Genomic DNA, 56,253 nt, shown 5'->3' on the forward strand with positions numbered 1-56,253 from the left:
GACCAGCGTCTCGACCGTGGCGAGGCCGGAGCGGGCAAGGCCCAGAACGGCGTAGGTTTTCCCCGCAAAGGCGCTGGAAACGATCATCTCAGCTTCAACGTGGCGAGACCGGCGAGCGCCAGCACGAAGGCGATGATCCAGAAGCGGATCACCACGGTCGGCTCGGCCCAGCCCAGTTGCTCGAAATGATGGTGGATCGGCGCCATCTTGAACACGCGCTTGCCAGTGCGCTTGTAGAAGAAGACCTGGATGATGACCGACAGCGCCTCCACGACGAAGAGGCCGCCGATAATGCCCAGCACGATCTCATGATGGGCGGTGACCGCGATCACCCCGATCGTCCCGCCCAGCGCCAGCGACCCCGTGTCGCCCATGAACACGGCGGCGGGCGGCGCGTTGAACCAGAGGAAGGCGAGGCCCGCGCCGATGATCGCGCCGCACAGGATAGTCAGATTGCCCGCGCCCGGCACATGGGGAATGCCCAGATATTCGGCGAAGTCGGCGCGGCCGACCAGATAGACGATCAGCATGAAGGCCAGGCTGGCGATGATGACCGGCATGGTGGCGAGGCCGTCGAGGCCATCGGTCAGGTTCACCGCATTGCCGAACGCCACGATGACGAAGGCGGCGAAGCAGAAGTAGAACGGCCCCAGTTCGATCGCCGGGCCATTGTAGAAAGGAACGTAAAGTGCAGTATTGCCATGCTGGTTGACGATCATCCAGGCCGCAAAGCCGGCGATCAGAAATTCGAACAAGAGCCGCATCTTGCCCGACAGCCCTTTGTGACTGGCTTTCGTCACCTTGTCATAATCGTCCAGGAACCCGATCGCGCCGAAGCCCAGGGTCACGAACAGGCAAGCCCAGACATAGGTGGACGACAGGTCCATCCAAAGCAGCACCGAAATGACCATCGAGGTCAGGATCATCAGGCCGCCCATGGTTGGCGTGCCGCGCTTGGCGAGGTGCGTCTGTGGGCCGTCGTCGCGGATCGGCTGTCCCTTGCCCTGGCGGATGCGCAGCCAGCCGATGAATTTGGGGCCGATGACCAGGCCGATCAGCAACGCGGTGAAGATCGCCGCGCCCGCGCGGAAGGACAGGTAGCGGATGAGGTTGAACACCCCCGCAAATTCCATATTCTGGGCCAGCCAGTAGAGCATCAGTTCGTCTTTCCTTCGCCGGCGTTTTCGCCAAGGGCAGCGACCAGGCGGGAGAGGCCCACGCCGTTCGAACCCTTGACCAATATCGCGTCGCCCGCGCGTATTTCGCTTTGGATGAGGGGGATGGCCGCCGCCGTATCGGCGACATGCGCATAGGGAATGGTGACGCCAAGCGCGTCGGCCAGCGGCGCCATTTCCGCGCCGACCAATATCACATAATCGACCCGGCCCGCGCTCAGCGGTTCGACAAGGCCGGCATGGAGTTCGACGCTGCGATCGCCCAGTTCGCGCATCCCGCCGAGGATGGCGATACGCCGGTCGGCCTTTTCGCGGCCCAACTGCTTGAGCGTCGCGGTCATGGATAGCGGATTGGCGTTGTAGCTTTCGTCGATCAGCAGCGCTTGCCCGCCCGCGACGGGCAGGATGCGCCGCTCGCCCCGGCCCGGCAGGCCCGGCATTTCGGCGAGCGCCAGGCCCGCTGCGGCCAGATCGCCGCCCACCGCATCGACCGCCGCCAGCACCGCGAGCGCGTTAGACACCCAATGGTCGCCGGGCGCGGCGACGGTGAAGCACAGCTCCGCGTCGGGCAGGGTTGCGGTGACCAGCGTACCGCCGCCCGGCGCCGGCACGGCTTCGCGCGCGCAGACGTCGGCCTGTGGGCTGGCGCCGAAGGTCAGAATGCGCGCGGCGTGGCGTTCCGCCCTGTTGTAGAGCAGCGCGACATGCGGGCTGTCATAGGGGATGATCGCGGTGCCGCCGGGTTGCAGCCCCTCGAAAATCTCCGCCTTGGCCTCGGCGATCTTCGCCTCCGTGCCGAAAAATTCGATATGGGCCGGCGCGATCGCGGTGACGATGGCGACATGGGGGCGGACCTGCCGCGTCAGGGCGGACAGTTCGCCGGCATGGTTCATGCCCATTTCGAACACGCCATAAGCCGACCCGCGCGGCATCCGCGCGAGGCTGAGCGGTACGCCGACATGATTGTTATAGCTTTTGACCGATCGATGCACCTGTCCCGGCGCGGCGCGATCGAGCGCCTGGAACAACGCTTCCTTGGTGCCGGTCTTACCGACCGATCCGGTGACGCCGATTACCTTGCCGCCCATACGCTTGCGCGACGCTTTTCCCAGCGCTTCGAGCGCGGCGGCGCTGTCAGGCACCAGGATATGGGGGTGCGCGACGGGTTCGCTGACGATCGCGCCTGCCGCACCCTGCCCGAACGCCTTGTCGATGAATCTGTGGCCGTCGGTCGTCTCGCCCTTCATCGCGACGAACAGGTCGCCCTGCCCGACTTCGCGACTGTCGAAGGCGACGCCCGAAACGGCGAACGGCGCCGACGCGGCGCCGCCTGTGGCCTCAGCGATTTCGGTGGAGGTCCAGAGCGGTTCAGCCACGGCCACCCTCTCCGTTCGCTTCGAGCAGCTTCGAGCGCAGTCGAGAAGCGTCTGTCGAGAAGGCCGGGCGCAGTTCTCGACAAGGTCGAACCGAACGGCGGTGGGACATATCGCTCAACCCGCGCACTCCCGCGCCACGGTGACGTCGTCGAAGGGCAGCACGCGGTCGCCGATGATCTGGCCCTGTTCATGGCCCTTGCCCGCCAGCAGGACGATGTCGTCCGCGCCGGCCATGGCGATCGCGGCGGCGATGGCGGCGCGGCGGCCGCCCATTTCCTGCGCCTCCGGTGCGCCGGCCAGCACGGCGGCGCGGATGGCGGAGGGTTCTTCGGAGCGTGGATTGTCATCGGTCACGATGACATGGTCGGACAGTTCCGCCGCGACCTTGCCCATCAACGGGCGCTTGCCCGCATCACGATCGCCGCCCGCGCCGAACAGGGTGATGAGCTTGCCGCGCGTATGCGGGCGCAGCGCCTCGATCGCGGCCTTCAGCCCGTCGGGCGTATGGGCATAATCGACATAGACGGGCGCCCCCGCCTTGCTGATGACGGCGCGTTCCAGCCGCCCGCGCACCGGCTGGACCCGGCCGAGCAGTTCCAGCACCTTGGCCAGGTCTCCGCCGGTCGCGATGATGAGGCCCGCAGCGGTAAGGGCGTTGGCGGCCTGATAAGCACCGATCAGCGGCAGGTTGACCTTATAAATCTTGCCATCCGCTTCGATCTCCAGCGCCTGGCCCAACTGGGTCGGGGTGCGGTTGACCAGGCGCAGCGCCTGTCCCTGCACCCCGACGCTCAGCACACGAAGCCCCCGCTTCGTAGCCCGCGCGATGACCTTGCTCGACCAGCCATCGTCAGCCCAGACGACCGCCGCGCCATCCGCCGAAACGACTTCATCGAACAGCCGCATCTTGGCGTCGAAATAGCGATCCATGTCGCCATGATAGTCGAGATGGTCGCGCGACAGGTTGGTGAAGGCCCCCGCCATCACCGGCAGCCCCTCTGTGCGATACTGGTCCAGCCCATGGCTCGACGCCTCGAACGCGGCATGGGTGATGCCCTCGCGGCGCAGGCCCGACATATTGGCGAGGAAGGTGACGATGTCCGGCGTGGTAAGGCCGGTCGACACCTGATCGACCGAGGTCGTGACGCCCAGCGTGCCGATCGATGCGGACTTATGCCCCATCATCCGCCATAGCTGGCGCGCGAGCTCGACCGTGCTGGTCTTGCCATTGGTGCCCGTAACGGCGACGGTCACGTCGGGGAATGGTGCAAAATAGCGCGCCGCCATCTGCGCCAGCAGGCGGCGGGGATTGGCGTGGGCGATGTGGATCGCGCCGTCGACCTTCGCCTCCGGCCGGGCGACCACGGCGACGGCCCCCGCCTTTACGGCGTCGGCGATATAATCCTCGCCATTGACGCGCAGTCCCTGGAACGCGCCGAAGACGGTGCCGGGCGCGACCTTGCGATTGTCGATGGCGAAGCCGGTCACCGACGAATCGAGGCCGGCGCCCGCGCCAGCCTCTCCCGATATTGCGGCGTCCAGACCATCGACCAGCGAGCCAAGGCGCATCATTCTTTCTCCTTGTCGCCGTGCAGCAGCGGCATCAGGTCGGAAATATCGACGTCGCGGCTCTCGTCCGGCATTACCCCCAGCATCGGCCCGGTCCGCTCGACTACCCGCTTGACCACCGGCGCGGCGGTCCAGGCGGCGGTGCGCAGGCCATATTGCCCCGTCGCCTCGTCCATGATCGCGACGACGACGTAACGGGGATTGTCCATGGGGAAGGCGGAAGCGAAAGTCGTCACCAGCGAAGTCTTGTTATAGCGCCCCTCTTGAGGCTTTTCGGCGGAACCCGTCTTGCCGCCCACCCGGAAACCCTTGGCGTCGGCGCTACGTCCTGTACCCGCCGACACGATCATCCGCAACAGTTGCCGCATCCGCGCGCTGGTGGCGGCGGAAAAGACGCGGCGTCCCTCCGGCACCTCTTCGGCGCTGAGCTTACGTACAGTCGCGGGACGCCAGATGCCACCATTGACCAGCGCGGCATAGGCAGCGGCCAGATGTAGCGGCGTGACGGCGATGCCATGGCCGTAGGAGGTGGTCATGCTGGTGATGCGGCCCCAGTTGGACGGCCAGATGCCCTTGGCGCGCTCGTTAAACTCGATCGGCGCGCGCTGGTCGAAGTCCAGACTGCGGAACATCTTTTGCAGCGGGGCCGCGCCCATTTCGTCGGCGATCCGCGCGGTGCCGATATTGGAGCTGTGAACCAGGATTTCCGGCACGTTGATCCAGCGGCCCATCGCATGATCGTCCTTGATGCGGAAGCCGGCGACGGCCAGCGGCGCGGTCGCGTCATAGCGCTTGCTCATCGACGTCACGACGCCCGCATCCATGGCCGTGGCGATCGCCAGCGGCTTGAACGAGGAGCCCATTTCGTAGCGGGCCTGCACCATATGATTGCACAGCGGCGACTGGCTGCACGTCTTGCCCGCATAATTTTGCAGCTTGTTGGGATCGAAGACCGGAATGGAGGCCATGGCGATAATTTCGCCGGTATTGGCGTCCATGATGACCCCGCCCGCGCCCTTGGCCCGCGTTTGCACCAACTGAGCATAGAGTTCGCTTTCCAGCGCGCCCTGCACCCGGCTGTCGATCGACACGGCGAAGGGCTTGCCGCGCTGCGCCGGATCGATCAGCCGGTCGTTGAAGGCGGCCTCCACGCCCATGCCGCCCACGCCGTTTGCGTTGGGGGCAAAGCCCAACACATGAGCCGCCAATGTGCGCTGCGGATAGAGCCGTTCCTTCTCACGCGGAAATTCGATGCCGATCTCGCCCAGCGCATTCACCGCCGCCACCTGCTCCGGCAGCGCGCGGCGGCGCAGATAGGCCCAGCCGCGCCCACGCAGCTTCTTGTAGAAGGCCGCTTCGGGTTCGTCGGGGAAAATCTCGTGCAGCTTGCGCGCCAGTTCGGCCGGATCCCCTATCAGCTTGGACGGGCGGACCGCGACCGAATAAGCGTCCATCGTGCGGGCCAGCGGCACGCCGTTGCGATCGACGATGTCGGCGCGCGCGGGCAGGAAGGCGGCCAAGCTGCCATCGCTCGTCGTCCCCTGCGCAAAAATGCCGACCCAGGCGAGTCGGCCGATCAGGACGGTGGTGATTGCCAAGAATAGGATGAGCAGCAGCATCAGCCGGTTATGGGCGATGGCGGTCAGGTTGAGCCGCTGCCGCCCCGCCCGCTCCCCGCCTGGCTGGACAATGATCGTGGCCATCAGCGCGCCTCCTTCTTGCGCTCACGCGCCGCCTTGGCGGTCAAATCGCCCAGCGTGCTGTCATCCAGCAGCTTGGCGTCGAGCATCGCCATCCGCTCCGCCTTGCGCGCGATCGGATTGGGCTTGCTCACATCGGCATCGACCTTGGCCTGCTGCGCCGGGGTCCGGGATGCGGGCTTGGGCAGCTTGTCCACGACATCGGCGGCATGGGCCTCCCGGATCACCGCGATATCGCTGCGGATCTGGGTCGCAGCCGGGCTTTCGGGCGCCTTTTGCGGGGCGGACGGCAGGTCGGCGGGGGTTTCGACCATCGCCACCATCACCGGCGGCGCGACATAGTCGGGGCCGTTGGGCTGGATGCCGTCCAAATGCGCCAGCGCCCGTTCGCCGCCCAGATATTGCTGGGCGCTGGGCGTGGCGTACATGAAGTCGTGCTGGTTCCAGCTTTCGAGCTGGCGCATCGAGGCGCGGGCGCTGAATTCCGTTTCCAGATAGCGAATGTCGCCCTTCGCCCCGGCGATCTGCGCGCGCACCTTCATCAGTTCGTTACGCTCGGTCGCAACCTTGAGCGACACCATGTAGGCGCCCAGCGCGCCCAGCGCGACCAAGATCACCCAGATCAGGCTCTGCAACCTCTTGACGGCGATCATGGTTGGGAACTCCGAGAGGAAATGGGGGCAGCGGTGCGGATGGCGGCGCGCAGGGTGGCGGATCGGGCGCGGGGGTTGCGCGCCAGCTCCGCTTCACTCGCACGCACCGCTTTGGCGGGCTTGGCGAAGGTCGGCTGCGGCCCGGCGGCGCGTTCGGGCAAATGCCTGGACCCCACCCCCTCGCCGCCGCTGCGATTGCGGAGGAACTGCTTGACGATGCGATCTTCCAGACTGTGGAAGGTGACGATCGCGAGGCGACCGCCCTCCTCCAGCAGTTCCTCGGCCGCGTCCAGCGCCCGTTCCAGCTCTTCCAGTTCCTGGTTCACATGGATGCGGATCGCCTGAAAGGTGCGGGTGGCCGGGTCTTTCTTGTCATGCGGCTTGTGGCCCAGCGCGCGGCGGACCACGGCGGCAAGCTGGGCGGTGCGTTCCAGCGGGCGCGCCTCCACGATGGCGCGAGCGACACGGCGCGACCGCGGTTCGTCGCCATAGCGGTAGATGACGTTGGCGATTTCCTCTTCCGACGCGCTGTTGAGGAAATCGGCGGCGTTCATGCCGTCCTGGCTCATCGTCATGTCGAGCGGGCCGTCGGCCTGGAAGGAAAAGCCGCGACTCGCCCGGTCGAGCTGCATTGAGGAGACGCCGATGTCGAGCGTGATGCCCGACACCCTGGCGATGCCGCGTTCGGCCAGCAATTCCACCATGCGCGAAAATTCGCCGGCGATCAGCGTTATGCCATGGGCGTCGGCCACCACCTGCCCTTCGCGAATCGCATCGGGATCACGATCGAAGGCGAAGACCTGCGCCTGGGCCATCGCCATGGCGCTGCTGTAACCGCCCGCGCCGAAGGTGCCGTCGACATGAATCTCGCCGGGGGTGATAGCGAGGGCATCGAGCACTTCGGCAAGGAGGACGGGGATATGGGGGGCGGTTGCGGAAACGGCGTCGTTCACTTGGCCGCCCCTTCCGCGCGCGCATCCATCCAGCGCCGGACCTTGTTGCGGATCAGCGCCGGGCGATCGGGGCTTTCGACCAGCGCTTCGGGCTTCCAGACCTGGAAATAGCGGCCCACGCCATAGAAGAAGATCGCGTCGGTGATGCCGGCTTCGTCCTTGATATCGGGGTGCAGGAAGAAGCGGCCGGCATCGTCGAAATTGACGTCCTCGATCGTGCCGAGGCGATTTTCGCGTTCCAGATCGGCGTTGAAGTCGCGCCCGGCCTCATAGGCCTGTCGCTCCAGCTTTTCGACCTCATCGAACAGGAACTGCTTGTGGGACAGGCCGAAGCCGGTGGCGCAGCCATTGTCCATATGGATCGACAGGCACAGGCGATTCTGCCCGCCGCTGGCCTGGGTGACCAACTTGCGCATCTCCAGGGGCAGCACGAAACGGCCCTTGCCGTCCGCGACGCTGAATGCGTTGCCCGAATAGAGAATGACGTCCGACACGCTGGCAACCGACCCCTTTTATGCAGGGCACAGGCCGCCTGTCGCCGGAATCCTGAGAAGACCATCCAGCGTACAGGACTGCACAAAAGCCTGACGAACCCCAATGCTGGTTTACGTACCAAGCATGGGGGGGGACTGCAATGGGAAAGCATGGGCACTAGTGGGAAAAGACGGTGAAATTTGGGACTAACCGGATTTGTTACCTTTCCCGCCGCCATCTTCTCCTTTTGTTCCGGGGATAGATCCCAACCTTTCCCGGCCCAATAGCATCGCACCCATTATCGCCCATATTGTCCCGCCCAAAAGCGCCCAGCGGAACGCGCGGGTGACGTCCTGCGCGTCGCGCATCCAGCGCCGGTCGCCGGGAATGGACGCCCCACCCAGCCACTGAACGACAAGGGCGGGCGTGTCGGCCACCCAATGGCGCGGGTCGAGCGGATAGACGGGATCGGCGAGCCACAACCGGTCGTCGAGCGGATCGGCGTCGCCCAGCAGCAGCACCGCGCCCTTACCGATGCGCTGGCGGCGCAGCAGGGCATCGCTGGACCGCTGCGCGCCGGATAGGGTGATGAGTTGACCGTCGGGCAGGAAATGGCGGACTTCCGTTTCTTCCATGACACCCGACGGCGCCAATCCCCAATGGTCGAGCAGCGGCCCTAAAAGGCTGACGGAGGGCGCGCGGCGGCGATCGCCCAGCGGCAGGTCGGACGGCCAGCGCAGCAGCGGATCGGCCAGCACCAGCGCCGTGCCGCCATCGCGCACCCATCCATCGATCGTGACCAGTTGCGCGGGCGTCAGCGCGCGCGGCTGCGCCAGCAACAGCCGCTGCGCGCGCAACGGCTTGAGCTGAGACGGGTCGTCCATCGCAATCACGGTGAAGCGGGTGCGCAGGACCGTGACGATGGGCGCGTCCTGTGGTCGCGACTCGCTCCAGAACAGAGGCAGGCCGGTGATGACGGCGAGCTTGGGACGGTCCGTGGCGGGTTGCAACGCTTGGGCGGGGCCGCGCCAGAGGAGCAGCGCGGCCAGCACCAGGAAAATCATGGCCAAGCCCGTTCGCTTCGAGCGCAGTTGCGAGACGAACGGCGACGGGCGCAGCATGGCCCCGCCGAAAATGGTCAACATCGCGACCGCCAGCAGCCCCAGCGCCGCCATGCCATCCGGCGCGCGTCCCGCGGCCACCGTGCAGAAGAGCAGCGCCATCCCGACGCCACCCATCGCCACCCAAGCCAGCATCGCCGCGCCACGCCGCGCCAGCGGCAGGCCAGTCCCCGCCAGGATCAGCGCCGTCGGCGCGCGCCAGTCCCAGGGATCGGCCTGCCCGGTCAGCCAGGCGCGCCACAGACCGGCCAGAACGATCGCCAGCGGCGGCATCCAGAGCCACAGGAATCGTTTCAACCCCGCCTTCATCGGCGGCGATCCCGGCCCGATTGCATTATTCAGCGCTGCTGCTGCGTGGGATCGGAATCCATCGGCTTGCGGATATTGGGGTCAGGTTGCAGGTCGGGTACGATCGGCGCCTGCTCCGGCGCGGGCTGCACGCCCAGTTCGGCCAGCGGATCGCGCGGAGAGACGGCGTTGCCGCTGGCGCTGAGCGTCGGCACGACCGGCGGCGGCAGCGCGGCGTCGTCCATTCGCGCCTTTTCGATGACAATATTGGCCAGGCCCACCAGCAACACCACGCCCGCCAGACCGGTCAAGCCGATCTGGACGCGCTGTAACCCTTCCTGTCGGCGGGGTGTTTCAGCCATGGTGACGCTCTGGACCTCTTCGCCGCGACCCGTGTCGGCGGTCATGCAGTCTGCGCGAGCCAGGGGAATACCGTCAAGCCCTTAGATTCCAGCCACTGTCGGTTGTAGAGGGTCGACAGATAGCGGAAGCCGGTGTCGCACAGGATCGTCGCAATCCGCTTGCCTGGCCCCAGCTGACGCGCGAGCGCCACCGCCCCCGCGACATTGATGCCCGAAGACAGGCCCAGGCACAGCCCTTCCTCGCTCAGCAGGCGGCGCACCCACTCCATGCCGTCCGCGTCGGAAATGCGGAACTGGGTATCGATCGGCGCACCTTCCAGATTGGCGGTGATGCGCCCCTGGCCGATCCCCTCGGCCACCGACGACCCTTCGGACTTCAATTCGCCCGTCGCATAATAGCTGTAGAGCGCGGCGCCATGCGGATCGCTGAGCGCGATGGTGATAGCCTCATCCTTGGCCTTCAGCCCCAGGCCCACGCCCGCGATCGTGCCGCCGGTGCCGGCCGCGCAGGTGAAGCCGTCGATCCGGCCGTCCATCTGGGTCCAGATTTCCTCCGCCGTGCCGACGATATGTGCCTTGCGATTGGCGATATTGTCGAACTGGTTGGCCCAGATCGCGCCTTCCGTTTCCTCGGCCAGTCGGCGGGACGTATGGACGAAATGGCCGGGGTTGGAATAGGGGGCGGCCGGCACCGTGACCAGCTCCGCACCGAGCGCGCGCAGCGTGTCCATCTTTTCGCGGCTCTGCGTTTCGGGCATGACGATGATCGTCTTGTAGCCCTTCGCATTGGCGACCAGCGCCAAGCCGATGCCGGTATTGCCCGCCGTCCCCTCGACAATCGTGCCGCCGGGCTGAAGCAGGCCCCTTTCCTCGGCGTCGTTGACGATGAACAGCGCCGCCCGGTCCTTGACCGAGGCGCCGGGATTGGCGAATTCGCACTTGGCGAAAATGTCGCAGCCCGTCTCTTGCGAGGGGCCGGCGAGGCGCACCATCGGCGTGTTGCCGATCAATGCGAGACTATTGAGTTGAAGCAGCATGACGCCACGCATAGCGGAGCGGGCGCGGCTTTGCCAAGCAAGGGAATGATGACGCCAAGAAAGCGGCCATTTCATCGCCCCGTTAATCTTTTCACCCTCCGGCGTCCCATCGCGGCACAGGCTCAAATGCATAGAGGAAAGCGCAAGGAAATTGGGCTAAGGGCGGGCTGGGCGACATGGGGTCGCACGGCGACAAGGCTTGAAATGCGGCTTTTTGCGCAAATGCGGGGATGGAAGGGCCATGGAGCGATCCTTGCGATCGCGCTGCTGTTGCTCGTCGCGCCGCGCCTGATCACCGCCGCGCCGCTCGACATGCTGGATGGCGAGCAGAGCCGATCGCTGGCCGATCCGGCCGAAGATGCAGGCGCAAACTTTCCCGGCTCAGCCTTCTTCTATGCGCAAGGCGCGTTCGATCCGGTGCCCGGCGTGGTTACAGTGCAGAGCGAGCATGTGCTGGGACTGGACGAAGTGAAGGCCGCGCCCGCCACGGTCTTTCGCGGCCTCACCGGCCTCGACAGCTATCGCGCGCTCAATTGCCTGACATCGGCCATCTATTACGAGGCCGCCAATGAGCCGGACGATGGCCAGCGCGCCGTGGCGCAGGTAGTGCTGAATCGCGTGCGTAGCCAACTCTGGCCCGATACCGTCTGCGGCGTCGTCTATCAGGGGTCGGAACGCCGCGATTATAAATGCCAGTTCACCTTCAGTTGCGATGGCGCGATGGCGCGGGTCCCCGCCGCCGCCGCCTGGGTGCGGGCGCGGCGCGTGGCGCAGGACGCGCTGGCGGGGAAGGTCTATGCCCCGGTCGGCCTGGCCACCCATTATCATACGCTGGCGGTGCGGCCCGACTGGTCGTCCAGCCTGCAGGCGGTGGCGGTGATCGGCGCGCATATCTTTTACCGCAATCCCGGCTTCAACGGCACGCCCGCAGCCTTCGCCGCCCCCTATCTGGGGCGCGAGACCATTTCGGGACCGGCGCGCACCAGCTGGCCCGCGCGCCCGGTGCAGCCGGTCGAGATGCTTGCGGCACCCTATACGCCGCCCGTCCAAGCCCTGCCCCCAATGACGCCGCGCACCGGCTGGACCCCCGTGCCGCCACCGCAAAATGCCGATGATGGCTTGCCGGAATCCACCATCCGGCCGGAATATCGCAACAGCGGCCGCCCGCTCATCTGACGCACGATTTCCGGAACCGGCGATTTTTTTTGGTTAACGATGAGCCGAGCATCGAAGTAGCTGGAAAAAAGGCATTTTAAAAAATGGTTTTTTTGTACCCGACCGGGAACCGATTTGTGCCATGGCGGGTTCTACATTCCGGATAGCAAATCTTTTGCCCCCCGCTCTTGCTATCCACAAAATATGAGCCCGGAACGTCTCTCCCCCCGACGCGTTCCGGGCTCAGACTTTTTTGGGGCTTTTCTCTTTGAAATCTTTATTCTTTTCGGCTGCGGAACGTATCAGCGAAGCGCGGGTTCTTCCCTCGTCACTGTGATGGCGCCGCCATCCGGTCACAGATTTTGACGAGGAGATTTCCGATGACGAAGAAAATCCTGACCGCGCTGCTGCTCACCGGGTCGCTGATGGTCGTAGCGTGCAACACGGTCGAAGGCGCAGGCCGCGACGTGCAGAGCGCCGGCGAAGCCGTGGAAAGATCCGCGAATTAAGGGTCGCGCAGACCCTATAGGTTACTACCCCGCTCCCTAGCATGGCCCGCCCGTCAAACGGCGGGCCTTTTTTTCGGGTCGGGCGCGGCGCTTTGACGCGAAATAGGGACGTTATTCCCCCTCCCGCCTGCGGGGGGAGGCGAGAAAAAGAACTTCCGATCCTCTTTTCAACCCACCACCGCTTAGTTCAGGCCGAAACCTCTTCCGCCGCCTCTTGCTTGGCCGCCCGGCGATCGGTGAACCAGATCGCGACGATTGTGATTTCGTAGAGCAGCAGCAGCGGGATCGCGAGCATCAGTTGCGACACCACGTCGGGCGGGGTCAGCACGGCGGCCAGGATGAAGGCCGCAACGATCATGTAGCGGCGCATCCCGATCAACTGCGCCCGCGTGACGAAGCCGGCGCGGTTGAGCAGCATCAACAGCACCGGCATCAGGAAGCTGATGCCGAAGGCGAGGATGAATTGCATGACGAGGCCGAGATAGGCGTCCGCGCTGGGCAGCGCCTCGACCTGCAGGCCGCTGCTGTTGCCCTGAAACTCCAGGAAAAAGTGGAAGGCGGTCGGCATCACCACGAAATAGGCGAGGCTCGCGCCCATCGCGAACAGGAAGGGCGTCGCCAGGATGAAAGGCAGCAGCGCCTTCTTTTCCTTGGCATAGAGACCCGGCGCGACGAAGGCCCAGAGTTGGTTGGCGATGATCGGAAAGGACAGGCAGAAAGCGCCGAAAAAGGCGATCTTCACCTGCACGAAAAAGGCTTCATACAGTTTGGTATAGACCAGCTTGCCCCCGCCATCGCCGAACGCTTCCTTGAGCGGATGGACCAGGATCGCGAATAGCTGCTCGGAAAAATAAAAGCAGATCGCCCCGGTCGCCACCAACGCATAGACGCATTTGAGCAAACGGCCGCGCAATTCGATCAGATGGTCCAGCAAGGGCGCCTTGCTGTCGTCGATATCCCCGATCATGCGCCTGCATCACTCTTGCGTGGCTGCGCGACAGGCTCAGCCGATGCCTCCGCGACATAGGGCGGGCCGTCCGCCGCAGGGGGCGCGACAGGCGCCGATTCGGCGACGAAGGGCGGCTTTTCCACCGGCGCTTCGGCCACATCGGGCGGCCGGTCGTTCGCAGCGGTTTCAGACGCGGCCGATTCGCCCGGCGCCGGCAAGGCTTCGGTCGCGGCGACTTCCGGCGGATGCTCGTCCATGATCCGCTTGTTCTGCGCCGCCCACTTCTTTTCCAGCTCTTCCAGCTCCACTTCGCGCACCATGGCGTCGATGCCGGTCCGGAAATGACGGGCCATGCCCTGCGCCTTGCCGACGATCTGCCCCACCTTGTACAAGGCGCGCGGCAGATCCTTCGGCCCGATCACGATCACGGCAATGATCACGATCACCAGAAATTCGGACGAATCGATACCAAACATGCGGGACTACCGGCCTGCGCTAGAGGATCAGGCCTTGGTCTTTTCTTCGGTCGCGCTCGGCGCATCCTGCTCAGGCACGCGATGGCCCTCCAGGCGCGTAGCGGGCTTGGCCGGCGTCACATCGTCGTCGCTATCGTCAGCCATGCCCTTCTTGAAGCTCTTGATGCCCTTGGCCACATCGCCCATCAGGCCGGAAATACGACCGCCGCCAAACAGCAGCATGACGACCAGGAGCACGATGACCCAGTGCATCAGCGAAAAGGAACCCATTTTTTATACTCCTAGCAGAAGGCCTATCTAGGCGTCTTCCTCGTCATTTTCCACAACGGATTGACCGCCCAGACCCTCCAGCGCCAAATCAACCGGGTCGAGCAGGCCTGCGGCGCGCAGATCGTCCATGCCCGGAAGGTCGCGCCGGCTGCTAAGCCCGAAATGTGACAGAAAATCTACGGTCGTCGCATAGATGAGCGGGCGGCCCGGCACTTCGCGCCGGCCGGCGGGGCGCACCCAGCCCGCCTCCATCAACACGTCGAGCGTGCCCTTGGCCACCTGAACCCCGCGGATCGCCTCGATCTCCGCGCGGCTGACCGGCTCATGATAGGCGATGATCGCCAGCGTCTCCATCGCCGCGCGCGACAATTTGCGCGGTTCGTCCTTCTCGCGGCGCAGGATGTGGGCCAGGTCAGGCGCAGTCTGGAAATGCCAGCGCCCGCCCCGTTCGACCAGATTGACCCCGCGCCCGGCATAATGATCGGCCAGCGCGCCCAGCGCAGCGGCAAGATTACCGCCCTCCCCGACATGCAGCTTTATTTCCGCCGGCGTCAGCGGCGTTTCCGCCACGAACAGGACGACCTCCACCGCGCGCAGGAAGTCGTCAGGTTCCACGCTCATGCCACGGCCTCCTGATTCGGCGTCGCGGCGCGCAGGTAGAGCGGCGCAAAAATACCGTCCTGCTGCATTTCCAACCGCCCTTGCCGCGCCAGTTCCAACGCCGCGACGAAGCTGCTGGCCAGCGCCGACTTCGCCCTGGGCGCGTCGAGACCGGGCGGCAGGAAGGATTCGAGCCGGGTCCAGTCGAGCGCAGCGCCCACCAGCGATCCAACCCGATGGATCGCTTCGTCCAAGGTCATCACCGGGCGCGCTGCGATGATATGGACCGCGGGCTGGGTGCGGGCGCGAATCTGGCCATAGGACTGAATCAGGTCATAGAGACTGGCGCGCCATAGCGCCTTCTTGACCAGCCGCAGCCCTTCGGGCTTGCGCCGGGTGAAGACGTCGCGGCCGACCCGGTCGCGCGCCATCAGCCGGGCGGCCGCGTCGCGCATGGCGTGGAGTCGCTGGAGCCGCAATTGCAGCCGCAGCGCCAGGTCTTCGGGGCTGGGATCGGCCTGTTCCTGCCGCGGCAGCAGCAGCGAGGATTTGAGATAGGCGAGCCAGGCGGCCATCACCAGATAGTCCGCCGCCAGCTCCAGCCGCAATTCCCTCGCGCCGTCGATGAAATCCAGATATTGTTCGGTCAGCGCCAGGATGGAAATTTCGCGCAGGTCCACCTTCTGCGTCCGCGCCAGGCTGAGCAGCAGGTCGAGCGGCCCCTCCCAGGCGTCGAAGCTGACGGTGAGCGTTTCCGGGCTGGGGATGGCGGGCGCGATGAAGAGGTCGTCCACGCTCAGGCCGCCACCAACCCCAGCAGCATATCGCGCGTCGCCAGCAGTTCCGCGATCGGCGGCTGGTCCTTTCCGCGCGTCACCGACGCCATCGCCCGGTCGAGTCGCGCGCGCGCCTTGTCCGTAATCGCCGGCAGCAGGTCCGCGATCCCGACCATATCGTCCATCCGGCCCCAGCAGTTGAGCGCCAGGTCGCATCCCGCCGCGACCACGCCGGCCGCAAGGTCGGGGATGCCGCCCTTGAGCGCTTTCATGTCCAAATCGTCCGACATCAGCAGCCCGTTGAAGCCGATCCGCTGCCGGATGATCTCCCCGATGATCGTCGGCGACAGGCTGGCGGGGTGTTGCGCATCCCATTCGGTATAGACGACATGGGCGGTCATCCCGATCGGCGCCTGGTTGAGCGTGCGGAACGGCGCCAGGTCGGTTTCCAGCGCGTTGAGATTGGCGGTCACCACCGGCAGGGCGAGATGGCTGTCGACCATCGCCCGGCCATGCCCCGGCATATGCTTGACGATGCCGACCACGCCGCCTTCGGCCAGCCCCTCCAGCGTGGCGCGGCCCAGCGCGGCGACGCGCATCGGGTCGGCGCCCAGCGTGCGGTCGCCCATGATGTCGCTCGCGCCGTCCTGCCGCACGTCGAGCAGCGGCAGCGCGTCGACGGTGATGCCGACTTCCGCCAGGGTCAGGGCGATGGCGCGGGCATTGGCGCGCGCGGCGGCAATGGCGCTGGACGGGGCGAGGTCATAGAGCCGGTCGAATTGCGCACCCGCCGGGAAGCTGGGCCACACCGGCGCCTGCATCCGGGCCACCCGGCCACCTTCTTGGTCGATCATGATGAGCAGGTCGTCTCGCCCATGCAGGCTGCGCAGATCGTCGGTCAGCGCACGCACCTGCCCCCGGTCCGCGATGTTGCGTTTGAACAGAATGTAACCGGCGGGCTGCGCCTCTGCGAAGAAGGCGCGCTCGTCGCCGGTCAATGTTTCGCCGGACAGGCCGAATATGACGGGTTTCATATGGCCGATGGTAGCGACGCGGAAGGACATTGTCGAAGGAGAAGAGCAGAGCGCCCTTCCCCTCCCCTCAGTTGACGACCAGGCAGCTTTCGCCCGCGACCTTGAGCTTGCCGCAGATCATGTTCGCCTGGCCACCGGCGCTGGCGCGCAGGCGATAGACGGTGCCGCCGCCGACCTGCGCCGGTTCGACTGTCATGGCGAGCGGGGCCAGATAGGCGAAGCGCTTGGACAGTTTGGTCCAGGCATCCTTGGCTCCCGATGCGCTGCCATAGGCGCCGAGCTGGATCATCGCGCCACCGGCGGCGGCCTTGGGCGCTTGCGACGGTTGGACGCCGGTTTCGTCGGTGACGCGCGCGGTCACGCTGGCGGCCGGCTTGTTCGGCGCGGCGGGCGCGGGCGCGGCAGGTGCAGGCGCGGTCTTGGCGATCGGCGCTTCGGGGACGCGGCTGGGATCAATGCGGCCGTCGCGCAGCACGCCTTCGCTGGCGGCGAAGCTGGCATCGCCTTCACCGTCGAACTTCTTGGCGTCGGCTTCGTTGGCGGCGATCTTGTAATCCTGCGTCGGCGCGGCGATCAGCTGCCCCTCGCCCGCAGCGTCGCCGCCATTGCGGTGCTGCATCCACCACACGCCCGCAACCACCGCGCCGATCAGCGCGAGGCCAAGCAGGATCAGGCCCAGCAGCCGCAGCGGCGAGATCGGCTCGTCACCGTCATCGTCGATCGCCGGCTCCAGCCAGGGCAGACGATCTTCATCGTCCAGATCCAGTCGCCCACGCGCATAATCGCTCATTTCCAGCGCCTCACTGCATTTCCGTCAACGCGGTCACACCCATGATGGCGAGGCCGTTGCGGATAATCTGCCCTATTCCTTGGCTCAGGAAAAGCCGCGTGGCGGTGAGCGCCGGATCGTCGGCCAGAATGACGCGCGCGCGCGGATCGTCATTGCCCATATTCCACCAGCCGTGGAAGGATGATGCCAAATCATTGAGATAGAAGGCAATTCTATGCGGTTCACGCGCCAAAGCAGACCCTTCCACCACCCGCGGGAACTGCGCTGCGAGCTTGACGATCGCCAATTCCGCCGTCCCAAGTAGGGACAGGTCGGGCGCGGGCAGCACAATCCCCGCCTCCTCCGCCCGCCGACCGAGCGAGGCGATCCGCGCATGGGCATATTGGACGTAGAAGACCGGATTGTCCTTCGACGCTTCCACCACCTTGGCAAAGTCGAAGTCCATCTGGGCATCGGCCTTGCGCGTCAGCATGGTGAAGCGGACGACATCCTTGCCCACTTCGCCCACCACATCGGCCAGCGTCACGAAATTGCCCGCGCGCTTTGACATCTTCACCGGCTCGCCGTCGCGCAGCAGGCGGACCATCTGGATCAGCTTGACGTCGAACCGCGCCTTGCCCTCGGTCAGCGCGGCGACGGCGGCCTGGATGCGCTTCACGGTCCCAGCATGGTCCGCGCCCCAGATGTCGATCAACTGGTCGGCGGACTGCGCCTTCTGGTAATGATAGGCCATGTCGGCGCCGAAATAGGTCCATGCGCCCGTAGACTTCTTGATCGGGCGATCCTGATCGTCGCCGAACTTTGTCGAGCGGAACAGCGGCAGCTCGACCGGCTCCCAATCGTCGGGCAATTCGCCCTTGGGCGCTTCCAGCACGCCGTCATAGACCAGGTCATGCGCGCGCAGCCAGGCTTCAGCCTCGTCCGGCTTGCCCGCCGCCTGCAATTCCGCTTCCGACGAGAAAATGTCATGATGGATGCCCAGCAGCGCAAGGTCTGCACGGATCAGGTCCATCATCTGCGCCACGGCAAAAGCGCGGAAAGTGAGCAGCCAGTCGGCTTCGGGCGCGCCCACGAACGCATCGCCATATTCGGCGGCGAGCGCCTGCCCCACCGGCGCCAGATAATCGCCGGGGTAGAGGCCGTCAGGAATGGTCACATCCTCGCCCAGCGCCTCGCGATAGCGGATATGGGCGGAGCGAGCGAGGACGTCCACCTGACCGCCTGCATCGTTGATATAATATTCGCGGATCACCTTATGCCCGGCATATTCCAGCAGCGTGGCGAGCGCGTCGCCCACCACCGCGCCACGGCAATGGCCCATGTGCATCGGCCCGGTCGGGTTGGCGGACACATATTCGACATTGACGGTGACGCCCTGCCCCAGGTCGGACCGGCCATAATCATCGGCGTCGGCATGAATCGCGGCCAGTTCCGCGCGCCAGGTCGGATCGGTCAGCGCCAGGTTGATGAAACCGGGACCGGCGATCGTCGCGCGCTCGACCTCGTCCAGCGCCTGCAGCTTGGTTATGATCGCATCGGCCAGCGCGCGCGGATTGGTGCCGGCAGGCTTGGCCAGCACCATCGCGGCGTTGGTGGCGAGGTCGCCATGCGACGGGTCGCGCGGCGGCTCGACCGTCACCGGCTTTCGGTTGAGGCCGGCAGGCAGGACGCCATCGGCCTCCAGCGCGTCGAGCACGGCGTCGAGATGGGCGGTGAAACGGGTGTAAAGGGACATTGAATATGGTCCTATCATCGCCCGTTCGTCCTGAGTAGCCATTGAGCGAAGTCGAAAGGGCATATCGAAGGACTGCATTGCACCCATGCTTCGATACGGGGCTTCGACAAGCTCAGCCCCTACTCAGCACGAACGGCTAAATTTGTAGTTCAGACTGGCTCTTAACGGGTCGCGTTATATCGGAGCTGATCCTGGGTCAGGTTGAAACCCACGAGCAACTCGAAGCTGGTTCGCTGCAACGCCGCCTTGACGTCGGGCTGGGCGAAGGGATCGATCGCGGCGTCGGCGTCGCCCGGCTTGCGCTTCTGCGTGATCTTGGCCTGGATCTCGGCGGGCAGCGTCGCGGCCGACTTGTTCACATAGGAACCGGCCTTGTTCTGCGCGCTGGCGCGATAATCGCCCGCCGCAAAGTTCAGCGTCACCTGGCCGACGCGCTTGGCGACGACGTTGGTGCCCGCCTGCACCACGGCGGAGAAATAGGGCAAGGTGACCTGCCGCGCGGCGCTGGCGTCGCTGCGGCGCGCGTTCACAGTGAAGGTCGCCTCGGTATAGAATTGATCGCCGTCCGCGCAGGTCGAGCGCAGGTTGGTGATGTTCGCCACCACGTCGATCGCCGCCGCGTCGGTGCGGCCGGGAGCGGAAAAGAGCGTGATGTCGCCGGTCTGCGCCGGGATCGCCGCTGTCGGGCAGGCCGAACGCACCGCGACGATGCCGCCGGTGGCGTCGATCTCGCCCCGGCGCGAACAGCCCGCCAGAGCGAGGGCCAGCATGGCGGTCACGGCGATATGAGACACTTTCACAGGCAGATATTCCTTCACATGGCGCAACGGGCCAGAAGCTTTGCGCTTCCTTATCCATCCACCGCCCGCCACGCAACTGCAAGGACGCGGCTTTCGGGTGCGCGTCTTCGTCCGGTTCGCTCTTTCTTCCGGCCGCACATTCGCCTAAGCGGCAGGGCATGACGCACGCGCCCTTCGCCCGCCCGCCGATGAAGCTCCTGATCGCCGCGCCGCGCGGCTTTTGCGCCGGGGTCGACCGCGCGATCATCATCGTCGAAAAGGCGATCGAGGCCTATGGCGCGCCGGTCTATGTCCGCCACGAAATCGTCCACAACAAATATGTCGTCGACGGACTGAAGGCCAAGGGCGCGATCTTCGTCGAAAGCCTGGACCAGGTGCCCGATGGCGTGCCGGTCGTCTTTTCCGCCCATGGCGTGCCCAAGGCGGTGCCGGCCAAGGCGGAGCAGCGCGGCCTGGACTATCTCGACGCTACCTGCCCGCTGGTCAGCAAGGTCCATCGCCAGGCGGAGCGGCAGGTGGAGGCCGGACGCCACATCCTGTTCATCGGGCATAAGGGCCATCCCGAAGTGATCGGCACCTTCGGCCAGGTGCCGGACGGCGCGATGACCCTGGTCGAGACGGTCGAAGATGCGGAGGCTTTCGCCGCCGCCGACCCCGACAATCTGGCTTTCCTGACCCAGACGACGCTGTCGGTGGACGATACCGCCGCGATCGTCGCCACGCTGGAACGCCGCTTCCCCACCATCGCCGCACCCAAGGGCGAGGATATCTGCTATGCCACGTCCAATCGCCAGACCGCGGTAAAGGCGATCGCCGCCCGCTGCCAGGCGCTCTACGTCATCGGCGCGCCCAACAGCTCCAACTCGCTGCGGCTGGTGGAAGTGGCGGAGCGCGAAGGCACGCCCGCCCGTCTGATTCAGCGCGCCAGTGAAATCGACTTCGACTGGCTGGACGGCGTGACGACGCTGGGCCTGACCGCGGGTGCCTCCGCGCCGGAGATATTAGTGCGCGAAGTGGTCGATCGGCTGGCGGAACGCTTCTCCGTCGAGGAAGAGCAGGTGGAAACCGCGCGCGAGACGATCGCCTTCAAGCTGCCCCGTGGACTGGAGGCCGCCTGAACCATGGCCGTCTATACCCATGTTCCCGCCGAAGAGATCGACGCCTTCCTCACCCGCTACGACGCCGGCCGGCTGGTATCGGCCAAGGGGATCGCCGAGGGGGTTGAGAACAGCAATTACCTGCTGGAAACCACCGGCGCGGACGGTGCGGGGCATCGTTATATCCTGACGCTCTATGAAAAGCGGGTGGATGAGGCGGACCTGCCCTTTTTCATGGACTTGCTCGATCATCTGGGCGCGCGCGGATGCCTGGTGCCGCGCTTCATCGCCGATCGCGAGGGCAGGCGGCTTCAGCAATTGTCAGGTCGCCCCGCCTGCCTGATCGAATTTCTGACCGGCATTTCCGTCACTGAGCCGACCCCCGGACAAGCCCGCGCCGCTGGCGCGGCGCTGGGCGAATTGCACCGCGCGGCGCAGGGCTTTGCGGGTGAACGCCGCAATGCGCTCGACATCGCTGGCTGGCATGACCTGGCGGCGAAATGCGGCGATGATTTCGACCAGATCGCGCCGGGCCTGGCCGCGCGCGTGAGCGAAGAACTGGCGTTTCTCGATGCCCACTGGCTCACCGACCTGCCCCGCTCGGTCATCCATGCCGACCTTTTCCCCGACAATGTGCTGATGTTGGACGAAGCGGTGACGGGCCTGATCGACTTTTATTTCAGTTGCACCGACATCCGCGCCTATGACCTGGCCGTCACCCACAGCGCCTGGTGCTTCAGCAATGACGGCGCGACCTGGTATGGCGCGCGCGGCGCGGCGATCGGTGCGGGTTATATGGAGGCCCATGGGCTGAGCGAGGCAGAACACGCCGCCTTCCCGATCCTCTGCCGCGGCGCGGCTTTGCGCTTCCTGCTGACCCGCGCCTATGACTGGATCAACACCCCGGCCGACGCGCTGGTAACGCGCAAAGACCCGCTCGCCTATCTGCGCCGGCTGGATTTTTACGCGAAGGCCGACCCGGCGGCGTTGCTGGGACAATAAGCACAAGCCGTTCGGGCTGAGCCTGTCGAAGCCTTTTCTTCCCTTGAAGAAAGGAAAGCCCTTCGACAGGCTCAGGGCGAACGGGATTATAGGTTTTCCGATTAAATGACCGACCTCCCCACCGTAGACATTTTCACCGACGGCGCTTGCAAGGGCAATCCCGGCCCCGGCGGTTGGGGCGCGGTGCTGCGCTTTGGCGATACGGAAAAGGAAATTTCCGGCGGCGAGGCGCAGACGACCAACAACCGCATGGAGATGATGGCGGCGGTAGAGGCGCTCAACATGCTGAAAAAGCCGTGCAAGGTGACCATTTATACCGACAGCAAATATGTGCTGGACGGCATCACCAAATGGATTTTCGGCTGGCAGAAGCGCGGCTGGCGCACCGCGGACAACAAGCCGGTCAAGAATGTCGAAATCTGGCAATTGCTGGTGAAGGCGATCGCCCCCCATCAGGTGACCTGGCAATGGGTCAAGGGCCATGCCGGCCACCCGGAAAACGAGCGCGCCGATGCGCTCGCCTGCGCCGCGGCGGAGAGCTTTCGACGGTGACAGGCCTACCGTTCGTATCGAGCGCAGTCGAGACATAGAAAAGGCCGCGTGTTCCCGCGAAGGCGAGAACCCATGGCGCTTTTCACTTACCCCCGCAAAATCGCCTCGATCAGCGTCACGTCCGCCGGCTTGTCGGCATCGATGCACGCTTCCGGGCTGTCCATTGCCACCAGCCGCGCGGTCAGGCCGAATTTCCGCCCGATCCGCCCCATGCCGCCGCGCAGCGTCATCACCCGCAACAGAGCGCCCAGCAGGGCGAAAGGCCCGAAGGCGGCCAATATCTTCCACCCCTTTTTGCGGTCCTGCTCCACCTCCTGCCACAGCGCGATCACCGGACGCGCCTTGTTGCTGCCGAACCAGAAAATGTTCGCGCCCGACCACCAGCCATCGCGGAATTTGAGCCAGGTCCGCCGCGAATCGGGATAGCGCGCCAGCAATGTCGCCCGTTCCACCATGGCGACGGCGATGTCCGCGCCGCTCGCTTCCGCCACGAACTGGTCGAGCATCGTCCGGTCGAGCAGCACATGGTCCGCCGTGGTCAGCAGGATCGGAAACGGCAGGTCGCCCCGCTCCAGCAACGCCAGCAGCGACGAGGCGATCCCCTGCCCGCCCGTCTCGAACCGGACGTGCGGATGGTCGGCCAGCCAGGCGGTAGCCGGATCGGCGGCGAAGACGTCGGGCCGCTGCGTCAGCACGATGACCTGCCCGATCGCGGGATGGTCGAGCAGCGCGCGGGCGGGACGGTTGATCATCGGTTCGCCCCCGACCGGAACCAGCGGCTTGACCGGCACCCCGGCGGCGGTGGCCAGCGGATCGGCGATGGGGCGTGCGCCCGCGAGCAGGATGGCGGTGATGGAACCAGTCATCGCCGCGCCCTAGAACATTCTCAAGTCGGCTGGAACAGACGACGACTCGCAGAATGCGGAAAAACAGGAAAAGCGGAGCGGGCGGCGTGCGAAAAGCCGCTTATTTGCCCGCCGCCGCCGGAGCCGCCGCGGCCTTTTGCGCGAACGCCTCGTGGATTCCCACGCGCAGCCCCTGATATTGCGCCAGCCGCGCCCGAAACGCCGCCAGTTCCGCCCCCGCCAGTTGCGCGGTGGTGGTGAATTTCACCGACAGCGGATTGACCGTCGCGCCGTTGCGATACAATTCATAATGGAGATGCGGCCCGGTCGACAGGCCGGTCGATCCGACATAGCCGATCACCTGGCCGCGTCGCACCCGCTGGCCCGGCGCCGCGGCGATGCGGCTCATATGCGCATAGCCGGTGGCGAGGCCGCCGCCATGCTGGATGCGGACATAATTGCCATGGCCGCCATGCCGCCCGGCAAAGGCGACCACGCCGTCGGTGACGGCATAGATGGGGGAGCCGTAGCGGGCCGCGAAGTCGATGCCCGCGTGCATCCGCGTATAGCCCAGGATCGGATGGCGGCGCTGGCCATAGCCCGACGACATGCGCCCGGCGACCGGGGCGGACAGCACGCCGCGCCGTTCGCCGACGCCCGACGCCTCGAACCATTCGGTCCGCCCGTCCCTGGTCCATTTGAGCATGTCGACTGACTTGCCGCGCGCACGCTTCAGCCCGGCATAGAGCAGGTCGCCTACCTCCACGTCGCCCGTCTCCGCGCGGCGATATTCCGTGACGATGTCGTAACGGTCGCCCGCGCCGATGCCGCCCAGATCGACCTGCCCCGCGATCACGCGCAGGAAGGCCTGCACCGCCTTGGGCGGCGCGCCGGACGCGCGGGCGGAGCGATAAATGCTGTCGCCGACCACCCCCTGGATGCGCAGCGGCGTATTGTCGACGCGGATGGGCACGCGCTTGACCGACAGCACGCCGCCCGCCCGCGTCAGTTCCAGCGCCAGGTCGAGCCGTGCGCGAAACGCCAGCTTGTCGAGCGGCCGGGGCCGGTCGCGGCTGGCGCGGCGGCCCAAGATGATGTCGAGCCGGGTGCCAGGCTTCAACCCGCCACTCATATCGCCGCCGACCATGGACATGATCGTCGCGACGTCACCGCTGCTGACCCCGGCGCGCGACAGCGCGCGGGGCAGCGTGTCGCTACTGCCGATCTGCGCGCTCAGTTCGATCTGCGGGCGTTCGGGGGTTTCGCGCAGCGGCTGCACCGCATCGGTCGCGCCCATATGCCGGCCGCTGTCCGCGCCCAGTGCGAGCGGCGTCATCATCTGGCTGCGCACTTCGTCATAATGCGCGTCGCTCAGAGGCGCGCCGGACAGGCCGGGAATCGGCTGGAAACTGGGCGAAAGATAAAGGGCGGTGGCGCACAGGCCGAAACAGGTAAAGAGACCGCGGAACCAAGTGCGGCTGCCAACCCGCTCGGCGAGGTCCGGGACCAGTTCGACTTCATCGGCCCATTCGCGCAGGCGTGCCCGCCAATCCTTGGGCGCCGCCATGGGCGCGCGCCCAAGCGCATCGGCCATCCATAGCGACATGGATGCGCCGCCCTGCTGCGACCCGAACTGGCTTTCCTGAAACAAACCCGCGACCCCAAAGGCATCTTTATCATTGCTGCGCCGGCAACGTCCCCCGCGCCATGCGTGAGCGGGACTGTTGTGAACGCACAGGGTTAAAGTCAATTTAATGGCCACATACGCTGCCCAACACGGCGACGGAGCGTGCGCAGATCACGCTTATCCGCTTTCGTTTTGACGACTACTGGAAATTACAGCGGTGTTGCGCGGAAAATGGGGGAGCTTATAGATTGGCGTTATGGATATTATCGAATCAGACGGAACAGACAGCATTTTCATGACTCGGCCAAAGCCGGCACGGGCAGGATTGAATAATCAGAAAATGTGTTTGTTTGGCTTACTCTGCCTTTGCGAAGCAAAAGGGAGGCGGCGCGATCGTTCCGTCAAAAATTATTGATTTCAGCGCCAAGAAATCTGAATTGGTTGAACATTCCTGGGTAGACATTGCCGAAGTATTTGACATTGGCAAAGTTAAATCTTGGATGCAGAGTGAAAATCTTTCTCGGCCAAGTTCTCCCGGTCGCATCATGGTACCGTGGAAACAATGTTTTGATTATGGCTGTGAAGCTATAGCCGATCCAGATAATGTAGAGTTTTTCGGGCGTTTTCTAGGCGCTTTACGCGCTTCACCGCCGCTCCGCGATCTAGCGTCGAATATATCAAAATATCTTGGAAATAACACCGCCGCAGTACAACTTAGAGTAGAAGAAGATTGGCAACATCATGCGCGCAAATTGTTGGAAAAGAAACCAGGTGGAACATTTTTGCTTACACCATATGATATTTTGATTAAGGTAGCGAACACTTCTGAATTAAAGGGATACAAGCGTTGGCTCGTTTTTTGTGACCAGAAAGCCATGCCTTGGACCACTGAAGAAATAAAAGATGAAGCGCGTGACAGATTGGGAATCGACTTGATATTTAAGTCCGACCTTATGGATAAGTTTCAATTCCCTGAAAGCAGTATTAAAAATGCCAATCTCGACTTTGAAATTGGAATATTAACTCCAGCTTATGTTGGGCTGCATCAGTCCAGCTTTAGCAATATGCTATACAGGACAGCAAAATTATTATTGGAATCAGAGCCGGCGCATTATTTGTATAGCGTTCCTGGCCCATTTGCTAAAAAGCGAGCCGCTATGTGAAATTACCGGCGCCACATGAGCAAAATGGGCGAAGCTGGCGGCGCGCACGCGCGGGCTTCGGTTTTCGTGCAATCAATGGCACGATCTCGCTTGGCGCTTTGTGCGAAATATTGGATGACTGCTTCGCTTGGCTTTCCGTCCGCCTCCAAAACGGCAACCCTCCTCAAAGTCGCCTGCAGCAATCCTTTTGGTATTGCGGGAATCGGTGGACCTTGCACACGCCTCCCTTTTCCATGCGATGGCGATGCGTTGCCCTTTGTCGACTGAAAACCAACCTTTCGGGGCTTTTCATCAGGAAAGGTCACTATGATGGATGCGCCCTTGGCATCGAACTGCGCAAAACGCACGACATCGCTCCTCATGGCATTGGCTCTACTGGAAACCTTGTTGGGGTTATCACTTTTCGCTATCATCCTACTGGTCCATCGACCCGACGAAAAGCTCGCCAAACTCAGTGAGTTATGACCATCAGCCGTGTATTTAGAATAGGCGATCTTTGGTGTGCCAGCCTGATCAAGCGACAAACCCACTTTCGTGACCAATCCGCCATTCGCGCCGACATGATCGACCGTTTCAGCGGTTTTTGGATCGAGGATATGGCCAATTCGACGCCCTCCTGCGCCATACCAATTTTTAAAATCTCTGGTTGAAGCATAGCTTACAAGAAAATTCGTCGCCGGGTCGGACTTCCGACGCCATACAATTGCTAAATGGAACGTCCCATCATCGCCGCGCACGAAGTCAGTAGGATACGCAGAAAGTGGCCCTTCCTGATCGTGATCGGCCAAAAATGCCGAAGCATTCACCCTGCTCCATTTCGTTCCATGAAGGACGTTGATTATCCATTTGCCGTCACCGCTCCCGCCCGATCTATAAATAAAGATCAGACGCCCTGAATTGTCATGGTCGAAACGCGGGTAAGTAGTTCTATTTTCCTCTGTGCCGACCATTTTTTGCAGTACAAAACTATCCACGCTATTGGGGGATGTCGCACGAGCGTAGATTAGCGGAGATACATGCATATTGCCGGCGATATGCAATCTGTCTTGAGCATCAAATGCCATAGCAATGCCGTTATGACTATCCCAGCCCGCGAAAACAGATCAGATTCGACCTACACAAAGCCGCTTCGTTTTGGGATCATATTTCGCAACACTCAACCGTCGATCAGCATCGTAAAAGCCGAAATAGATATTCCCTTTATGCTTAATCGCAGGATAGGTAACATTAACGCCAGACCAGGCGTCACCAAGCCGCACCATATTCCAGCCCGCTACGGAACTGTCAGATTTCGCCTCTGCACAACGTACAGGCTGCGCATTTGCTGAAACCACATGCGACAACGGCAAAACCATCGCCAAAAGACCAAACCCTGCTTCACTGCGCATTTTCATAAAGGCATTTCCACTTCGCATCTGCGATAGAAACCTCCGACGGTCCGCAAAGTTCATGCTGTCAGCCTTTTCGTGTCGCCTTCGCTTCCAAAGAGCAAATCAAATGCCGGGTTGCGAATAAACTCCGCTTACCCGACATAGGGTGGACCATGGCCCAGTTCGCCCGTTCCCCCATCACCGCCGTCCTGGGTCCCACCAATACCGGCAAGACCCATCTCGCAGTCGAGCGGATGTGCGGCCATTCGAGCGGCATGATGGGCTTTCCGCTGCGGCTGCTGGCGCGCGAAGTCTATGACCGCGTCGTCGCGATCAAGGGGCCGGAGCAGGTCGCGCTCATCACCGGCGAGGAAAAGATCGTGCCGCCCCAGGCGCGCTATTTTCTCTGTACGGCCGAATCGATGCCAATCGACATAGGCCTGCAGGCCGGAGGCGCCCCTAACGGTCTTAAGGATTACGCCTTCGTCGCGCTGGACGAGGCGCAGCTAGGCGCCGACCCGGAACGCGGCCATATTTTCACCGACCGGCTGCTGCGGGCGCGGGGCCGGGAGGAAACGATGATCCTGGGGTCCGCCAGCATCGCCCGTGTCGTCAAGTCGCTGGTCCCCGATATCGACATCATCGGCCGCCCGCGCTTTTCCACCCTTTCCTATGCCGGCGCGAAGAAGCTCTCCCGACTGCCCAAACGCTCTGCCATCGTCGCCTTCTCCGCCGAAGAGGTCTATGCCGTCGCCGAGATGCTGCGGCGCTTTCGCGGCGGCGCGGCGGTGGTGATGGGCGCGCTGTCCCCCCGCACCCGCAACGCGCAGGTGCAGATGTTCCTCAATGGCGACGTCGACTATCTGGTCGCCACCGATGCGATCGGCATGGGCCTCAACCTCGACGTCGCGCATGTCGCCTTCGCTTCGCTGCGCAAGTTCGATGGCCATCGCACCCGCCGCCTGACCGTCAGCGAAATGGCGCAGATCGCCGGGCGTGCGGGCCGCCACCACAAGGACGGCACCTTCGGCAGCTTAGGAGGGGAGGAAGGCGATGCCGCCTTCACGCCCGAAGAGATTGAAGCGATCGAAGCGCATCGTTTCCCGCCGATCGAGCAGCTTTTCTGGCGCGATGGCACGCCGCGCACCGACCGGCTCGACCTGCTGATCGCCGATCTGGAGGAGCGCCCCGACCGCCCCGAACTGCGCGCCGCGCCGCAAGCGGTGGACCTGGCCGTGCTCAAGCGGCTGGCCGAAGATCCGCTAGTGATCGAGCGGGTGCGGACCAAACACCAGGTCGAACGGCTTTGGGCCGCCAGCAGCCTGCCCGATTTCCAGAAACTGGGCGCGGACCATCACGCCCGCGTCGTCAACCGCATCTGGCGCTTCCTGTCGGAAGAAAGCCTTGGTTCGGGAGGGGGTTACATCCCCCGCGACTGGTTCGCACAGAATCTGGCGCGACTCGATTCGGTGCAGGGCGATATCGACACGCTGTCGGGCCGGATCGCGGCGGCGCGCACCTGGTCCTATATCGCCCATCGCCCCGACTGGCTGGAATATCCCGCCGAGATGGCGGAGCGCACCCGCGCGCTGGAGGAGAAGCTGTCCGATGCGCTGCACGCCGCGCTGACGCAGCGTTTCGTGGACCGGCGCACCTCGGTCCTGCTGCGCGATATCGGGCAGAACGCCAGCAACCTGCCGGTCGTCGTGGACCCGGACGGGAGCGTCTGTGTCGATGGCGAGACGATCGGAAAACTTGACGGCTTCCGATTCTCGGTCGATCCCGCTACGCGACATCAGGATCGAAAGATGTTGCTGGCGGCCGCGGAACGGCGCCTTGGAAAGGTATTGCGAGTGAAGGCAGACGAACTGATGGGCGCGGCGGATACGGATTTCGCGCTCATGGACGAAGCAGGACAGGCCCCACGCATCGCCTGGGGCGAAACGCCGGTGGCGACGCTGCTGGCGGGGCCAAGCCTGCTCGCGCCAGAAATTCGGCTGGATCGCGCGATTCTTGACCTGGATCAGGATGTGCAGAAGCAGGTCGCCACGCGCCTGGCCGCCTGGTTCGATGCGCAGAAGCAGAAGCATCTCCTGCCGCTGGTCAAGATGAACGACTGTGCGCTCGACCCCGAAGTGCCCGCCGTGGTCCGCGCCGTGTTCGCGCAACTGGGCGATGCGGGCGGCGTTATCGCGCGCATCGACCTCGATTCGGCGCTCGGCCATCTCGACAAGGACCAGCGCCACCTTCTGCGCAAGGCGGGCATCGATATCGGCGTGCTCGACATCTATCATCCCGGCCTGTTGAAGCCGGGCGCGGCGCGCTGGCGCTCTGCGCTGATGGCCGTGCGAATCGGCAAGCCCTGCCTGCCGCTGCCCGGCCCCGGCCTCACCCTGATCCCGGCAGGCGAGAAATTCGAACAGATGGGCGCGCGCATCGCCGGCTTCCGCGGCTTTGGTGAGCAGATGCTGCGCATCGACATGGCCGAACGCATGGCCCGCACCGCCCATGAAGCCATCGCCAGGAACGAGGCCTTCACCCATGTCAGCCCGCAGATCGTGTCGCTGGGCCTGTCCGAACCCTCCTTCCTGCAATTGATGCGCCTTGCGGGGTTCCGCCCTGTGGAGGCCCCTGCCCCAGCGCCCGTCGCGGTCACGGAGGGCGTCGAAGCGGTCGAAGGGGCAGAGCCGACCAAGGGGGCAGAGGGCGCAGAAGCCCCTGTCGTCAACGCCGCGAACTGGGTGTTCAAAGGCCGGCAAAAGCCACGGCCCGAACGGGGACAGCAAGCGCGCGGACCGCGCCGCGCCGACAAGCAGGGCGATGGCCAGCCGAGTGAGGGCAAGCGCGGCGGTGGCAAGCCCGCTGGCGGAAAGTCCGGTGGCGCCAAGTCCGGCGGAGAGCGCCAGCAGCGCGACCGCGCGGGCGCCCCGGCGCATCGCAGCAGCCCGGCCCCGGTCAACAACGCCTTTGCGGGGCTCGCCGACCTGCTCGGCCGCAATGACTAACCCGGTGACCGGCATCGGCCATGGGCCGAGCCTGCGCATCGACAAATATCTGTGGTTCGTCCGGCTGTGCTCCAGCCGGTCGAACGCGCAAAAGCTGGCCGAAACCGGCCATATCCGCCTCAACGGCCGCCGCATCGAGCGCGCCCACGCGCCGGTGCGCACGGGCGACCTCATCACCTTCCCCCATGGCGACGCGGTGCGCGTGGTGCGCGTGATCCAGCTTCCCACGCGCCGCGGCCCCGCGCCCGAAGCGCAGGGCTGCTACGAGGAACTGACGATCGGCGCGTGAGCGCGCATCATAGGGGCAGCCTCAGCCGCTCGGTCAAACCGGTCCTAAACATCGGGCAACAATATCCTCATTGACCTTCGGCCTGCCTAAGCATAGCAGGACGGCGTTTTCCAAGCCAAGAGTGCCCTGACAATGACCTATGTCGTGACCGACAACTGCATCCGCTGCAAATTCATGGATTGCGTCGAGGTCTGCCCTGTCGATTGTTTCTACGAGGGCGAGAATATGCTGGTCATCAACCCCAGCGAATGCATCGACTGCGGCGTGTGCGAGCCGGAATGTCCGGCCGAGGCGATCCTGCCCGATACTGAGAACGGCCTCGAAAAATGGCTGGAACTGAACACCAAATTCTCAGCCGAATGGCCCAATATCACGGTCAAGGGCGATGCCCCCGCCGATGCCGAAGAGATGAACGGCGTAGAAGGCAAGCTGGAGAAATTCTTCTCGGCCGAGCCCGGCGCGGGCAACTGATCCGCGCGGCCCGCGTCGTCCATCCAGCGTCCCGTTTTGCGCCACGCTCCCGGCCATTATGTCCGGGGGTGGTAATTTTGTTACGAATCTGCTAAATAGCGCTCCAACGGCCGGACATCCCCCTGCCCGGCCCTGGAGAATACGCTTCATGTCATGACGGTGGCGCCGTGGACCTCCCGGCATATGTCTCTTGCACATCTGCCCCGCGACGGCCCGTTCCCCGGTTGAATTGGAAAGGTATCAAATGGCTGCCAAGGCGCTGTCCTTTGACGTTGGTGATTATGTCGTTTACCCCAAGCACGGCGTTGGCCGTGTGATCGAACTGCAGAAGGAGCAGATCGCGGGCATGGAATTGGAGCTGTACGTGCTCCGTTTCGAAAAAGAGCGCATGACGCTGCGCGTGCCTACCAATAAAGCCGAAGGCGTCGGTATGCGCAAACTGTCCTCCAACAAGACGCTGGAGGAATCGATGGAAACCCTCAAGGGCAAGCCCAAGGTCAAGCGGACCATGTGGTCGCGCCGCGCGCAGGAATATGAAGCGAAGATCAATTCGGGCGACCTGGTGTCGATCGCCGAAGTGACGCGCGACCTGTTCCGGGCCGACGACCAGCCCGAACAGAGCTATTCCGAACGTCAGATCTTTGAAGCGGCGTCCAGCCGCCTCGCCCGCGAACTCGCCGCGATGGAAGAGACGGACGAGCCGACCGCTCTGAAGAAGATCCTGCGCATCCTGAACGAAGCCGCGCCCAAATATGCCAAGGTCGAAGGCTGATCGGCCCACGCCGTCAGGCTGAGACAGAAAAGGGGCGTTCCGATGATCGGAACGCCCCTTTTTCATGCCGACATTATGCCGGGTCGGACCGCGATCACTCGCTCTTGGCGGCGCCGGCGGCATCCTTGGCCGCGTCGCCGACATCGCTGGCGGCCTGGCCGACTTGCGTGGCGGCGCTCGACACGGCGTTGTCCTTGCTCGTCTGGCTACTGACCAGGAAAAAGGCCGCCACCGCCACCACAACCACCAGCAGCAGGACCGCGAACATCGTGCCGCCGCTGCTGCGCTTTTCGATCACGGTCGTCGTCGTGACCGGACGCTCCTGATAATCGCTCATGTCTCTTTCTCCTCGTCATACCCTGCGCGATCAATGCGCAGATGCATGACAAGGTTCCGGGTCAGAAACGACCGACTTACTCCAAGAGCGGGACGAAGGCGCCCTTGGCGCGGTCCTTGACCACCTTGTCGGCGCGAAACACCGACCCGCTCATGGTGATATAAACGCCCGGCTGCGCCACCTGAGCCGTGGCGAACGCCATGCCGAGGTTGAAGCTGGCGTCGCTCTCGCCAAAGCGCGCGGGCGCGAGCGCGCCGACCAGCACGATGGTCTTGCCGTCGATCCCGGCAAGCTGCCTGGCCGTGTCGGTCATGGTGTCGGTGCCATGGGTGATGACGATGTGCTTTTCCGCCGCCGCGGCGACGCGGGCGTAGATCAGCGCGCGATCGCTGTCGTCCAGTTCCAGACTGTCCTTGCGCGTCACTTCCTCGATACGGAAGGGGCGCTTGACGCGCGCGACGTCCAACAGCTTCGCCATCACGGTTTCGCCGACCTGATAGTCGGACAGGGCGTCGAAATAGATTTTGTCGATTGTCCCGCCGGTGGTGAGAAGCAGGATCGGGGTATCGGGGGACAACATGGCGGACTCCGGGGTCGGTAAGCGCGCGCCTTAGCGCAAAAGCCTTCCCCTCGAAACCGCCCTTATGCGCCGCGCGCCATCGCTTCGCCGCGGTCGCGGGCGGCGGCCAGCGTATCGATCAGCAACGTCAGCAGCCGGTCATCGGCGTCGAGGGCGTTCAGTCCCTCGCGCGTCATGCCGCCGGGGCTGGCGACGCGGTCGGCCAGCACGCCCGGACCATCATTGGCGCGGGCGGCCATATTGGCCGATCCCTGCACCGTCGCCAGCGCCATGCGCGCGGCCTGATCGGCGGGAATGCCGATCGCCTCGCCCGCCTGCGCCAGCGCGTCGACGAAGCGGAAGAGGAAGGCGGGGCCGCAGCCCGACAGCGCCGTCACCTGATTGAACAGCGCTTCATCGGCGATCCATTCGACCAGGCCCAGCGGTTCGATCAAAGCGGCGACGTCCATCTTGGCCTGCGCCGAGGTCACATCGTCGGTGAACAGCGCCGTCACCCCCTCGCCCAGCCCGACGGGCAGGTTGGGCATGGCGCGCACGATGTCGCGGGCGACTGGGAAACGGGCGCGCAGATCGGCGAGCGTCGTGCCGGCGAGGATCGAGACGATGCGCGTGTCGGCGACGCATAGCGGCGCCAGCGCAACGGCGACATCGGCGATCTGATAGGGCTTCATGCCCAGCAGGACGGTGGTCCCTGCGGGGAGCGCAGCTGGATAGTCGGTCATAACCGCCACACCATCGGTCACCGGCCTGCCGCTGGGGCGCAAGACCGTCACGCGCTCACGGTCGAGGCCGCAGTCGAGCCAGCGGGACAGCATCTGCCCCGCCATATTGCCGCAGCCGACCAGGAAGAGATGATCGGGGAAAGGATGATCGACACCGGTCTGCGTCATCGGATCAGGCCTCGCCGCGGGTTTCGATCAGGCTGGCGGAGATCGCCTCCGACGGCGACTTGCCGCCCCAGAGCACGAACTGGAACACCGGATAGAAGCGCTCGCATTCGTCGATCGCGGTTTCGACCAGCAACTGCGCCTGGTCGAGCGTCAAGGTGCCGCCCGCGCCGAGCAGCGCGCCATGGCGGAACAGGATGATGCCGCTCGACGACCACAGCTCGAAATGGCCCAGCCACAGCTGTTCATTGATGAGGCCCAGCGTCTCGTAGATGGTGCCGCGCTTCTCCTCGGTCACGCGGATGTCGGGCAGCGCCAGCAACTGGAGCACCTGATCCTCGTCACGCCAGATGCCGCGCAGCTCATATTGCGCCCACGATCCTTGGGTGTTCGCGACGATCTCATCTTCGCCGACCTGCTCGAACGTCCAGCCATGCGCTTCGAAATAGGCCGCCAGCATATCGATCGGCGCGGCTTCCCCGCCGCCATGTTCAAATTCGTCGCTATCCATCATCGGCGCGCCTTATCACCGCCTACCGTGAAAGGACAGACACAAGGGTAGGGCAGGATCAGTCCGCGTCCTTGGGCTTCGGCTTGGCCGCCTTGACGGTCTTGGTGACGGGTTCGCCGGCCTTGCCTTCCAGCGCGTCGAGCCGGGCCTTGAGCAGTTCGACTTCCTCGCGCGCGGCGGCGGCCATCGCCTTGACCGCGTCAAATTCCTCGCGCGACACGAATTCCATGCCGCCGATCCATTCCTTCGCCCGCTCGCGCGCGTTGGTTTCGAATTCGCGGCCCATGCCCGCCACGGTGCCAGCGGCGCCGTTCACCAGCTTGGCGAGATCGTCGAAAAAGCGGTTTTCGCTCTGCATTGCCTTTATCCTCTGTGCGGCGCGCGATCGGCGCGCCCATAAATCATATCTGGGTTCTGAGCGCCGGGGCGACAAGGGTCGCCGCATCGGGGTTCAGGCGGCCGATCTCATAGTTGAGGAAGGCGGCGAAGGCCAGCCACGCCAGATAGGGCAGCAGCAGCACGCCGGCGAGCCGCCTGATCCGCCAGAAAAGCGCAGTGGTAGCGGCGACAGTCACGAAAATGATGAGGATCAGCGCCAGCGCGCTGCCCACCTGATGCGCGCGAAAGAAAAGCGGCGACCAGCAGAGATTAAGCAGCAATTGGACCAGGAACAGGGCGATCGCCGCACCCCGCCCCGTCGCTCCGCGGGCGTGCAGCACGATCGCGAAGGCCAGCGCCATCATCACGTAGAGGATTGTCCAGGCCACCCCGAACGCCCAGCCCGGCGGCATCAAGGCGGGCTTTTCCAGCGCATCGAACCAGCGATTGCCATAGCCGCTATTGGCGAGGCGGCCCGACAGGAAACCCAGAAAGACGATCGCCGGCACCGTGACCAGCGCCCAGCGCAGATAGGCAAGACGCAACTGACCGGGGGACGCAATCTCGTTCATCGGCAACGCAGCTCCAGAAAAGCCAGTCATTCGGCGGGATCGGGCGAATCCTTGAGCGCCGAATCCAGCTTGCGGCCAACGGTTTGCGGAGAAACTGTCCGCTTGGCAACGCGGGAATAGAAGATCGGGATCAGGAATAAAGTGATGAGGGTCGCGAGGCTGACGCCGAACACGACGACCGTCCCGATCGAGTGGCGCGCCGCCGCCCCCGCGCCGCCGCGAATGACCAGCGGCGCCGCGCCGATCACGGTCGCGATGGATGTCATCAGGATCGGGCGCAGGCGGCGCTTGGCGGCTTCGCGAATGGCGTCCGCGACCTCCATCCCCTCGTCGCGCAACTGGTTGGCGAACTCTACGATCAGGATGCCGTTCTTGGCCGCCAGCCCCACCAGCATGACGATGCCGATCTGGCTGTAGAGGTTGATCGAACCGCCGGTGATCGCCAGCCCCAGCGCGCCGCCCGCCACCGCCAGCGGCACCGTGGCGATGATGACGCCGGGATGGATGAAGCTTTCGAACTGGGCGGCGAGCAGCAGATAGACGATCAGGATTGTGAGGCCGAAGACCAGCCAGATCGATCCGCCGGTTTCGCGCAACGACTGGCTTTCGCCACGATAGCCGATGGCCAGCACTTCGGGCGACTGGCGGGCCTGATCCTCCAGAAAGGCAAGGCCCTGCCCCAGCGAAGTGCCCGGCGCCAGCGCGGCGGTCAGGGTGATGGCGCGCAGCTTGTTGTAACGGTTGAGCTGGCGCGGTCCGGCGACTTCGCGCACTGTGACCAGCGCAGATAACGGCACCAGAGCGCCGGTGCGGGAGCGGACGTTGATGCGATCGAGGTCGGCCACGGTCTGACGGCCTTCCTCCTCGGCCTGCACCAGCACGCGATATTCTTCGCCCCGGTCGACATAGGTGCCGACGCGGCGGGAACCGAGCAGGCTTTGCAGCGCCTGGCTGACATCGTTGACCGACACGCCCAGATCGCCTGCCCGCGCCAGGTTCGTCTCGATCCGCATCTGCGGCTTGGTTTCCTTATAGTCGCTGTCGAGGTTGATCAGCCCCGGATAGTCGGCGGCGGCGGCCATGATCCGGTCGCGCGCGGCGACCAGCCCTTCGTAAGTGGAGCCGGCCAGCACGATATTGACCGGCAGTCCGCGCCCGCGCCCCAGCCCCGATCGCGGCGCGGCATTGCCGCGCACGCCGGGCTGGTCGGCGATCACCTTGTTGACCATGGTTGCGACTTGCGCGGTTGTGATGGTCCGATCTTCCCATGGCCGCAGGAAGGCGATGACGTTACCGCCATTGAAATCGTCGGTCGCGCCAAAGCCGGACGGGGTGCGGATCACCAGATTCTGGAGCGTCCCGTCCTTGCGCAGGAAAGCGAGATCATCCTCGATCTTCTTCATATAAGCCATCATCCGGTCGAAACCCGTGCCTTCGGGCGCGCTGATCTGCGCTTCGACCACGCCGGTATCCTCGGCCGGGGCCAGTTCGCTCGGCAGGCCGGCAAAGAAGAAGCCCGCAGCGCCCAGGAACAGCAATACGCCCAGCAGCGGCAGCAGCGGCTTGCCCAGCGCGCCATCCAGCCAGCGGGCATAGCCATTTTCCAGTCGCTGGAACCGATCGTCGATCCAACGCGCGAAACGACCGCGCTCCGCATTTTTCAGCAGTTTGGAACAGAGCATTGGCGCGAGGCTGAGCGAAATGAAGCCGGAAAAGGCGATCGCGGCGATCATCGCAATGGCGAGTTCGCGGAACAGCAGTCCGGTCTGGCCGGCGAGGAACATGACGGGTACGAAGACGGCGCATACGACCAGCGTGGTCGAGATGATCGCAAAGCCGACCTGCCGCGTGCCGAGATAGGCGGCGACCAGCGGGTCTTCCCCCTGTTCGATCCGGTGATAGACATTTTCCAGCACGACGATCGCATCATCGACCACCAGGCCGATCGCCAGGACAAAGGCGAGCAGAGTGAGCAGATTGATCGACAGGCCCAGCAACCACATGACCGCGCAGGTCGCGAGCAGGCAGATCGGCACGGTGACCGCGGGCACGATCGTCGCGCGCACCGACCCCAAGAACAGGAAGATGACGAGGATGACCAGCAGCGCCGCCTCTATCAGCGTGTCATAGACATTCTCGATCGCCCGTTCGATGAACAGCGATTCGTCGGTGCCGATCGCGATGCGCATCCCCTGCGGCAGGGTCGGCTCCAGCTCTTTTATCAGCGCTTTGGCCTTTTGCGCGACGTCCAGCGTGTTCGCGCCCGATTGGCGGATGATACCGATGCCGATCGCCGTCCCCTGATTGGAACGGAAGCTGCTATAGGGATTTTCCGCGCCTTCCTCGATCCGGGCGACATCGCCCAGCTTGACCTGATAACCGTCCGTGCCGCGGCCGACGACAAGCTGCGCGAACTGATCGGGCGTGGCGAAGGGCCGTTCGACGCGCAGGGTCTGGTTCTGGTCCTGCGATTCGAAGCGCCCGGCGGGCAGTTCGACATTCTGGCTGCGCAGCGCGGTTTCGACATCGGCCGGGGTCAGGCCGAAGGCGGCCAGCTTTTCGGCGTTGAACCAGATACGGGTGGAGGGCCGCGCTTCGCCGCTGATATTGGCGCGGGCGACGCCATCGATCGCGGCGAAACGATCGACCACGTTGCGATCGAGATAGTCGCTGATCTGGATCGACGACCAGCCGGGGCGGGAAAAGGACAGGAACAGGATGGCGCGGGCATCGGAATCCACCTTGCGGATTTCGGGCGGCAGCGCGTCCTCCGGCAAATCCTCCACCACCGACCCCACACGGTCGCGCACATCATTGGCGGCACTGTCGATATCGCGCGACGGATCAAATTCGATGTTGATGTCGGACGTGCCGTCCTGCGACGTGGAGGTGATGGTCTGGATGCCCTGCACCCCCGCCACGCCATCCTCTATCAATTGGGTGATGCGGGTTTCCACCACGGACGCAGCCGCGCCGGTATAGGTGGTTTCGACCGACACGATCGGCGGGTCGGTATCGGGATATTCGCGCACCGACAGGCTCATATAGCCGACGACGCCGATGATGCACAGCAGGACCGCGACGACCGCGGCGAAGACCGGGCGGCGAACCGAAAGATCGGATAGCTGCATCAGCCGGCCGCCTTGCCGGAACCGTCCCTGGGCTTTGTATCAGCCTTATCGCCCGGCAGTCGCACCGTCACCCCGTCGGTCAGCTTGACCACCCCTTCGGTCACGACCTTCCGCCCTGCCTTGAGGCCGCCCAATATCTCGACCCGGCCATCCTGGCGGATGCCGGTTTCGACCTTGACCCGCTTCGCCGTGCGATCCTGGATAACGAAGACGAAGCGATCGTCGCCGTCGCCGACCAGCGCCAGTTCGGGCACGGACAAGGACTGCCGCTGGCGCGCGATCACGCTGACGGTCAGCAACATGCCGGGTTTCAGCGCCTTGTCGGGATTGGGCAGGATCGCCCGCACCCGCACCGCGCGGGTGGCGGGGTCGATCACAGGATCGATGGTGGCGATCGCGCCGTTGAACGGTCGATCGGGCCAGGCGGCGGACACCGCCTTGATCGTCATCCCTTCGCGGATCATCGCCAGCCGGGTTTCGGGAATGGTGAAGTCCAGCTTGATGCGGCTGATGTCGCTGACGGTGGCGATCGCGGTGCCGGCCGTCACGATCGCGCCGGGCGATACGGTGCGCAGACTGACCCAGCCGGAAAAGGGGGCGCGGATCACCCGGTCGCCGATCGAGGCGCGGGCCAGTTGCGCATTGGCGCGGGCCGCGTTGGCGAGCGCGACCTGCTGCTCCAGCGTCGCGCCGGTGGCGAAGCCCCGGCTCTTGAGCGCCTGGATGCGCTGGAGTTGCTGGGTCGCCTGCAACGCGGTCGCTTCGGCGGAGGCGAGTTCGGCCTGTTCCTGCCCCACCGCCAGCCGGGCGATCACCTGCCCCTTGGCGACATAGCCGCCATCGGAGAAGTTGAGCGCCTCGATCCGTTCGGTCACTGGCGCGGACAGCACCACTTGTTCATTGGCGAGTGCCGTGCCGACCGCTTCCAGATTGTCGGTGAAGGCGGCGAGCGTAATGGGTTGCACCTCCACCAGCGGGACGGCGCGAGGCTTCTTTTCCTGTTCTCCTCCGCAGGCGACGAGGGACAGGGCAAGCAGAAGGACGGGGACAATGGGACGCATGATGACGGGGTGAAGAGCCTTTGCTGGCGGCACAATTGGACTTGGGCCGCACCTTATGACGGTAGGATTGGGAACGAACATACGTCCATTATCCACCAAGCCGGGCGTAGAGGAGAAATTCGACATTGCCCTGCGGCCCGGTAATCGGGCTTTGCGTCAGGCCCGCGACGGTCCAGCCCTGCGACACGACCCAGTCCTGCACTTCGGCACAAACGCGCTGGTGGACGAGGATATCCCGCACGACGCCATTCTTGCCCACTTCTTCCCGCCGCGCCTCGAACTGCGGCTTGATGAGCGCGATCATTTGCGCGCCGGGTTTGGCGAAGCTGATCGGCTTCTCCAGCACCTTCGCGAGGCTGATGAAGCTGGCGTCGCACACGATCAAGTCCACGGCTTCGGGGATATGCGCGTCGGTCAGAATCCGGGCGCTGGTCTGTTCATGGACGATGACGCGGACGTCGGAGCGGATTTTCCAGGCCAGCTGGTTGGTGCCGCTATCGACCGCATAGACCTTCATTGCACCGTTGGTGAGCAGCACGTCGGTAAAGCCGCCGGTCGAGGAGCCGACGTCGATCGCGACGAAGCCGGTGACGTCGATCGCAAATTCTTCGAGCGCGTGGGCCAGCTTGACGCCGCCGCGCGACACCCAGGGATGGTCGCGGCCGCGCACGTCCAGCTCCGTCCCTTCGGGCACCTGCTGGCCCGCCTTCTCGACCTTCCTGTCGCCCAGGAAGACGAGGCCGGCGAGGATCAACGCCTGCGCGCGGGCGCGGCTTTCGGCGAGGCCGCTGTCGACAAGCAGTTGGTCGGCGCGGATCTTGACCATCAGCGCGCCAGTCCGGCAAGGGTGGCGGGGGTGAGGAGTTGCGGCAGGGTCTGCGCCTCCTTGCCGGGCGCGTAGAAGAGATAGAGGGGAACGCCCGACCGGCCCTGCCCTTCGAGGAAGCGAGTGATGGCCGGATCGGCATTCGTCCAGTCGCCTACCATGACGGTGACGCCGGACTTGTCGAAGGCGGCGCGGGTTTCGGCGCGGTCGATGGCGGCAGCCTCATTCGCCTTGCAGGTCAGGCACCAGTCGGCGGTGAAATAGAGGAAGACCGGCTTGTTGGCGGCGCGCAGTTCGGCCAGTTTTGCGACATCGAAATGGACAGTTGAATCGCCTTTTTCGACAGCGGCAGGCGCGCGGGTCGGCAGGGCGTAGGCGCCGCCGACCATCAGGGCGAGGCCAGCGATAGCCGCGATCCAGCCGCCGCCCTTACCCAGCCGCTGACGACCACCCAGCCACCAGAGCAACAGCGCCAGCAGCAGCGCCGCGGCCAGCCCGATCGTCATGCCGGACACCCCACGCTGCTGACCCAGCAACCAGGCGAGGCCGAGCGCGGTCAGGAACATCGGGATGGCGAGGATCTTCTGAAAACGGCCCATCCAGCCACCGGGCTTAGGCAATCGTTTGCGAAATGCCGGGACGTAAGCAAGCAATAGGAAAGGCAGCGCCAGCCCCAACCCCAGCCCGGCGAATATCGCCAGCGCAGCAGCCAGAGGCAGCAACAGCGCTGCGCCCATCGCCGCGGCCATGAATGGCCCGGTGCAAGGGGTCGCGACGAAAGCGACCAGCGCCCCGGTCCAAAAGGAACCGGCGACGCCGCCCTTCCCCGCCAGCGCCTCGCCGCCGCCATAGGCGCTGAGATCGAACAAGCCAGCCAGGTTGAAGGCGATGCCGGTCACCAACAGCAGCAGCGCCAGGATGATGCGCGGGTCTTGCAGCTGGAATGCCCAGCCGACCGCGCCACCCGCGGCCCGCAATATCAGCAGCGCGCCGCCCAGCGCCAGGCAAGTCAGGACGACGCCCAGCGTATAGGCCAGCGCCTCCCGCCGCACGGTCCGCTCGTCGCCGCCGGCTTTCGCCAGCTTCATGGCTTTAAGGCCCAGGATCGGGAAGACGCAGGGCATGATGTTGAGCAGCAGGCCGCCCAGCAGCGCGCCCCCCAGCGCGGTGAAAATGGCGCTCCACTGGCCGCCGCTCGATGCGCCCGCGACCGTGCCGGGAATCGCGGTCAGCAGGAAGCCGACATGGTCGCCGGTCCGTAGAACCGCCTGCACCGCCCCACCCTTGCCGCCTTCGGCCGCATCCGTCTCGATCAGCAGCGTGTCGCCATTGCGCGTCACCGTCTGTGGCGCAGCATAGCGCGCCAGCCCCTCGGCCAGCGGGAAGAGGTGCATGTCGCGCGCCTGCGCGCTGGCCGGAAACGGCACCGACAGGCGGAGTGTGCCGTCCTTGACCGCATAGGTCGCTTCCGATCCCAGCGGTCGGGGCAGATGGGTGCGCCACCCGTCGAAGCGCGTCCGATCGATGGCCGACACGGCGCCGTCGCCCGCGACCAGGTCCAGCGCCAGATCGCCGCTTTCAGGCACGCATACCTTGTCGGTGCAGGCCAGCCATTGCGCCTTCGCCCGCACCGGCAGGCGGGTGCCGGGCGGAAGGCCCGCAGCGACCTTCAGCGTCGCCAGAACGCCATAGGGGCCTTCATAGACATGGTTCATCAGGCCGGAGATCAGCAGCGTTTCCGGCACCGGATAGCGCAGCGGGCCGACGCTGACGCCCTTGGGCAGGGTCCAGTCCACGGTCATGCCCAGCCCCGCATCGCCGGGATTTTCCCAATAGCCGTGCCAGCCCTTTTCCGGCGTCATGGCGAAGGCGATGGTCGTGCCCTCGCCGGCCTTGGGCGCAGCGCTTTCGGCGACCAGTTGGGCGGCGATATGCGCCGCGCCGCCGCCGAACGCACTTTGCCCCTGCGCAGGGGAAAGGCCGGCCAGCAACGCCAGCGTCATCAATATGACTTGAAAAATCCGCATCGGGCCTCTGGTCTGGTGGGTGTCAGCGGGCTAGGTCCGGGGGCGTTCGCCGTCAAGGCTGGAGAAGGTACAGTAGATGTTGAAGAAAGTCGCGGCCGCCCTGTTGATCGCCACCGCCATGCCGCTGGCGGCGCAGCAGCCCGCCCCGGCTCCGGCCGCCCCGACTCCGGCCCAAGCGCCACCGACTCCTCCAAAGCTGATCGTCGCGATCAGCGTGGATCAATTTTCCGCTGACCTGTTCAGCGAATATCGCCAATATTATACCGGCGGCCTGAAGCGCCTGACGAGCGAAGGCGCGGTCTTCCCGCGCGGCTATCAGAGCCATGCCGCGACCGAAACCTGCCCCGGCCATTCGACCATTCTGACCGGCAGTCGCCCGTCGCGCACCGGCATCATCGCCAACAACTGGTTCTCGCTTGACGCCAAGCGCGAGGACAAGAATGTCTATTGCGCAGAGGACGAAACCCAGCCGGGCAGCAGCAGCGACAAATATGAGCCCTCTCCGCTTCACCTGAAGGCGCCGACGCTGGGCGGCCGGATGAAAATCGCCAACCCCGCCACCCGCGTCGTGTCGATCGCGGGCAAGGATCGCGCCGCGATCATGATGGGCGGGCCGACCGCCGACCATGTCTGGTGGCTGGGCGGACCGCAGGGCTATGTCAGTTACAAGGGGATCGCCACCCCGCCGCTGGTCGCCAAGGTCAATGCGGCGATGGCGCAGCGGCTGGCCCAGCCCAATCCGGGCTTTGACCTGCCCGCCCAGTGCGTGTCAAAGGATTTCGCGGTGCGGGCGGGCGACAAGACGGTCGGCACCGGCCGCTTCGCGCGCGCAGCGGGCGATTATAAGAGCTTCCGCATTTCGCCTGAACAGGACGCGATGACGCTGGCCTTCGCCGCCGCCGCGATCGAGACTATGGACCTGGGGAAGCAGGCGCAGAGCGACATCATCTCGATCGGCCTGTCCGCGACCGACTATATCGGCCACACTTACGGAACAGAAGGCGTCGAAAGCTGCATCCAGGTCGACCGGCTGGACCGCGAATTGGGGTCGTTTTTCGATCGGCTGGACAAGGACGGCATCGATTATGTCGTGGTGCTGACCGCCGACCATGGCGGCCATGACCTGCCCGAACGCCATCGCCTGAACGCGATGCCGATGGAAAGCCGGGTAGACATGGCGCTGACGCCCAAGGCGCTCAATGCCGCCATCGCGGACAAGGCAGGACTGCCCGGCAAGAAAGTGCTCTGGAGCGACGGCCCGTCTGGCGACCTGTATTTCGACAAGGGGCTGACTGCGCCTCAGCGCGCCCGTGCCGAGGCCGAAGCGCTCAAGCTGCTGCGCGCGCATCCGCAGGTCGAAACGGTGTTCACCAAGGCGCAGATCGCCGCCACCCCCTCCCCCTCCGGCCCTCCCGAAAGCTGGAGCCTGATCCAGGAAGCGCGGGCCAGCTTCTATGCGGAGCGGTCGGGCGACCTGTTGCTGCTTTTGAAGCCGCGCGTCATGTCGATCCCTGAGCAGGCGACGATGGGATCGGTCGCGACCCATGGTTCGCCCTGGGACGCCGACCGCCGCGTGCCGATCCTGTTCTGGCGCAAGGGGATGCAGCATTTCGAACAGCCGCTGGGCGTGGAGACGGTTGATATCATGCCGTCGTTGGCGGCGCTGATCGGGCTGCCGGTGGCGAAGAGCGAGATCGATGGCCGGTGCCTGGATCTGGTGGCGGGCGACGGGGATAGCTGCGCGGCGCGTTAAACAAACCGTCCGCGCTGAGCGAAGTCGCAGCCCTCCGCAGAACGTAGTGAAGCGGCTTCAACTTCGCTCAGGGCGAACGCGGCCCTCTAAATATTCTCGCCCACGCCGTCCGTGCTTTCCAACATGGCATGGACACGGTGCGGGGCGGAGACTTCGACGCGGCTCGTGACCTCATAATGCGCCTTGGCCTGGCGCACATTGCTGTCGGCGGGCACGCTGTCGGTCAGCCAGACATTGCCGCCGATGACGGAGCGGCTGCCCACAATGATTCGGCCCAGAACCGTGGCCCCGGCATAGACGACCACGTCATCCTCGATAATCGGATGGCGCGGGAGCGCCTTTTCCAGCGCGCCCTTGTCATCCGCGGGAAAGCTGCGCGCGCCAAGGGTCACGCCTTGGTACAGCCGCACCCGATCGCCCACAATCGCGGTTTCGCCGATGACGACTCCAGTGCCATGGTCGATGAAGAAGGATTGGCCGATGGTCGCGCCGGGATGGATGTCGATCCCGGTCTTGCCGTGCGCGATTTCCGACATGATCCGCGCCACCAGCGGCGCGCCCAGTCGATGCAGGCGATGCGCGAGCCGGTGATGGATGATCGCCAGCATCGAGGGGTAGCAGATCAGCACCTCGTCCACGCTGCGCGCGGCGGGATCGCCCAGGAAGGCGGCATCGACATCGGTGTCGAGCAGCACGCGCAAGGCCGGCAGGCTCTGGGCGAACGCGGCGATGATGCGCGCGGCTTCGCGATCGACGGCCTCCGCCGGCTCGTCCTTCAACGCATAGATGAGTTCCAGCCGGATCTGGCCGTAAAGTCGGCTGAGCACCGTTTGCAGCGTTTCGGCGACATAGGCGTCCTCATTATGGAGGCGCACGAAGCTGGGGCCAAGGCGCAGCGGGAACAGCGCGCCGCATAGCGATTGCATGATCTTGGTCAGATTGTCGCGCGAGGGGAAGCCTTCCGCGCCATATTCGGCATGATGCCGCTGCGCCTGGCGCCAGCGACTGCGCGCCGCGCCCAGTTCCGCGGTCAGCGCCACTATGTCCCAATAGCCTTCGACGATCCGATCATCGCCCTGTCCGTCCGCCATCATATCCGCCTCATGCGCCTGTTCCTGCGGGCATAGCGTGGCGACAGGCGTCGCGATAAACGAGTTTTGCTTGGGGTCGGACAGTTTCTCTTTTAGCCGCGGGGCCCGGACCTGGGCAGGTGCAGGCAGATTTCGGCGCGCAGCCCGCCTTCGGGCCGGTTGGCGAGCGTTAACTGCCCGCCTTCCGCCCGCACCGCTTTGGCAACGATGGCCAGGCCCAGGCCCAGGCCGCGCGTGTTGCGCTGGCGCGCGTCGTCGAGCCGGGCGAAGGGCCGCAGCACCTCATCCAGTTGTTCGCGCGGGATGCCGGGGCCATCATCATCGACGCGGATCAATATCTCGACGCCGACCCGCTCCAGCGAAACGCGGGCGCGATCGCCATAGTGGAGCGCGTTTTCGATCAGGTTGCGCACCGCGCGACGCAGCGACAGCGCGCGAACCTCCATTTCCAGATGATCCGGCCCATCATAGGCAACGTCGTCGCCATGGTCCTGGAAAGCATCGACGATGGTGGCGATGGTGACCGCGACATCGGTGCGCACGGGCGGCTCAGGGTCTTTCTCGCCACCCAGGAAGGCGAGCAGCGATTCCAGCATCGCGCCCATTTCCTCCAGGTCGCCGGCCATCGCCTGCTGAATGTCAGCATCCTTCACCTCTTCAAGCCGCAATTGCAGCCGGGCGAGCGGCGTGCGCAGATCATGGCCGACCGCCGCCAGCGTTTCGGTGCGTTCGTTGATGAGGCGGTGGAGGCGCGACTGCATTGCATTAAAAGCGGCGATCAGGTTGCGCACGTCGCTGGTCCCTGCTTCGGGCACCATGACCGCCGACCCCAGGCCGATCCGGTGGGTCGCATGGGTGAGGTCGCGCAACGGGGCGAGCGTGCGGCGAATCAGCAGCCAGCCGGCGATCAGCAACGCCAGCACCGGGATCAGCGCCAGCCCCAGCCGACCCAGGGTGAAAGCCCATTTGCTGCCGCTATGGTGCATACCGAAATAGAGCCAACTGCCGTCGGGCAGTTGCAACCCGCCATTGATTTCCGAATGGCGATTGGGCGCGGCCAGCCGCAGCCAGAGACGCGAGCGCTCCAGGCTGGGTTCCCAGGCGATGATCTGCTGGCGCATCCGCTCCAGTTCCGGCGAGAGCGGCGGCGGCGGCGGCGCGGCGGGCGACCAGTGGACATCGTAGCGATCGGTGGTCAGTTGCAGGCCGAGCGCGGGGCGTTCCGCTCGCGGCTGCTCGGTCAGCAGCTTGCGGGCGATGACCAGATGCTCGGCCAGGCGCCGCGCCTCATCATCCTGCAACGATATCTGGCTGGTGCGCTCATAAATGAGCGTGCCGACCGCAAATTCCAGCATCACCGTCAACAGCAGGATCGCGAACAGGCGGCCAACCAGCCCCAGCGATCCCCTGACATGGCGTCTCAAGCGCGGCTGACCTCTGCGTTGAACATATAGCCAACACCGCGGACGGTGGTGATCGGCGCGCCCTTGTCGGCGGTGGACAATTTACGGCGCAGGCGGCTGACGAGGACGTCAATGCTGCGATCGCTGCTGTCGCCCATGCGGGTGCGCGACAATTCGATCAACCGCTCACGCGCGATGACCCGCTGCGGATGGCTGAGGAAGGAACCGAGCAGGTCGAATTCCGCGCCGGTCAGCTCGACGATCGCGCCGGTGGGGGAGCGAAGTTCGCGCCGGGGGAAGTTGACGTTCCAGCCGTCAAAATGCGCCTCGCTCTCCCGATGCTCATCCGGGCCGCGCTCCACCCCGACGCGGCGCAGGATGGCGCGGATGCGGGCGATCAGTTCGCGCGTGCCAAAGGGCTTGGGCAGATAATCGTCCGCGCCCAGTTCCAGCCCGACGATCCGGTCCGTCTCGCTACCCTTGGCGCTGATGAAGATGATGGGGACGTCGCTCTTGCGCCGGATCTGACGGCACAGGTCGATGCCGTTGGTGCCGGGCAGCATGACGTCGAGGACGACGAGATCGACCGGGCCGGCGTCGAAGGCCACCCACATTTCAGGGCCGGAGGATGCGGGACGCACCTGATAACCATGTTCCTGGAGCGCCCGCGCGGTCAGCGTGCGCAACGGCGGATCGTCCTCGACAAGGATGATCGACGGGGCGGTCATGAAGGCGTCAGCGCACAAAATGTCATGGTCGGGAAATAGGGGGCGGCGGATCGGGGGTCAACCGCGCGGGTCGCGGGAAGTCCAGAAACGCGACTGTAGCAACAATTTGTCACGGCGGGGAAAATCCCGGCGCGCGCCAAAGCCTGAAGACCAATGCCGGGCCTGGCGAACCAGGCCCGGCGACGGATCAGAAAGCGGCCGAGATCGAGAACACGACTTGGCTGCGCGCGATCGACTTGCCGGCATTATCGCCGTCCGCCACCGAGAAGTTGGGACGGATATAGTTTTCCTCGACGCGGGCGATGTCGGTGTCGACATAGGCCACGCCCAGCGTCAGCGGCGTGCCGGGGATGGCGACGTCCGCGCCAACCAACCAATCAAGATATTTGCCGGTAGGCGCCAGCGAGGTGCCGTTGGGACCCAAGCCGGAATTGCCCTTCGACCAGCCCAGATGCGCCTTCACAGTGACCGGCGTGTTGGGGATTGCCGAATTGACGTCGGTCCAGAGATAGAGATTATCGTTCTTCTTGCCCGGCCGGAACACGGTGCAAGCCGCATCGCTGCATGTCTTGCCCAGCGCTTCCTGCTTGGGAGCATAGGCGACGCCGACCAGGGCATTGACTGGACCCAGGGCGCTCGACAGCTTGACATAGGGTTCGGCGAAATCGGTTTCGTCGAAACCGCTGGGATACATATACCAGATGAGGCCGACGTCGAGCTTGGCGCCTCCAAGATCAACAGCGTAGCCGGCATTGAGATCCAGTTCCATATTGGCGCCGCCAAAAGTGCCCCAACCCGACAGGTTGGAACCCCAGATTCCGGCGTAAGCGCCGGATTCATGACTGACGGAAATGCCGCCTTGGACGGCCATGCCCTTGTCCGACATCGAAACGCCGCGGAAGCGATAGTCCGAAACCATCGCAACGCTGCCGGTAACGGTGACGGGGCTGGCGGGTTCTTCCTGCGCGAAAGCCGGTACGCTGGACATGAGCGCGAGGGCGGCACAGGCTATTTGATACTTCATGAACATTCCCCTTTACGTTGGAATGTTCCGTCCTGCATCCGCTCTGGTCCGAAGATCTGTTATTGATCGTCTTCGATACCGGCGGATGACCTTGCCCTATTCTGTCCTGCCCGCGAGACAAACCGCTTTTACTGCAACTGCGAAAGGACCAGGCGGGCTGTGATATGCCGGGCACGGTTCTTTGCTGGATTAGCAACATAATGTTGCTATTATGTTGCTAGTTTAACTCGCCATAAAGAAAAGCCGCCGCGCCCGGTGAGACGCGACGGCTCAGGACATCGCCCGATTTTTTTGGGGGATCAGGCGACGAGTTGACGCATCCGTCCGGTGGCGCCGAACAATTCGACCGGCCCACCCGCGACCCGGCGGCGATCGACCCATTCGCGCAACATTTCCGCGCACGTATGATCGATATGGCCGAGCCGTTCGACATTCAGTATGACCACTCCGGCGGCCGGCAGAGATTCAAGCTTGGCCGACAATTTGGGCAAGTTGAGGAATGTGGCGGTGCCGCGCAGCGCCACCTCATGCGCTTCGCCCCGACTTTCCTCATCCACCTTCAACCGCAAGCGCGTGGCGTGAGGCAGCAGTTCGAGCAGCGACAGGCCGATGCCCACCAGCACGCCGGTCAGCAGGTCGGTCGCCACGACGCAGATCAGCGTCGCCGCCCAGACGATCGCGGGCAGCGGACCGTAAAGGTGGAACAGATGCTTGACATGCGCGACGCTGACCAAGCGGACGCCGGTGATGACCAGAATGCCGGCCAGCGCGGCCATCGGAATTTCGCGCAGCAGCCAGGGCAGCAGAGCGACGAAGCCCAAAATCCAGACGCCGTGGAGGATCGCCGACAGACGGGTCTTGGCCCCGGCCTGGACGTTGGCCGAACTGCGGACGATGACGCCAGTCATCGGCAGCGCGCCGGCGAAGCCGCAAAGCAGGTTGCCCACGCCCTGGGCGCTAAGTTCGCGATTATAATTGGTGCGCACGCCGTCGTGCATGCGGTCGACCGCCGCGGCCGACAGCAAGGTTTCGGCGCTGGCGATGAAGGCGATGGCGATGGCGGTGGTGATGATCGTCGGGTTCATCAACTGCGCCATCAGCCCGGCTTCGGGCAAGGCGACCGCCGCGACGATCGATTCAGGCACGACCACGCGCGCGACCGGCAGGCCAAGCGCAAAAGCGACGATCGTCGCGGTCACCACGCCAACAAGCGCGCCGGGCACCAGTTTCAACGATGCGGGACGGAATTTCTCCCAACCCAACATGCTGAAGATGGTGACGAGGCCGACGGCGAAGGCGGTTGCCGCATCGCCGTTCGACAGGCCGAAAATCTGACCCGGCATGGCGATCAGGTTATGCAGGCCGCTGGATAGGGGCTTATCGTCGAACAGCACATGGAACTGGCCGACGACGATCAGCACGCCGATCCCGGCGAGCATACCATGCACGACCGCCGGTGAAATGGCGCGAAACCAGCCGCCGACCCGCAACAGGCCGGCGACGATCTGGATCGCGCCCGCCAGAATGAGGATGGGACCGAGGGCGGACAGCCCCTGTTCGCGGACGATTTCGAAGACGATCACCGCAAGACCGGCGGCCGGACCGCTGACCTGCAACGGCGAACCCGCCAGCAGGCCGACGACCAGGCCGCCGATAATGCCGGTGATGAGGCCCTTCTCCGGCGGCACGCCGGAAGCAATGGCGATGCCCATGCAGAGCGGCATCGCCACCAGGAAGACGACGATCGACGCCGTGAAGTCGCGGCTGAAATTGCCGCCGGAAAGAGCCTTCAGCATGATTTACTCCGCCGCTTGGGCAACGGCCGCTGCGCCAGCGAGGCGGCGGCCATGGGGAAGCGCGACCGGCATCGGCTGGCCTTCGCGCAGGGGCGAGAATTGGCCGGTTTCGCCATCCAGCCCCAGTATCTGACCGGCGTGGATATCGACGTACCAGCCGTGCAGCGCGATTTCACCGCGCGCGATGCCCGACGCCACCGAAGGATGGGTGCGCAGATGCGCGAGTTGGGCGACGACATTTTCCAACGCCATGTTGCGCAGCTTTTCAGCATCGCTCAGATCGTCGGGATAATTTTCGCGGCAGACCATTTGCGCGGCATGGCTGTGGCGCAGCCAGGCGGCGACGTTGGGCATCTTCGTCAGGTCGGCATTGGTGGACAGCGCCTTCATCGCGCCGCAGTCGCTATGGCCACAGATGATGATGTCGCGCACGCCCAGCACCATCACCGCATATTCGACGGTCGAGGTGACGCCGCCATTCTGCGTGGCGTGCGGGGGGACGATGTTGCCGGCGTTGCGGCAGACGAACAGATCGCCGGGCGCCGCCTGCATGATATGTTCGGGAACGATGCGCGAATCGGCGCAGGAGATCATCAGCGCCTTGGGGCTTTGGCCGTGGCTGGCCAGTTGGTTGTAGAGCGCGCTTTCGTTCGGGAAAACCTTGGTTTCGAAGCTGAATACGCGACCGAGTAGCTCGTTCATGGAGTCTATCCTCTTCTAACATGGCGCCAGTCAGGGGGCGGACCGGCTTGAGGCCAAGAATAAGGACGCGGTTTTGCTGCAGCGCAGCGGCTTTGTTAAAAACTATGTCTGAGTAATGGACCGTGCGATTGTCGCGCCAAACCGCATAATCGGCGCGTAGACGCTGGAAACCCCGGTCAGCGCCGATCGACCACAGCGCTGAACATATAGCCCACGCCACGAACGGTAACAATTGGCGCAGACCGCCCGCCCGCGCCCAGCTTGCGGCGCAGCCGGCTGACCAGCACATCGATGCTGCGATCGGACGATGGCGCATCGCGCACGCCCGCAAGCTCCATCAACCGCGCGCGCGCGATGACCGTTTGCGCATGGTCCAGAAAAACCGCCAGCAGCGCGAATTCGGCGGCGGTCAGTTCGACCAGACGCCCGCATGGATCTGTCACTTCCCGCCGAGCGAAATCCACGATCCAGCCGTCGAAAATAGCCTCTGTCTGGCGACGCAGGCCCAGCGCCCGCTCGCTCCGGCCGCGACGCAGCACCGCGCGCAGACGGGCGGCGAGTTCGCGGATCGCATAGGGTTTGTCCATATAATCGTCCGCGCCCAGCTCCAACCCGACCACGCGGTCGACCTCCGAGCTGTTCGATCCGACGAGGATGACGGGCACGTCGCTACGTTCGCGGATATCGCGGCACAAATCGAGTCCATCAGGCCCACGCAGCGCCGCATCCAGCACGACCGCTCCAACCGGCGTGGTGGTGAGGGCGCTGAAAATATCGGCCGCCGACGCCGCAGGCAAAGCACGAAATCCGCTTTGCTCCAGATATTCGCGTATCTCGCGCCGCAAATCCTGCTGTGTTTCGGCGACCAGTATCAGTGGTGGATTCATCCGCCCTGAACAGCGCCCGGAGTGGAACCGACTTTGGCGGACAGAGCCGCCTGGATAAGGGCTATAATCGGCGACATGGGCGTCTCCTCCGCGGCAGAGGCAATCTGCGACTTTTGGCCGTGCGATCGCGAACAGCGGAAAGATTTACGGTTGGCGAATGTCTCCGTAATTTGCCGTATGTAACAAATCATTGCCAGCGCAATTATCGGCCCTTCATTGCGCGGCGATCAGGACCGGCAAAGGCGGCGGCATCGCCCCGCCGCAAAGATGCGCGATCAGCGCCGACAACCACAGCGCATCCCCGGCCGCGCGATGCCGCGTCGCCCCCTGCCCATCGGCGAAGGCCATGGCGGCGATGATCCGTCGCTCGTCCGCGCCCTGCTCATCGAACAGGGTCGCGACATGTTGAATCGTGAAAGGCGTCGGCGCGCCGGCCACGGCCGCCAGGGTATCGAGCCAATATTGATCGATCAGGCTGTCGGCGACCACCCGCCGTCCCTGCGTCGCGGCGGCCAGTTCTGCCAGCACGACGGCGGCAGGTTGCCCCTCGCACGCGATCCGCTCGCGGCTCAGGCCATGCAACGCCTCGGCCTCCGCCGTCCAGTCCCAGCCGGCCCAGCTATCATGCGGGCGAATCAGCCAACTGCGCGACCTGTCGCCATCGGCTATGCCCACTTCGATCGGGAAGGACCGTCCATGGCGTGGTAGGCAGGACGCCTCGAAATCGATAGTTATGATGTGCAAGGCACAGCTCCATATTCTCGTGCGACCCGCCCCCTCCAAGCATGTGCCGCGCGTTCTTCTATGCGCCCCTTTCGGCGTGAACTATGTCATGCCAAAGTCAATCGCCACCCCCTTCAGCAAAAATCATATGGGCTGGCGCAGGGATGCGGCGAAAGGCGCGACGCGGTTGAAATTGTCTGCTAGCGGACGGAAACCAAAGGGAAACACGCGCATGACCGTCGTCGCCGCCTATCTCTATCGCAACGGCCAGCGAGTCCGCCCGGTGGCGATCGACGAGCGGGTCGATTGCGCGCCCGACAAGTCCGAATTCATCTGGATCGGCGTGGCCGACCCGACGGTGGAGGAAATGGAGACGCTGGCCCGAACCCATGGCCTGCATCCGCTGGCGATCGAGGATGCGATCAAGGCCAACCAGTTGCCCAAGGTCGATATTTACGGCGACCAGTTGTTCGTGGTCGCCCGCACCGCTCATGTCGAGGGCGACGCCATATGCTACGGTGAAACCGCTCTGTTCGTCGGCCCCAGCCATATCATCAGCGTCCGCCACGGATCGGCGCGCGCCCATCTGGCGCTGCGCGAGGAGTTGGAGGCCGTGCCGTCCCGCCTGGCCCAGGGGGTGGATTATGTGCTGCACGCTATCCTCGACTTCATCGTCGACGGCTATCTGCCGATTATCGAGGGGATTGAGGAGGAGGTGCTGGAAATGGAGCAGCAGATGATCGACCATTTCCTGCGCCGGGAGGATATCACCCGCATCTTCAGCCTGCGCCGCCAGCTGATCCGCTTCCAGCGCGTCCTGCTGCCTATGCAGGAGGTCGCGACCAAATTCGTCAAGATGGATCTGCCCAGCATCGATCCCGAAGCCCGGCCCTATTTCAGCGACGTGCGCGACCATGTCCGCCGGGTGCAGACGATGGTCGATGATTTGCGCGAAATCCTGAACAGCGTATTCGAATCGAGCAACCTATTGGAGCAGCAACGCACCGGCGAGATTACCCGCCAGCTTGCCGCCTGGGCCGCGATCCTGGCCGTGCCGACCGCGATTGCGGGAATTTACGGCATGAATTTCGAACATATGCCCGAACTCAAGACGCGCTACGGCTATTTCGTGGTGCTGGGCGTGATCGGCGTGGTGTGTTCGCTGCTCTACGCCCGGTTCAGGAAGCTGAAGTGGCTGTAACAGCGGCCACCGACTCGCGTATCACCAACTCATGCGCCAGATAGTCGTTCATGCGGGCTGTGGCGTCCCCGCCCCGCGCCGGTGCGCCAGTGAGACGATCGCGGCGGCCATGTCGTCATTGCTGGCGAAGATGGCGGTCGGCCGGTCAGGCCGGTCCAGCAACATCGCGCCCGCCGCCAGCCCCACCCTCTCGGACGTTGCGGCTGAAATGTTGATGGCTAACCTTGCTCAACGGTTAGCCAATAGCGCCGACGACACCGGGAAAAAAGAGGCGCAAATGCCAAAGGTGGTGCACCCGACGGGATTCGAACCCATGGCCCTCAGATTAGGAATCTGATGCTCTATCCTGCTGAGCTACGGGTGCCCGGCGACGGCTCTATTGCGCGCGAAGAGCCCGGTCAATTCTCGGCGGTCAATTTAATGGCTCAATTCTTGGCCTGCGGCGGGATGACCGGAAAGGGGAGCGGCGCGACCTCCACCCCTTCCGCGATCAGCGCCTTGGCCTCGGCCGGGGCCACCTCGCCATGGATGCTGCTGCGGTCCTTTTCGCCGTAATGCATCGCGCGCGCCTGCTCGGCGAAACCGCGACCGACCCAGGTGCTGTCCTCCAGCGCCTTGCTCTGCGCCGTCGCCAGCGCCTCGACCAGCGCCTTCATCTTCGCCTGATCCGCGCCGCTCATCGCCGGTGCTGTGGGTTCCTCGCGAACTGCGACCGCGCGGCTATTGCCCTTGGCGCCCACCGCCGGGGCCATGACCGCCTTGGTCACATCGCCGTCGCCGCATAGCGGGCAGGCGAGCAGGCCCCGCGCCTTCTGATCCTCATAATCGGCGCTGGACCCGAACCAGGCCTCGAACACATGGCTCTGGCTTGCACATTTGAGGTCGAACACGATCACGAAATAGTCACATCCTGCGGTATCATACGGCGGTTGGCGAGCGCCGGCACGCGCCCGCGCACATCCCCTACGCGCCCAAGATCGAGATCCGCAAGCCCCAGTCCGGCCGTCTCGCCCATATCGAGCAGCACCTCGCCCCAGGGATCGATCACCACGCTATGGCCATAGGTGATGCGGCCATCGGCATGTGTCCCCACCTGCGCCGTCGCAATGACATAGCAGCCCGCCTCGATCGCCCGCGCACGCAGCAGCACATGCCAGTGCGCCTGCCCGGTCGGCACGGTGAAGGCAGCGGGCGCCAGCAGGATCGTCGCGCCCGCATTGGTCAACGCGCGATACAGATCGGGGAAGCGCATGTCGTAGCAGATGGAAAAGCCCATTCGACCCCAGGGCGTGTCCGCAGCGACCACCTGCTCGCCCGGCCCGTAGACCGAGGATTCGCGCCAGCTTTCGCCGGTGGCGAGATCGACGTCGAACAGGTGGATCTTGTCATAGCGCGCCCGGATGGCGCCGCTGTCGTCGATCAGGAAGCTGCGATTGGACCAGCGCCCGTCGGCCCGCTCGCCCTTCAGCGGCAGCGACCCGATATGCACCCATAGCCCCTCGCGCGCTGCGGCGTCGCGCACTGCGGCCAGCACCACATCCTCCGCTTCACCCCGCAGCATATCCGCCGCGCGCTGGCGGTCGCGGTCCAGATATCCGGCCATTTCGGGCGTTAACAACATGTCCGCGCCTTCGCCTTTGGCGCGCTTCACCATCTCCACGATGGCCGCGGCGTTGGCGGCGGGATCGATCCCGCTGGTCATCTGAAACAGGGCGGCGCGCATTTTGTCGCTCACAGGCCCAACAAGGCGTCCAGCTTGCCGTCGCGGTTCAGCGCGCCAAGATCGTCGCTGCCGCCGATATGGGCGCCATCGATGAAGATTTGCGGCACGGTGGTCCGGCCGGGCGCACGGTCCAGCATCTCGTCACGCTTGGGCCCGCCCATGGTTATGTCATATTCCTCGAACGCCACGCCCTTGTCGGTCAGCAGCGCCTTCGCTCGCGCGCAATAGCCGCACCAAGCCTTGGTATAGATTTCGACTTTCGCCATAATAGCTCCTTTCCCCTGAAATTGGGGGAACGCGCGGCTTTGTCAATCGCCGCCCCTCATTCGACATCGGCATCCGGCAACACACGCGCCCAGCAGAGCAGCCGCACGTCGCCCGCGCCGCCACGCTTGAGCACCCGCGCGCAGGCCGCCGCCGTCGCCCCGCTGGTGTGGACATCGTCGATCAACAGCACGCGCCGCCCCTTGATCGCGGACGCATCCGCCAGCGCGAAGGCCCCGCGCACCATCTTCGCCCGCTGCGCCGGGTTCATCCCACGCAGCGGCGCAGTCCGCTTCACCCGGCGCAAGGCGCGCTTCTCCACCGGCCAGCCTGTCAGCCGCCCCAGATGGTCCGCGATCAGCGCCGACTGGTTGAAGCCCCGATGCCAAAGCCGCCAGCGGTGCAGCGGCACCGGCATGATCAGCGCCTCCGCACTCCCCACATGGCGCAGCATCTGCCGCGCGATCAGTCGCGCGAGGCCGATGCGCCGCCCATATTTGAACCGCAGCGCCACCGTCTTCGCCACATCGCCATAGGCCAGCACAGCGCGCGCGCTGTCCCAGGGCGGCGGGTTGGCCACGCACGCGCCACACTCGGCCCCCGCGCCCATGTCGTGCGGGAAAGGCGCGCCGCAGCGCGCGCAGCAGGGGTCG

General features: G+C 64.7%; 58 protein-coding genes, 1 tRNA gene and 1 pseudogene (2 of these 60 running past the window's edge). 12 read left to right on the plus strand and 48 right to left on the minus strand.

Features of this window, described 5'->3' with window-relative positions; all coding sequences use genetic code 11:
* The 11 genes from murD to V473_RS11665 all read right to left on the minus strand — a co-directional run.
* Nucleotides 1–87, minus strand: partial view of a UDP-N-acetylmuramoyl-L-alanine--D-glutamate ligase gene (gene murD, locus V473_RS11615; RefSeq protein WP_066604119.1) — the start only. It extends 1,245 nt beyond the left edge of the window; only the first 87 of its 1,332 coding nucleotides appear in the window; it begins with the start codon at nt 85–87; its stop codon lies off the left edge, out of view.
* Nucleotides 84–1,157 (minus strand): phospho-N-acetylmuramoyl-pentapeptide-transferase, encoded by a 1,074-nt coding sequence (mraY, locus tag V473_RS11620; RefSeq protein WP_066604121.1) that lies wholly within the window; start codon nt 1,155–1,157, stop codon nt 84–86. Before mraY ends, murD begins: the two co-directional genes overlap by 4 nt.
* The gene (locus tag V473_RS11625; RefSeq protein WP_066605590.1) at nt 1,157–2,551 is read right to left on the minus strand and encodes a UDP-N-acetylmuramoyl-tripeptide--D-alanyl-D-alanine ligase; all 1,395 of its coding nucleotides are present in this window, start codon (nt 2,549–2,551) and stop codon (nt 1,157–1,159) included. The genes mraY and V473_RS11625 overlap by 1 nt, the downstream gene beginning before the upstream one ends.
* 114 nt (nt 2,552–2,665) lie before the next feature.
* Nucleotides 2,666–4,120: a UDP-N-acetylmuramoyl-L-alanyl-D-glutamate--2,6-diaminopimelate ligase gene (locus V473_RS11630; RefSeq protein WP_066604123.1), complete on the minus strand. Its 1,455-nt coding sequence runs from the start codon at nt 4,118–4,120 to the stop codon at nt 2,666–2,668.
* Nucleotides 4,120–5,823: a peptidoglycan D,D-transpeptidase FtsI family protein gene (locus V473_RS11635; RefSeq protein WP_066604125.1), complete on the minus strand. Its 1,704-nt coding sequence runs from the start codon at nt 5,821–5,823 to the stop codon at nt 4,120–4,122. The genes V473_RS11630 and V473_RS11635 overlap by 1 nt, the downstream gene beginning before the upstream one ends.
* Nucleotides 5,823–6,473, minus strand: coding sequence for a colicin transporter (locus tag V473_RS11640; RefSeq protein ID WP_066604127.1), 651 nt, complete (start codon nt 6,471–6,473; stop codon nt 5,823–5,825). The genes V473_RS11635 and V473_RS11640 overlap by 1 nt, the downstream gene beginning before the upstream one ends.
* Nucleotides 6,470–7,426: a 16S rRNA (cytosine(1402)-N(4))-methyltransferase RsmH gene (gene rsmH, locus V473_RS11645; RefSeq protein ID WP_066604130.1), complete on the minus strand. Its 957-nt coding sequence runs from the start codon at nt 7,424–7,426 to the stop codon at nt 6,470–6,472. The genes V473_RS11640 and rsmH overlap by 4 nt, the downstream gene beginning before the upstream one ends.
* Complete coding sequence (locus tag V473_RS11650) at nt 7,423–7,920, minus strand: division/cell wall cluster transcriptional repressor MraZ (RefSeq protein ID WP_066604133.1); 498 nt, start codon at nt 7,918–7,920, stop codon at nt 7,423–7,425. Before V473_RS11650 ends, rsmH begins: the two co-directional genes overlap by 4 nt.
* 186 nt (nt 7,921–8,106) lie before the next feature.
* Entirely contained in the window at nt 8,107–9,330 is a 1,224-nt protein-coding gene (locus V473_RS11655) for a motility-associated ABC transporter substrate-binding family protein (RefSeq protein WP_066604135.1), read from the minus strand.
* 29 nt (nt 9,331–9,359) lie between these two features.
* Complete coding sequence (locus V473_RS11660; RefSeq protein WP_066605592.1) at nt 9,360–9,671, minus strand: hypothetical protein; 312 nt, start codon at nt 9,669–9,671, stop codon at nt 9,360–9,362.
* 41 nt (nt 9,672–9,712) lie between these two features.
* The gene (locus V473_RS11665) at nt 9,713–10,708 is read right to left on the minus strand and encodes a cysteine synthase A (protein WP_066605594.1); all 996 of its coding nucleotides are present in this window, start codon (nt 10,706–10,708) and stop codon (nt 9,713–9,715) included.
* A 204-nt stretch (nt 10,709–10,912) separates the two neighbouring features.
* On the opposite strand from V473_RS11665, the gene V473_RS11670 reads away from it, so the two are divergent.
* A complete protein-coding gene (locus V473_RS11670) occupies nt 10,913–11,884 on the plus strand; it encodes a cell wall hydrolase (protein WP_066604137.1) in 972 nt (323 codons plus the stop codon).
* A gap of 359 nt (nt 11,885–12,243) precedes the next feature.
* Nucleotides 12,244–12,372: an entericidin A/B family lipoprotein gene (locus V473_RS11675; RefSeq protein ID WP_066604140.1), complete on the plus strand. Its 129-nt coding sequence runs from the start codon at nt 12,244–12,246 to the stop codon at nt 12,370–12,372.
* A gap of 187 nt (nt 12,373–12,559) precedes the next feature.
* Here the strand turns inward: V473_RS11675 and tatC are convergent, their stop codons facing one another.
* The 9 genes from tatC to V473_RS11720 form a co-directional block, all read right to left on the minus strand.
* Nucleotides 12,560–13,339, minus strand: coding sequence for a twin-arginine translocase subunit TatC (gene tatC / locus V473_RS11680; protein ID WP_066604143.1), 780 nt, complete (start codon nt 13,337–13,339; stop codon nt 12,560–12,562).
* Complete coding sequence (gene tatB, locus V473_RS11685) at nt 13,336–13,797, minus strand: Sec-independent protein translocase protein TatB (protein ID WP_066604145.1); 462 nt, start codon at nt 13,795–13,797, stop codon at nt 13,336–13,338. The genes tatC and tatB overlap by 4 nt, the downstream gene beginning before the upstream one ends.
* 27 nt (nt 13,798–13,824) lie before the next feature.
* Nucleotides 13,825–14,067 (minus strand): twin-arginine translocase TatA/TatE family subunit, encoded by a 243-nt coding sequence (locus V473_RS11690; RefSeq protein ID WP_066604147.1) that lies wholly within the window; start codon nt 14,065–14,067, stop codon nt 13,825–13,827.
* 27 nt (nt 14,068–14,094) lie between these two features.
* A complete protein-coding gene (gene scpB, locus V473_RS11695; RefSeq protein ID WP_066604149.1) occupies nt 14,095–14,688 on the minus strand; it encodes an SMC-Scp complex subunit ScpB in 594 nt (197 codons plus the stop codon).
* Nucleotides 14,685–15,461: a segregation and condensation protein A gene (locus tag V473_RS11700; protein WP_066604150.1), complete on the minus strand. Its 777-nt coding sequence runs from the start codon at nt 15,459–15,461 to the stop codon at nt 14,685–14,687. Before V473_RS11700 ends, scpB begins: the two co-directional genes overlap by 4 nt.
* Nucleotides 15,462–15,463: 2 nt before the next feature.
* Nucleotides 15,464–16,477, minus strand: a complete 1,014-nt coding sequence (gene nagZ / locus V473_RS11705) for a beta-N-acetylhexosaminidase (RefSeq protein ID WP_066605597.1) — start codon at nt 16,475–16,477, stop codon at nt 15,464–15,466.
* 67 nt (nt 16,478–16,544) lie between these two features.
* Nucleotides 16,545–17,267 carry an SPOR domain-containing protein gene (locus tag V473_RS11710; RefSeq protein WP_066604152.1) on the minus strand — a complete coding sequence of 241 codons (723 nt, stop codon included), beginning with the start codon at nt 17,265–17,267 and terminating at the stop codon, nt 16,545–16,547.
* A gap of 10 nt (nt 17,268–17,277) precedes the next feature.
* The gene (gene argS / locus V473_RS11715) at nt 17,278–19,002 is read right to left on the minus strand and encodes an arginine--tRNA ligase (RefSeq protein ID WP_066604154.1); all 1,725 of its coding nucleotides are present in this window, start codon (nt 19,000–19,002) and stop codon (nt 17,278–17,280) included.
* A gap of 161 nt (nt 19,003–19,163) precedes the next feature.
* Nucleotides 19,164–19,772: a hypothetical protein gene (locus tag V473_RS11720; protein ID WP_066605600.1), complete on the minus strand. Its 609-nt coding sequence runs from the start codon at nt 19,770–19,772 to the stop codon at nt 19,164–19,166.
* 188 nt (nt 19,773–19,960) lie between these two features.
* On the opposite strand from V473_RS11720, the gene ispH reads away from it, so the two are divergent.
* From ispH to rnhA, 3 genes are all read left to right on the plus strand, one after another.
* A complete protein-coding gene (ispH, locus tag V473_RS11725) occupies nt 19,961–20,920 on the plus strand; it encodes a 4-hydroxy-3-methylbut-2-enyl diphosphate reductase (RefSeq protein WP_066604156.1) in 960 nt (319 codons plus the stop codon).
* 3 nt (nt 20,921–20,923) lie between these two features.
* A complete protein-coding gene (gene thrB, locus V473_RS11730) occupies nt 20,924–21,901 on the plus strand; it encodes a homoserine kinase (RefSeq protein WP_066604158.1) in 978 nt (325 codons plus the stop codon).
* Nucleotides 21,902–22,006: 105 nt separating this feature from the next.
* Nucleotides 22,007–22,453, plus strand: a complete 447-nt coding sequence (rnhA, locus tag V473_RS11735; protein ID WP_066604160.1) for a ribonuclease HI — start codon at nt 22,007–22,009, stop codon at nt 22,451–22,453.
* A gap of 86 nt (nt 22,454–22,539) precedes the next feature.
* Here the strand turns inward: rnhA and V473_RS11740 are convergent, their stop codons facing one another.
* Together V473_RS11740 and V473_RS11745 are read right to left on the minus strand one after the other, a co-directional pair.
* Nucleotides 22,540–23,319 carry a nucleotidyltransferase family protein gene (locus V473_RS11740; RefSeq protein ID WP_066604161.1) on the minus strand — a complete coding sequence of 260 codons (780 nt, stop codon included), beginning with the start codon at nt 23,317–23,319 and terminating at the stop codon, nt 22,540–22,542.
* A 100-nt stretch (nt 23,320–23,419) separates the two neighbouring features.
* Nucleotides 23,420–24,949, minus strand: a complete 1,530-nt coding sequence (locus V473_RS11745) for a M23 family metallopeptidase (protein WP_066604165.1) — start codon at nt 24,947–24,949, stop codon at nt 23,420–23,422.
* Between the two features lie 326 nt (nt 24,950–25,275).
* Between V473_RS11745 and V473_RS23575 the strand changes: the two genes are divergently transcribed.
* Nucleotides 25,276–26,088, plus strand: coding sequence for an O-fucosyltransferase family protein (locus tag V473_RS23575; protein ID WP_148648367.1), 813 nt, complete (start codon nt 25,276–25,278; stop codon nt 26,086–26,088).
* 2 nt (nt 26,089–26,090) lie between these two features.
* On the opposite strand, the pseudogene V473_RS22950 reads toward V473_RS23575, so the two are convergent.
* Nucleotides 26,091–27,161 (minus strand): annotated as a pseudogene (locus V473_RS22950) (BNR-4 repeat-containing protein); the annotation flags it as partial.
* 30 nt (nt 27,162–27,191) lie between these two features.
* Nucleotides 27,192–27,539 carry a hypothetical protein gene (locus V473_RS23580; RefSeq protein WP_148648368.1) on the minus strand — a complete coding sequence of 116 codons (348 nt, stop codon included), beginning with the start codon at nt 27,537–27,539 and terminating at the stop codon, nt 27,192–27,194.
* Between the two features lie 92 nt (nt 27,540–27,631).
* On the opposite strand from V473_RS23580, the gene V473_RS11750 reads away from it, so the two are divergent.
* From V473_RS11750 to V473_RS11765, 4 genes are all read left to right on the plus strand, one after another.
* Nucleotides 27,632–30,463: a helicase-related protein gene (locus V473_RS11750; RefSeq protein ID WP_066604168.1), complete on the plus strand. Its 2,832-nt coding sequence runs from the start codon at nt 27,632–27,634 to the stop codon at nt 30,461–30,463.
* Nucleotides 30,456–30,752, plus strand: a complete 297-nt coding sequence (locus V473_RS11755) for an RNA-binding S4 domain-containing protein (protein WP_066604172.1) — start codon at nt 30,456–30,458, stop codon at nt 30,750–30,752. The genes V473_RS11750 and V473_RS11755 overlap by 8 nt, the downstream gene beginning before the upstream one ends.
* Nucleotides 30,753–30,884: 132 nt before the next feature.
* The gene (gene fdxA / locus V473_RS11760; RefSeq protein ID WP_066604179.1) at nt 30,885–31,223 is read left to right on the plus strand and encodes a ferredoxin FdxA; all 339 of its coding nucleotides are present in this window, start codon (nt 30,885–30,887) and stop codon (nt 31,221–31,223) included.
* 244 nt (nt 31,224–31,467) lie between these two features.
* Nucleotides 31,468–31,995 (plus strand): CarD family transcriptional regulator, encoded by a 528-nt coding sequence (locus V473_RS11765; RefSeq protein WP_007709832.1) that lies wholly within the window; start codon nt 31,468–31,470, stop codon nt 31,993–31,995.
* Nucleotides 31,996–32,089: 94 nt separating this feature from the next.
* On the opposite strand, the gene V473_RS11770 is transcribed toward V473_RS11765, so the two are convergent.
* The 10 genes from V473_RS11770 to V473_RS11815 form a co-directional block, all read right to left on the minus strand.
* The gene (locus V473_RS11770; protein ID WP_066604184.1) at nt 32,090–32,332 is read right to left on the minus strand and encodes a hypothetical protein; all 243 of its coding nucleotides are present in this window, start codon (nt 32,330–32,332) and stop codon (nt 32,090–32,092) included.
* 76 nt (nt 32,333–32,408) lie between these two features.
* Nucleotides 32,409–32,912 carry an asparaginase domain-containing protein gene (locus V473_RS11775; protein ID WP_066604186.1) on the minus strand — a complete coding sequence of 168 codons (504 nt, stop codon included), beginning with the start codon at nt 32,910–32,912 and terminating at the stop codon, nt 32,409–32,411.
* A gap of 62 nt (nt 32,913–32,974) precedes the next feature.
* Nucleotides 32,975–33,802, minus strand: coding sequence for a pyrroline-5-carboxylate reductase family protein (locus V473_RS11780; protein WP_066604189.1), 828 nt, complete (start codon nt 33,800–33,802; stop codon nt 32,975–32,977).
* Nucleotides 33,803–33,806: 4 nt separating this feature from the next.
* Entirely contained in the window at nt 33,807–34,313 is a 507-nt protein-coding gene (locus tag V473_RS11785) for a type III secretion system chaperone family protein (RefSeq protein ID WP_066604191.1), read from the minus strand.
* Between the two features lie 55 nt (nt 34,314–34,368).
* Nucleotides 34,369–34,668: an accessory factor UbiK family protein gene (locus V473_RS11790; RefSeq protein ID WP_066604193.1), complete on the minus strand. Its 300-nt coding sequence runs from the start codon at nt 34,666–34,668 to the stop codon at nt 34,369–34,371.
* Nucleotides 34,669–34,711: 43 nt separating this feature from the next.
* Nucleotides 34,712–35,260, minus strand: coding sequence for a TspO/MBR family protein (locus V473_RS11795; RefSeq protein WP_066604195.1), 549 nt, complete (start codon nt 35,258–35,260; stop codon nt 34,712–34,714).
* 26 nt (nt 35,261–35,286) lie between these two features.
* Complete coding sequence (locus V473_RS11800) at nt 35,287–38,391, minus strand: efflux RND transporter permease subunit (protein ID WP_066604196.1); 3,105 nt, start codon at nt 38,389–38,391, stop codon at nt 35,287–35,289.
* The gene (locus V473_RS11805; protein ID WP_066604198.1) at nt 38,391–39,452 is read right to left on the minus strand and encodes an efflux RND transporter periplasmic adaptor subunit; all 1,062 of its coding nucleotides are present in this window, start codon (nt 39,450–39,452) and stop codon (nt 38,391–38,393) included. Before V473_RS11805 ends, V473_RS11800 begins: the two co-directional genes overlap by 1 nt.
* A gap of 88 nt (nt 39,453–39,540) precedes the next feature.
* Nucleotides 39,541–40,278 carry a TlyA family RNA methyltransferase gene (locus V473_RS11810; protein ID WP_066604200.1) on the minus strand — a complete coding sequence of 246 codons (738 nt, stop codon included), beginning with the start codon at nt 40,276–40,278 and terminating at the stop codon, nt 39,541–39,543.
* Complete coding sequence (locus tag V473_RS11815; RefSeq protein ID WP_066604201.1) at nt 40,278–42,305, minus strand: protein-disulfide reductase DsbD family protein; 2,028 nt, start codon at nt 42,303–42,305, stop codon at nt 40,278–40,280. The genes V473_RS11810 and V473_RS11815 overlap by 1 nt, the downstream gene beginning before the upstream one ends.
* 76 nt (nt 42,306–42,381) lie before the next feature.
* Here V473_RS11815 and V473_RS11820 point away from each other — a divergent pair, with 76 nt between their 5' ends.
* A complete protein-coding gene (locus V473_RS11820; protein WP_066604208.1) occupies nt 42,382–44,058 on the plus strand; it encodes an alkaline phosphatase family protein in 1,677 nt (558 codons plus the stop codon).
* 86 nt (nt 44,059–44,144) lie between these two features.
* On the opposite strand, the gene epsC is transcribed toward V473_RS11820, so the two are convergent.
* From epsC to V473_RS11860, 8 genes are all read right to left on the minus strand, one after another.
* Nucleotides 44,145–45,152: a serine O-acetyltransferase EpsC gene (gene epsC, locus V473_RS11825; protein ID WP_408021496.1), complete on the minus strand. Its 1,008-nt coding sequence runs from the start codon at nt 45,150–45,152 to the stop codon at nt 44,145–44,147.
* 89 nt (nt 45,153–45,241) lie between these two features.
* A complete protein-coding gene (locus V473_RS11830; protein WP_066604213.1) occupies nt 45,242–46,573 on the minus strand; it encodes an ATP-binding protein in 1,332 nt (443 codons plus the stop codon).
* The gene (locus V473_RS11835; RefSeq protein WP_066604215.1) at nt 46,570–47,280 is read right to left on the minus strand and encodes a response regulator; all 711 of its coding nucleotides are present in this window, start codon (nt 47,278–47,280) and stop codon (nt 46,570–46,572) included. The genes V473_RS11830 and V473_RS11835 overlap by 4 nt, the downstream gene beginning before the upstream one ends.
* Before the next feature lie 187 nt (nt 47,281–47,467).
* Entirely contained in the window at nt 47,468–48,310 is an 843-nt protein-coding gene (locus tag V473_RS11840) for a TorF family putative porin (RefSeq protein ID WP_066604217.1), read from the minus strand.
* 293 nt (nt 48,311–48,603) lie between these two features.
* Nucleotides 48,604–50,100 (minus strand): SulP family inorganic anion transporter, encoded by a 1,497-nt coding sequence (locus tag V473_RS11845; RefSeq protein ID WP_066604219.1) that lies wholly within the window; start codon nt 50,098–50,100, stop codon nt 48,604–48,606.
* 3 nt (nt 50,101–50,103) lie between these two features.
* Nucleotides 50,104–50,802 (minus strand): carbonic anhydrase, encoded by a 699-nt coding sequence (locus V473_RS11850; RefSeq protein ID WP_066604221.1) that lies wholly within the window; start codon nt 50,800–50,802, stop codon nt 50,104–50,106.
* Nucleotides 50,803–50,978: 176 nt separating this feature from the next.
* Nucleotides 50,979–51,689: a response regulator transcription factor gene (locus tag V473_RS11855; RefSeq protein ID WP_066604228.1), complete on the minus strand. Its 711-nt coding sequence runs from the start codon at nt 51,687–51,689 to the stop codon at nt 50,979–50,981.
* 213 nt (nt 51,690–51,902) lie between these two features.
* Nucleotides 51,903–52,433, minus strand: coding sequence for a hypothetical protein (locus V473_RS11860; RefSeq protein ID WP_066604230.1), 531 nt, complete (start codon nt 52,431–52,433; stop codon nt 51,903–51,905).
* A gap of 211 nt (nt 52,434–52,644) precedes the next feature.
* Here V473_RS11860 and V473_RS11865 point away from each other — a divergent pair, with 211 nt between their 5' ends.
* The gene (locus tag V473_RS11865) at nt 52,645–53,613 is read left to right on the plus strand and encodes a magnesium and cobalt transport protein CorA (protein WP_066605605.1); all 969 of its coding nucleotides are present in this window, start codon (nt 52,645–52,647) and stop codon (nt 53,611–53,613) included.
* A gap of 48 nt (nt 53,614–53,661) precedes the next feature.
* On the opposite strand, the gene V473_RS24085 is transcribed toward V473_RS11865, so the two are convergent.
* From V473_RS24085 to V473_RS11890, 6 genes are all read right to left on the minus strand, one after another.
* Entirely contained in the window at nt 53,662–53,799 is a 138-nt protein-coding gene (locus V473_RS24085; RefSeq protein WP_169793894.1) for a hypothetical protein, read from the minus strand.
* Nucleotides 53,800–53,900: 101 nt separating this feature from the next.
* Nucleotides 53,901–53,977: transfer RNA gene (locus V473_RS11870), tRNA-Arg, on the minus strand.
* 61 nt (nt 53,978–54,038) lie between these two features.
* Complete coding sequence (locus V473_RS11875; RefSeq protein ID WP_066604232.1) at nt 54,039–54,509, minus strand: DUF1178 family protein; 471 nt, start codon at nt 54,507–54,509, stop codon at nt 54,039–54,041.
* A complete protein-coding gene (locus V473_RS11880) occupies nt 54,506–55,336 on the minus strand; it encodes a carbon-nitrogen hydrolase family protein (protein ID WP_066605606.1) in 831 nt (276 codons plus the stop codon). The genes V473_RS11875 and V473_RS11880 overlap by 4 nt, the downstream gene beginning before the upstream one ends.
* Before the next feature lie 8 nt (nt 55,337–55,344).
* Nucleotides 55,345–55,602, minus strand: a complete 258-nt coding sequence (gene grxC / locus V473_RS11885) for a glutaredoxin 3 (protein WP_066604234.1) — start codon at nt 55,600–55,602, stop codon at nt 55,345–55,347.
* Nucleotides 55,603–55,658: 56 nt separating this feature from the next.
* On the minus strand, nt 55,659–56,253 hold the 3' portion of the coding sequence (locus V473_RS11890; protein ID WP_066604235.1) for a ComF family protein. It continues 146 nt past the right edge of the window; 595 of the gene's 741 nt are visible here — the last part of the coding sequence; the start codon falls outside the window, past its right edge; its stop codon occupies nt 55,659–55,661.

The sequence above is a fragment of the Sphingobium cupriresistens LL01 genome, assembly GCF_001046645.1.
In the GTDB taxonomy this organism is placed as follows: domain Bacteria; phylum Pseudomonadota; class Alphaproteobacteria; order Sphingomonadales; family Sphingomonadaceae; genus Sphingobium; species Sphingobium cupriresistens.

Coding starts and splice junctions, on each gene's coding strand:
- mraY (WP_066604121.1), bottom strand. CDS start 1,157: ATGCTCTACTGGCTGGCCCAGAATATGGAATTTGCGGGGGTGTTCAAC.
- V473_RS11855 (WP_066604228.1), bottom strand. CDS start 51,689: ATGAATCCACCACTGATACTGGTCGCCGAAACACAGCAGGATTTGCGG.
- V473_RS11840 (WP_066604217.1), bottom strand. CDS start 48,310: ATGTTCATGAAGTATCAAATAGCCTGTGCCGCCCTCGCGCTCATGTCC.
- tatB (WP_066604145.1), bottom strand. CDS start 13,797: ATGTTTGGTATCGATTCGTCCGAATTTCTGGTGATCGTGATCATTGCC.
- scpB (WP_066604149.1), bottom strand. CDS start 14,688: ATGAGCGTGGAACCTGACGACTTCCTGCGCGCGGTGGAGGTCGTCCTG.
- V473_RS11780 (WP_066604189.1), bottom strand. CDS start 33,802: ATGACGCAGACCGGTGTCGATCATCCTTTCCCCGATCATCTCTTCCTG.
- V473_RS11675 (WP_066604140.1), top strand. CDS start 12,244: ATGACGAAGAAAATCCTGACCGCGCTGCTGCTCACCGGGTCGCTGATG.
- V473_RS11655 (WP_066604135.1), bottom strand. CDS start 9,330: ATGAAGGCGGGGTTGAAACGATTCCTGTGGCTCTGGATGCCGCCGCTG.
- V473_RS11790 (WP_066604193.1), bottom strand. CDS start 34,668: ATGCAGAGCGAAAACCGCTTTTTCGACGATCTCGCCAAGCTGGTGAAC.
- V473_RS11665 (WP_066605594.1), bottom strand. CDS start 10,708: ATGCTGCTTCAACTCAATAGTCTCGCATTGATCGGCAACACGCCGATG.
- V473_RS11815 (WP_066604201.1), bottom strand. CDS start 42,305: ATGCGGATTTTTCAAGTCATATTGATGACGCTGGCGTTGCTGGCCGGC.
- V473_RS11810 (WP_066604200.1), bottom strand. CDS start 40,278: ATGGTCAAGATCCGCGCCGACCAACTGCTTGTCGACAGCGGCCTCGCC.
- V473_RS11785 (WP_066604191.1), bottom strand. CDS start 34,313: ATGATGGATAGCGACGAATTTGAACATGGCGGCGGGGAAGCCGCGCCG.
- epsC (WP_408021496.1), bottom strand. CDS start 45,152: ATGATGGCGGACGGACAGGGCGATGATCGGATCGTCGAAGGCTATTGG.
- V473_RS11710 (WP_066604152.1), bottom strand. CDS start 17,267: ATGAGCGATTATGCGCGTGGGCGACTGGATCTGGACGATGAAGATCGT.
- argS (WP_066604154.1), bottom strand. CDS start 19,002: ATGTCCCTTTACACCCGTTTCACCGCCCATCTCGACGCCGTGCTCGAC.
- fdxA (WP_066604179.1), top strand. CDS start 30,885: ATGACCTATGTCGTGACCGACAACTGCATCCGCTGCAAATTCATGGAT.
- V473_RS11755 (WP_066604172.1), top strand. CDS start 30,456: ATGACTAACCCGGTGACCGGCATCGGCCATGGGCCGAGCCTGCGCATC.
- V473_RS11635 (WP_066604125.1), bottom strand. CDS start 5,823: ATGGCCACGATCATTGTCCAGCCAGGCGGGGAGCGGGCGGGGCGGCAG.
- V473_RS11670 (WP_066604137.1), top strand. CDS start 10,913: ATGCGGCTTTTTGCGCAAATGCGGGGATGGAAGGGCCATGGAGCGATC.
- V473_RS11770 (WP_066604184.1), bottom strand. CDS start 32,332: ATGAGCGATTATCAGGAGCGTCCGGTCACGACGACGACCGTGATCGAA.
- V473_RS11800 (WP_066604196.1), bottom strand. CDS start 38,391: ATGCAGCTATCCGATCTTTCGGTTCGCCGCCCGGTCTTCGCCGCGGTC.
- grxC (WP_066604234.1), bottom strand. CDS start 55,602: ATGGCGAAAGTCGAAATCTATACCAAGGCTTGGTGCGGCTATTGCGCG.
- ispH (WP_066604156.1), top strand. CDS start 19,961: ATGACGCACGCGCCCTTCGCCCGCCCGCCGATGAAGCTCCTGATCGCC.
- V473_RS11775 (WP_066604186.1), bottom strand. CDS start 32,912: ATGTTGTCCCCCGATACCCCGATCCTGCTTCTCACCACCGGCGGGACA.
- V473_RS11720 (WP_066605600.1), bottom strand. CDS start 19,772: ATGCTGGCCCTCGCTCTGGCGGGCTGTTCGCGCCGGGGCGAGATCGAC.
- V473_RS11630 (WP_066604123.1), bottom strand. CDS start 4,120: ATGCGCCTTGGCTCGCTGGTCGATGGTCTGGACGCCGCAATATCGGGA.
- V473_RS11640 (WP_066604127.1), bottom strand. CDS start 6,473: ATGATCGCCGTCAAGAGGTTGCAGAGCCTGATCTGGGTGATCTTGGTC.
- V473_RS11690 (WP_066604147.1), bottom strand. CDS start 14,067: ATGGGTTCCTTTTCGCTGATGCACTGGGTCATCGTGCTCCTGGTCGTC.
- V473_RS11845 (WP_066604219.1), bottom strand. CDS start 50,100: ATGCTGAAGGCTCTTTCCGGCGGCAATTTCAGCCGCGACTTCACGGCG.
- V473_RS11850 (WP_066604221.1), bottom strand. CDS start 50,802: ATGAACGAGCTACTCGGTCGCGTATTCAGCTTCGAAACCAAGGTTTTC.
- V473_RS11880 (WP_066605606.1), bottom strand. CDS start 55,336: ATGCGCGCCGCCCTGTTTCAGATGACCAGCGGGATCGATCCCGCCGCC.
- V473_RS11820 (WP_066604208.1), top strand. CDS start 42,382: ATGTTGAAGAAAGTCGCGGCCGCCCTGTTGATCGCCACCGCCATGCCG.
- V473_RS11835 (WP_066604215.1), bottom strand. CDS start 47,280: ATGACCGCCCCGTCGATCATCCTTGTCGAGGACGATCCGCCGTTGCGC.
- V473_RS11765 (WP_007709832.1), top strand. CDS start 31,468: ATGGCTGCCAAGGCGCTGTCCTTTGACGTTGGTGATTATGTCGTTTAC.
- V473_RS11865 (WP_066605605.1), top strand. CDS start 52,645: ATGACCGTCGTCGCCGCCTATCTCTATCGCAACGGCCAGCGAGTCCGC.
- rnhA (WP_066604160.1), top strand. CDS start 22,007: ATGACCGACCTCCCCACCGTAGACATTTTCACCGACGGCGCTTGCAAG.
- V473_RS11660 (WP_066605592.1), bottom strand. CDS start 9,671: ATGGCTGAAACACCCCGCCGACAGGAAGGGTTACAGCGCGTCCAGATC.
- tatC (WP_066604143.1), bottom strand. CDS start 13,339: ATGATCGGGGATATCGACGACAGCAAGGCGCCCTTGCTGGACCATCTG.
- V473_RS23580 (WP_148648368.1), bottom strand. CDS start 27,539: ATGAACTTTGCGGACCGTCGGAGGTTTCTATCGCAGATGCGAAGTGGA.
- nagZ (WP_066605597.1), bottom strand. CDS start 16,477: ATGAAACCCGTCATATTCGGCCTGTCCGGCGAAACATTGACCGGCGAC.
- V473_RS11740 (WP_066604161.1), bottom strand. CDS start 23,319: ATGACTGGTTCCATCACCGCCATCCTGCTCGCGGGCGCACGCCCCATC.
- V473_RS11805 (WP_066604198.1), bottom strand. CDS start 39,452: ATGCGTCCCATTGTCCCCGTCCTTCTGCTTGCCCTGTCCCTCGTCGCC.
- V473_RS11795 (WP_066604195.1), bottom strand. CDS start 35,260: ATGAACGAGATTGCGTCCCCCGGTCAGTTGCGTCTTGCCTATCTGCGC.
- thrB (WP_066604158.1), top strand. CDS start 20,924: ATGGCCGTCTATACCCATGTTCCCGCCGAAGAGATCGACGCCTTCCTC.
- V473_RS11750 (WP_066604168.1), top strand. CDS start 27,632: ATGGCCCAGTTCGCCCGTTCCCCCATCACCGCCGTCCTGGGTCCCACC.